At 44.4% G+C, this 57,671-nt stretch carries 39 protein-coding genes and 1 pseudogene (1 of these 40 only partly in view); 21 read left to right on the top strand and 19 right to left on the bottom strand.

Translation table 11 applies throughout. From position 1 onward, the window contains the following. Positions 1 to 94 precede the first annotated feature (94 nt). Positions 95 to 808 (top strand): hypothetical protein, encoded by a 714-nt coding sequence (locus EYS00_RS04905; RefSeq protein ID WP_130635436.1) that lies wholly within the window; start codon positions 95 to 97, stop codon positions 806 to 808. 66 nt (positions 809 to 874) lie between these two features. After that, positions 875 to 1,705: an HAD family hydrolase gene (locus tag EYS00_RS04900; RefSeq protein ID WP_130635435.1), complete on the top strand. Its 831-nt coding sequence runs from the start codon at positions 875 to 877 to the stop codon at positions 1,703 to 1,705. A gap of 7 nt (positions 1,706 to 1,712) precedes the next feature. On the opposite strand, the gene EYS00_RS04895 is transcribed toward EYS00_RS04900, so the two are convergent. The 3 genes from EYS00_RS04895 to EYS00_RS04885 all read right to left on the bottom strand — a co-directional run bounded on the left by EYS00_RS04895 (position 1,713) and on the right by EYS00_RS04885 (position 9,930). Further along, a complete protein-coding gene (locus tag EYS00_RS04895; protein ID WP_165399312.1) occupies positions 1,713 to 2,588 on the bottom strand; it encodes an alpha/beta fold hydrolase in 876 nt (291 codons plus the stop codon). A gap of 23 nt (positions 2,589 to 2,611) precedes the next feature. After that, a complete protein-coding gene (pbpC, locus tag EYS00_RS04890) occupies positions 2,612 to 4,921 on the bottom strand; it encodes a penicillin-binding protein 1C (RefSeq protein WP_242618663.1) in 2,310 nt (769 codons plus the stop codon). An 89-nt stretch (positions 4,922 to 5,010) separates the two neighbouring features. Beyond that, entirely contained in the window at positions 5,011 to 9,930 is a 4,920-nt protein-coding gene (locus EYS00_RS04885; protein ID WP_130635432.1) for an alpha-2-macroglobulin, read from the bottom strand. Positions 9,931 to 10,191: 261 nt separating this feature from the next. On the opposite strand from EYS00_RS04885, the gene EYS00_RS04880 reads away from it, so the two are divergent. The 6 genes from EYS00_RS04880 (at position 10,192) to EYS00_RS04855 (ending at position 18,583) form a co-directional block, all read left to right on the top strand. Further along, entirely contained in the window at positions 10,192 to 11,082 is an 891-nt protein-coding gene (locus EYS00_RS04880; protein WP_130635431.1) for a dienelactone hydrolase family protein, read from the top strand. 345 nt (positions 11,083 to 11,427) lie between these two features. Further along, a complete protein-coding gene (locus EYS00_RS04875; protein WP_130635430.1) occupies positions 11,428 to 12,675 on the top strand; it encodes an efflux RND transporter periplasmic adaptor subunit in 1,248 nt (415 codons plus the stop codon). 39 nt (positions 12,676 to 12,714) lie between these two features. Then, a complete protein-coding gene (locus EYS00_RS04870; RefSeq protein ID WP_130635429.1) occupies positions 12,715 to 13,422 on the top strand; it encodes an ABC transporter ATP-binding protein in 708 nt (235 codons plus the stop codon). After that, positions 13,419 to 15,821, top strand: a complete 2,403-nt coding sequence (locus tag EYS00_RS04865) for an ABC transporter permease (protein WP_130635428.1) — start codon at positions 13,419 to 13,421, stop codon at positions 15,819 to 15,821. The genes EYS00_RS04870 and EYS00_RS04865 overlap by 4 nt, the downstream gene beginning before the upstream one ends. Before the next feature lie 13 nt (positions 15,822 to 15,834). Next, positions 15,835 to 17,265: a sigma-54 dependent transcriptional regulator gene (locus EYS00_RS04860; protein WP_242618650.1), complete on the top strand. Its 1,431-nt coding sequence runs from the start codon at positions 15,835 to 15,837 to the stop codon at positions 17,263 to 17,265. Between the two features lies 1 nt (position 17,266). Next, the gene (locus EYS00_RS04855; RefSeq protein WP_130635427.1) at positions 17,267 to 18,583 is read left to right on the top strand and encodes a PAS domain-containing sensor histidine kinase; all 1,317 of its coding nucleotides are present in this window, start codon (positions 17,267 to 17,269) and stop codon (positions 18,581 to 18,583) included. 190 nt (positions 18,584 to 18,773) lie between these two features. Here the strand turns inward: EYS00_RS04855 and EYS00_RS04850 are convergent, their stop codons facing one another. Next, positions 18,774 to 19,565, bottom strand: a complete 792-nt coding sequence (locus EYS00_RS04850) for a helix-turn-helix domain-containing protein (RefSeq protein ID WP_130635426.1) — start codon at positions 19,563 to 19,565, stop codon at positions 18,774 to 18,776. Positions 19,566 to 19,693: 128 nt separating this feature from the next. Between EYS00_RS04850 and EYS00_RS04845 the strand changes: the two genes are divergently transcribed. Beyond that, positions 19,694 to 20,005, top strand: a complete 312-nt coding sequence (locus EYS00_RS04845; RefSeq protein ID WP_165399310.1) for a DUF2834 domain-containing protein — start codon at positions 19,694 to 19,696, stop codon at positions 20,003 to 20,005. 202 nt (positions 20,006 to 20,207) lie between these two features. Here EYS00_RS04845 and zapE read toward each other — a convergent pair whose 3' ends face one another. Both zapE and EYS00_RS04835 read right to left on the bottom strand, forming a co-directional pair. Then, positions 20,208 to 21,614 carry a cell division protein ZapE gene (gene zapE, locus EYS00_RS04840; RefSeq protein WP_242618649.1) on the bottom strand — a complete coding sequence of 469 codons (1,407 nt, stop codon included), beginning with the start codon at positions 21,612 to 21,614 and terminating at the stop codon, positions 20,208 to 20,210. Positions 21,615 to 21,778: 164 nt separating this feature from the next. Further along, complete coding sequence (locus tag EYS00_RS04835) at positions 21,779 to 22,474, bottom strand: hypothetical protein (RefSeq protein ID WP_130635424.1); 696 nt, start codon at positions 22,472 to 22,474, stop codon at positions 21,779 to 21,781. Between the two features lie 137 nt (positions 22,475 to 22,611). Here EYS00_RS04835 and EYS00_RS04830 point away from each other — a divergent pair, with 137 nt between their 5' ends. Both EYS00_RS04830 and EYS00_RS04825 read left to right on the top strand, forming a co-directional pair. Beyond that, the gene (locus EYS00_RS04830) at positions 22,612 to 23,169 is read left to right on the top strand and encodes a TetR/AcrR family transcriptional regulator (RefSeq protein WP_165399308.1); all 558 of its coding nucleotides are present in this window, start codon (positions 22,612 to 22,614) and stop codon (positions 23,167 to 23,169) included. A 114-nt stretch (positions 23,170 to 23,283) separates the two neighbouring features. Then, positions 23,284 to 23,823: a DUF2780 domain-containing protein gene (locus EYS00_RS04825; RefSeq protein WP_130635422.1), complete on the top strand. Its 540-nt coding sequence runs from the start codon at positions 23,284 to 23,286 to the stop codon at positions 23,821 to 23,823. Positions 23,824 to 23,854: 31 nt separating this feature from the next. Here the strand turns inward: EYS00_RS04825 and EYS00_RS04820 are convergent, their stop codons facing one another. Beyond that, complete coding sequence (locus tag EYS00_RS04820; protein ID WP_207301681.1) at positions 23,855 to 26,584, bottom strand: DUF5060 domain-containing protein; 2,730 nt, start codon at positions 26,582 to 26,584, stop codon at positions 23,855 to 23,857. A 181-nt stretch (positions 26,585 to 26,765) separates the two neighbouring features. Next, positions 26,766 to 27,917 (bottom strand): alanine racemase, encoded by a 1,152-nt coding sequence (locus EYS00_RS04815; protein WP_130635420.1) that lies wholly within the window; start codon positions 27,915 to 27,917, stop codon positions 26,766 to 26,768. Positions 27,918 to 28,134: 217 nt separating this feature from the next. Between EYS00_RS04815 and EYS00_RS04810 the strand changes: the two genes are divergently transcribed. Continuing rightward, positions 28,135 to 29,256: a zinc-binding dehydrogenase gene (locus tag EYS00_RS04810; protein ID WP_130635419.1), complete on the top strand. Its 1,122-nt coding sequence runs from the start codon at positions 28,135 to 28,137 to the stop codon at positions 29,254 to 29,256. A gap of 73 nt (positions 29,257 to 29,329) precedes the next feature. Here EYS00_RS04810 and EYS00_RS04805 read toward each other — a convergent pair whose 3' ends face one another. After that, entirely contained in the window at positions 29,330 to 30,526 is a 1,197-nt protein-coding gene (locus EYS00_RS04805) for an Nramp family divalent metal transporter (RefSeq protein WP_130635418.1), read from the bottom strand. A gap of 112 nt (positions 30,527 to 30,638) precedes the next feature. Here EYS00_RS04805 and EYS00_RS04800 point away from each other — a divergent pair, with 112 nt between their 5' ends. Beyond that, on the top strand, positions 30,639 to 33,032 hold the full coding sequence (locus tag EYS00_RS04800; protein WP_130635417.1) for a TonB-dependent siderophore receptor: 2,394 nt from the start codon (positions 30,639 to 30,641) through the stop codon (positions 33,030 to 33,032). A gap of 102 nt (positions 33,033 to 33,134) precedes the next feature. Then, positions 33,135 to 36,137, top strand: a complete 3,003-nt coding sequence (locus EYS00_RS04795; protein WP_165399307.1) for a DUF3857 domain-containing transglutaminase family protein — start codon at positions 33,135 to 33,137, stop codon at positions 36,135 to 36,137. Between the two features lie 72 nt (positions 36,138 to 36,209). Here EYS00_RS04795 and EYS00_RS04790 read toward each other — a convergent pair whose 3' ends face one another. Continuing rightward, on the bottom strand, positions 36,210 to 37,556 hold the full coding sequence (locus EYS00_RS04790; RefSeq protein WP_130635415.1) for a M24 family metallopeptidase: 1,347 nt from the start codon (positions 37,554 to 37,556) through the stop codon (positions 36,210 to 36,212). A gap of 180 nt (positions 37,557 to 37,736) precedes the next feature. Here EYS00_RS04790 and EYS00_RS04785 point away from each other — a divergent pair, with 180 nt between their 5' ends. Further along, entirely contained in the window at positions 37,737 to 38,474 is a 738-nt protein-coding gene (locus EYS00_RS04785) for a dienelactone hydrolase family protein (protein WP_130635414.1), read from the top strand. 105 nt (positions 38,475 to 38,579) lie between these two features. Beyond that, positions 38,580 to 39,509, top strand: a complete 930-nt coding sequence (locus EYS00_RS04780) for an SRPBCC family protein (RefSeq protein WP_130635413.1) — start codon at positions 38,580 to 38,582, stop codon at positions 39,507 to 39,509. A gap of 47 nt (positions 39,510 to 39,556) precedes the next feature. Here EYS00_RS04780 and EYS00_RS04775 read toward each other — a convergent pair whose 3' ends face one another. The 3 genes from EYS00_RS04775 to EYS00_RS04765 all read right to left on the bottom strand — a co-directional run bounded on the left by EYS00_RS04775 (position 39,557) and on the right by EYS00_RS04765 (position 43,223). Then, the gene (locus EYS00_RS04775; RefSeq protein WP_130635412.1) at positions 39,557 to 40,198 is read right to left on the bottom strand and encodes a peroxiredoxin-like family protein; all 642 of its coding nucleotides are present in this window, start codon (positions 40,196 to 40,198) and stop codon (positions 39,557 to 39,559) included. 144 nt (positions 40,199 to 40,342) lie between these two features. Then, complete coding sequence (locus tag EYS00_RS04770; protein ID WP_130635411.1) at positions 40,343 to 42,409, bottom strand: methyl-accepting chemotaxis protein; 2,067 nt, start codon at positions 42,407 to 42,409, stop codon at positions 40,343 to 40,345. 217 nt (positions 42,410 to 42,626) lie between these two features. Next, a complete protein-coding gene (locus tag EYS00_RS04765) occupies positions 42,627 to 43,223 on the bottom strand; it encodes an FMN-dependent NADH-azoreductase (RefSeq protein WP_130635410.1) in 597 nt (198 codons plus the stop codon). 294 nt (positions 43,224 to 43,517) lie between these two features. On the opposite strand from EYS00_RS04765, the gene EYS00_RS04760 reads away from it, so the two are divergent. Next, positions 43,518 to 44,369 (top strand): pirin family protein, encoded by an 852-nt coding sequence (locus EYS00_RS04760; protein WP_130635409.1) that lies wholly within the window; start codon positions 43,518 to 43,520, stop codon positions 44,367 to 44,369. Between the two features lie 100 nt (positions 44,370 to 44,469). After that, complete coding sequence (locus EYS00_RS04755; protein WP_130635408.1) at positions 44,470 to 45,162, top strand: pirin family protein; 693 nt, start codon at positions 44,470 to 44,472, stop codon at positions 45,160 to 45,162. A 23-nt stretch (positions 45,163 to 45,185) separates the two neighbouring features. Here the strand turns inward: EYS00_RS04755 and EYS00_RS04750 are convergent, their stop codons facing one another. Both EYS00_RS04750 and EYS00_RS04745 read right to left on the bottom strand, forming a co-directional pair. After that, positions 45,186 to 46,076, bottom strand: a complete 891-nt coding sequence (locus EYS00_RS04750; protein ID WP_130635407.1) for a LysR family transcriptional regulator — start codon at positions 46,074 to 46,076, stop codon at positions 45,186 to 45,188. A 103-nt stretch (positions 46,077 to 46,179) separates the two neighbouring features. Further along, positions 46,180 to 48,234 (bottom strand): methyl-accepting chemotaxis protein, encoded by a 2,055-nt coding sequence (locus EYS00_RS04745; protein ID WP_130635406.1) that lies wholly within the window; start codon positions 48,232 to 48,234, stop codon positions 46,180 to 46,182. 250 nt (positions 48,235 to 48,484) lie between these two features. Between EYS00_RS04745 and creB the strand changes: the two genes are divergently transcribed. From creB to creD, 3 genes are all read left to right on the top strand, one after another. Further along, entirely contained in the window at positions 48,485 to 49,147 is a 663-nt protein-coding gene (creB, locus tag EYS00_RS04740) for a two-component system response regulator CreB (protein WP_130635405.1), read from the top strand. 20 nt (positions 49,148 to 49,167) lie between these two features. After that, a complete protein-coding gene (gene creC, locus EYS00_RS04735; RefSeq protein WP_130635404.1) occupies positions 49,168 to 50,586 on the top strand; it encodes a two-component system sensor histidine kinase CreC in 1,419 nt (472 codons plus the stop codon). Positions 50,587 to 50,662: 76 nt separating this feature from the next. Then, entirely contained in the window at positions 50,663 to 52,030 is a 1,368-nt protein-coding gene (gene creD / locus EYS00_RS04730) for a cell envelope integrity protein CreD (protein WP_130635403.1), read from the top strand. Between the two features lie 100 nt (positions 52,031 to 52,130). Here creD and EYS00_RS04725 read toward each other — a convergent pair whose 3' ends face one another. The 4 genes and pseudogenes from EYS00_RS04725 to EYS00_RS04705 all read right to left on the bottom strand — a co-directional run. Further along, positions 52,131 to 52,922 carry an ABC transporter substrate-binding protein gene (locus EYS00_RS04725; protein ID WP_130635402.1) on the bottom strand — a complete coding sequence of 264 codons (792 nt, stop codon included), beginning with the start codon at positions 52,920 to 52,922 and terminating at the stop codon, positions 52,131 to 52,133. Between the two features lie 92 nt (positions 52,923 to 53,014). Beyond that, positions 53,015 to 53,529 (bottom strand): annotated as a pseudogene (locus EYS00_RS21250) (GGDEF domain-containing protein). A 1,079-nt stretch (positions 53,530 to 54,608) separates the two neighbouring features. Further along, positions 54,609 to 56,108 carry a bifunctional UDP-sugar hydrolase/5'-nucleotidase gene (locus EYS00_RS04710; protein WP_130635400.1) on the bottom strand — a complete coding sequence of 500 codons (1,500 nt, stop codon included), beginning with the start codon at positions 56,106 to 56,108 and terminating at the stop codon, positions 54,609 to 54,611. Between the two features lie 152 nt (positions 56,109 to 56,260). Beyond that, positions 56,261 to 57,671, bottom strand: the 3' portion of a protein-coding gene (locus EYS00_RS04705) for a mannitol dehydrogenase family protein (RefSeq protein ID WP_130635399.1). 35 nt of this gene lie beyond the right edge of the window; 1,411 of the gene's 1,446 nt are visible here — the last part of the coding sequence; the start codon falls outside the window, past its right edge; its stop codon occupies positions 56,261 to 56,263.

Raw genomic sequence — 57,671 nt, 5'->3', positions numbered from 1 at the left:
GTGTTTTTATAACAATATGAAAAATATATTAAATTTCAATGGTATGTAACTTGCTGGAGTGTCCGGTTGAAGTAAAAAATAAAAGGATCACCAAGTGAAGTTGTTCAGAATAGTTTTAACATTTTGCCTATCAATTTTTGCCACCACACTCCAAGCCAGTTTAATCAATGCCATTGATGCAGACGGTACATTAGTTTCCAACGTTTTTTCATCATCTTTTTCAAACTTGGTTGAAACAACGGATTCCAGCACCGCTTATCAAACCGGCGGGTTCTCAGGAAGTTATTTGAGAACAGATGCTTCTGGTACAAGTAGTATGACATTTGTATTTCAAAATCTAGCAGCTCACAGTTCAATAAATTTGGGATTTATTATTGCCCGAATAGGATCTGTTGACCCCTCTCGCGACGATGATGTTTTTTCTGTTACGGTAGACGGCGTTGAAGTAATATCCGGTGGCTTGGGTTTTGGTAATGCTAACGGTTTCTCAGAGCCACTTGTTCACGACTACAAAGAATATGGTGTAACTGCGAATTCGAGTATCGTTACGGCTACACAGTCAGCATATGTTAGTAGTACTTGGGGCACTCATATCTATGACTTTAATGACTTAGATGTTTTTTCAGGTATCAGCCATACGAGTGATACGTTAACCGTAACTATCTCTGCGAGCACAAACCAAGGGTACTCTAATGAAGCATACGGGTTTGATAATGTCTCCATTGGTATAAATTACGTCTCTGCTCCTGCAGGATTACTAGTCGCTTTAGTACCCATGCTCATACTTTGTCTACGACGCGGAAAGTAGGTATCCCTATAATCGGATCGTCGATTCGCTTCGTATACTTATTTACACGCACTCAGATGATTAATTATGGACGTTATATTTTTTGATTTAGACGGTACTTTGCTCAATAAAAATTCTGAGCTGTCCACGTACACTATTGATACCTTGCATATGTTGAGGGATAAGAATATTGCCCATACGGTAGCTACAGGCAGAACTATGTTGTCTGCTCAACGGGTACTGGGCAATCACAGTTTTGACTTACCTCATATATACAGTAATGGAGTAACAGTGTGGGACCCGAGAGACAACGGTCTCACGCTGGAAAATCTGCTTAATCAAAATGAAGTTTCCTATATTGTAGATTATGCACAATCCATCGGTATAACGCCCTTTGTGAATACGGTATCTTCTGATAGTGCTAATCATGAACATTTTGTCTATCACAGCCCGCCAAAGCATCAGGCGGAAAAGGACCTTATCAACAAATATTTTGCGAAAAGTGAATTGATTCAGCGGCCTTTGTCATTACTTTCAGAAGATCAAGCCGTAACAAACATCAGTATGATTGGTGACACGCAAACCATTGGTGAGGTCGATGATTATGTCAGCCGTTACGACAGCCTAGTCGCCTATTCGGGGTATGCCATCGAAGGGGATCACTTGAGCTGGATTGATATCCATCATCGATTAGCCAACAAGGGCAGTGCGGTACAAGCACTTAGCGATCAGTTAGGTGGCAGTAACATTATATGCTTTGGCGACAGTTACAACGATGCCAGCATGTTTAAATTAGCCCATGAAAGTTATGCACCACAAAATGCTAAAGAAGAGATTAAGAAATTAGCCAGTTCCGTGATTGGCCACCATCATGAAGATGGCGTTGCTCAGTTTCTGCGTGAACGGTTTAACTTGTAACACACCATTATTGTTTGGTTAGCAATGTGAACAGTGCCTTTGGCGATTCCATATGCAATAAATGCCCGCTGTTTTCCATACATTCAAATTGCAGGTGGCTGTTATTCAGTGTTCTGAGTGTAGCTAGTCCCACGACCGACAGAATGTCGTCTTTTGCGCCCCAGACGGTCAGGGTTTGTACAGGTGTTTGTGCGAGTAGCTCTTCAAGTGGGTAGTCGAATTGAATGTGGCCATCGTTGAATTTGTGCGTGGTGTAGAACAGCTGCTCATGCACTTGGCATTGAGATTTAGCTCTTCTTAGCATGCATGATAACGCAAAACCGGGAATGAACGGCGGCTTCACAAAACACTTGGCGATTAAGGCTTTGAGGTCACTCTTGTTTTTAGGTAACAATAGAGGCGACTCGCCTTTAAGTATGTCCTGAAAAACCTGAGTGTACTCTGTTTTTTCCACCCCTAACGGGTTTATTAGTGTTAACTGAGTAACATTGGCACTGTTTCTACTTGCGAGTAATGCCGCTAAATAGCCTCCATATGAGTTGCCAATCACACGATATTCTGTGAGACCTTTGGCAGAAATAAAGCGTTCTATTCTTTTCACTTGTTCCAATATTGAGAAGCCCGACTCAGGCATGTAGCTGCCTCCAAACCCAGGAATATCAGGCACAATGACCTTGTAGTGCTTCGACAAATATCCACACAGCGGCGCCCAATTGTCCTTGTCTGCACCAAATCCATGTAGCAGAACAACACTCTCACCTTGGCCACCCTCTAAATAGCTTATTGAGCCTTCCTGCACTGAAAGCGTCTTGATAGAAACACGGTTTACCTTCCGTTGTAATTTCAGGTAGGCTTGATAGCACCATTGTTCAATTGCCTGCATTAATACCATTCCTTTCTATCTGTTCACTCTGCCTCGTACATAAAACCTACCGCGGCAATTTGCCCCGTACCATCAATAATATTGACCTGATTTTCGCCACTTTGTGACAATGGAATTTGTATTTTTTGTGTACCCAAGGTTTTACCTTGATATCGCCCATTGAGATACCAGTGGATATCGCCTTCACTACCATTGGCATTTAATGACAGTGATGGAGAAATTGTCGCCAGGGGCGATTTAACAATTAATGCGTCTTCAATAACTCCGGCTATTTGCAGGTGATGCGAGCTGTTAGCCGAGAGACAGTCCTGTGCCAATGGCGGTATACGTTTATATCTTCGTTGAGTCACAGGAAGATAAGGCTCCGCGGTTACCGGCCACACAGCCAAAGTAGTGGTAGCAGTGTTATAGTCGTTTGAAGAAGTACAGTTGGGAAGTACTCGCTTACCCTCTATGTTAGTCATGACAGTAACTTCGTAGCTCGAGGTATTGCTACTATTGGGTTCAATGAGGCTCGCTGGGGCTGTCTCATCAATCAGCCAAGCGTGCATTTTTTTGAGGCAAACATCAGAAGGCTGTATTGCTGTAGCTGTACCCAAAGGCCAGCATATGGATTGCCGTTTTACGTTAGCTGGCTTCTCTGCAATTAACGTTGCATGTTGGGGGAATAAAGGCAGAATTTGCTTTAACAGTGGCACTGCCGTATTACGACCATAGTTGTCTGGCATCGCCGTACCGTCGGGTCGCCCGATCCAAATGCCTATGGTGTATTGTTCGCTGGTGGCGATAGTCCAAGCGTCTCTGAACCCATATGAGGTGCCGGTTTTATAGGCCATCCGCCGCTTGTTGGTGTATGCAATTTGGTCGGTTGCGTTCTCTAACCCTGATTCGTTTAGTGCATTCACCGTTATCCATGATGCTGCATCGGATACTAACCGGCGCGAGATTGCTTCATTGGTGACGCCGCTTCTATATCGCAATGGTTTGGTGAGGCCGTCAGAGCCAAGGGCAGCATAGGCTTTCACCAAGTCTTCCAAGCTAATACCCACGCCACCGAGTATCATTGATAAGTTAGGTTTAGCGCCTTGGGGGAGTTGCAAAGGGATAGCAGCATTTGCCAGCCGTGAGTAAAATAACTGTGGTTCAAGGGCATCAAGCACCTGCACCGCTGGAACGTTCAACGACCGTTGAAGTGCCAGACGAGCAGTGACAAGGCCACTAAAATGACTGGAGAAGTTTTGCGGCCGATAGTCACCAAACGACAACGGCGTATCCAGCAACATAGACTGTTCATGAATAATGCCTTCGTCCAGCGCCATGGCAAATAACAGAGGTTTCAATGTTGAGCCAGGTGAGCGCAGGGCGGTTACCATGTCTACGTGACCGAATCTGTCGTCATCGCCAAAGTTAGCACTACCTAAGTAGGCTTTGACCTCCATGGTATTGTTGTCCACCACCAGTACGGCACCAGAAGTGTGTTCGGGTAGAGTTCGAATATAGTCAGCTACTTTGTTGCTTAATGCCGCTTGCAGCTCCATTTCAATAGTTGATGAAATAACCGACTGCTGGGGATATTGTTGGCGTAGTCGCCGAGACAAGAGTGGCGCGAGTGTCGCTTGCTTGTGATAACGCGCGTATATGGGCTCTTGAATGGCGTTAATAATCTCATCATGTGACCATACTGACTGGGTGAGTAGTCGCTGAAGCACTTTGTTTCGGGCTTGTTTTGCGCGTTCTGGGTAGCGGTCAGGCCGCAAGCGTGAAGGGGCTTGGGGTAGCACGGCTAGTAACGCTGCTTCCGCTTTTGAAAGTTGCTCGGCGGGTTTGTCCAGGTACCGATAGCTCGCCGCTTGTACGCCTTCTAACGTACCTCCAAAGGGAGCGTAGTTTACGTACAGCGTAAGAATATCAGCTTTGTCGTAATGCCACTCCAACTGAAGCGCTCTGAACATTTGATATAGCTTGCCAGAGATCGACTTGTCGTGAGGGTGGAGCAAGCGCGCCACTTGCATGGTAATGGTTGAGCCACCAGAAACAGGCTCGCCTGTTAACAACCACTGCCAACTTGCGCGGATCAACGAAATGGGGTTAATCCCCGGATGTTGATAAAACCACTGGTCTTCATAATGAAGCAATGCGGTGATGTAATCATCAGACACTTGATCGAGTGTTACAGAGTACCGCCACACACCATTGTTGTCGGCAAACATACGCAGCGGTCGGCCTGTTGCATCTGTAACCACTTGGGCAAAGTCTTGAGTATTGTGAGTTTGCTTTAGCGGAAAGCAATAATCAGCGACCACAAAGCACAACAACAGTGCGCAAGGGAGCATGAGGAGCACGCAAAGTCTCCTCAAACCTTTTGCCCGCAGTGTGCTTACTAATACTGTTCCACGAGAACCCATATGCTGTTTACGCGTTGTTATTTGCTAGAGATAACTAGTGGGCCTGAAGACTCACCAATAGCACGGATATAAGGGCGATACATATCCTCAGCCTGTGAAGGTGGCATAACATAACGCCCGGGTGTTACCGCGCGAACCAAGTAAAATAGTGTTGTCATGTCACGTTCTAGTGGTAGTGCTACCACGTATCTGTCGTCGCGATATTCGTCGTACTGGATATCAGTATTTCCCATCCATTGGTCAATGGTATAGCCGTCAACTCGCATATCTGCCATCTTAACCGCAGACTCTAGGTTTTGGTTTTCTAGCTCAAAGCCAGCAGGCAGCATTTCTACAATCATGGCCTCAGGTATCCATCGTTCGGACGTGCTTCTTACATCTAGCTTAACGAGGATTAAATCGCCAGAAGTGACTTCTTGCAGGTTGGCTTTGCCGCCGTGCTCAGTGAAGTAGCTACGATGAATGCGAATACCCTCGCTAACGGGGGCTGGCATTTCTTCGGGATACCCCTGTACCGTAGCATTGATAAACAAGGCTGAGGTATTGTCAGTAGTCACTTCAAGGTTGTCGGGAATATCATTACCAGACAACAGCTTTCTCCATTGTGAATGCGCGGTGTGACTAGTCGTGCTGTTGGCGTTGGCCGAACCTTGGGTAACTTCGATTGACCAAGTCTCACCTGGTTTGGAGGCAAACGCATTCGACAAGGTAAACAAAGCAAAACGTTCCTGAGTTGACAGCCAGCGTCTTGAACGTAGTTCGTCTTGAAGTCTTACTATCAGAGCGCTAGGTAAATCTGCTAGCTTACTTTGTGTTGCTAGGGAAACTGTCATGGCGAGATCTCTGATTTCTGAGCCATAATCACCAGCGTAACCTCGTTCTCGTTCGCCAAAATTCAAGGCTTTGCCCCACCCACTTTTAGCGCGTTGCGTGTCGCCAGCAAGTTCCAGTGCCATAGCTAAATAGGCCAAAGGCAAAGGGCTTTTAGCAGCATTCCATTGTTTGTCGAATAACTGACGAAGATCACTCAATCTGACTTGCTGTTTGGTGGCTAATACATAGGCGGCATAGGCGCGATAAGACAAATGATAATGCTCGGGCCAATCGCTGTATACGCTGCGCTCAGTCCATAGCTGACGGTTGGTGCGAACATAGCGGTTAAGTCTTTCCATAGCATTAACCAAAGTAGACTGATTGACTCGGTAGCCCAAATCATCGGCTCGAAGTAAGAAATCGGTGGCAAATACGGTAAGCCAGTGATTTTCGTTACTTCCGCTGCCCCACAAACCAAAGCTACCATCGCTTCGCTGCATAGAGGTTATGCGAGCGATGGCTGTGTTTACCGCTTCTTGCTTGTTATCGATGATGGCTTGGTTGGCGTCGTCAATGTAAGGTTTGAGGGCGCTAATATCTGAAGTGATGAGCGGCCATGCACGGCTGGTGGTTTGCTCTAAGCAGCCATAGGGGTACTGCAACAAATTACTCAAATGATCAGCGGTATTAATGGGTAAATTCGAAGATACATTAACTAACAAATGCTGTGCACTTGTTGCTAAACCCGCATTAAAATCCACGGGAAGTTCCCATGATGTGTTCTCATCGATAAGCGCATCAAAAGTCCGCCATTGGGCTGCATAAGGTGAGCGCATGCCCAGTGTCCATGAACGGCTTAACGATGCTTGTTCTGGGTTTGACTCAGAAATAACATCGAGTGTTACAGTACCTTGGCCGAAGGGGATGCCGCCAGAAATAGGCAGTTGCACTACCGTTTTCTGTCCTGCCTCTAGAGTAATAGACTGATCTATTTGTTTGCCACCGAGTTGTGGGTCTGCGGTTAACATTACTTTCAGTTCCATGTCTTCTTCGGTCATGTTGCGAAGCTCAACGGTACTGGTGGATTGGTCACCGTAACCTAGAAAACGTGGCATGCTAACGGAAGACACAATAGGAGCGGCGACTTTTACAGCCTCGCTGTGGTGGCCGTAGGCATCGTCGCTAAAGGCGAGTGCTCGTAGTTGAAGTTCGCCGTTGAAATAGGGAACGGGAAGCGTGATTTCTCCTTCGCCATTGTCATTGAGTGATACTTTACCAGAGAATAAACTCACCACTTGCACGTCGCTAACGGACATATCACCGCCACGGGTGAGTTCCGCGTCGCTATCGCCCCCAAAACGCATACGTGCATTGTTCGAACTCAGTTGTTCAATGAGTAGACCCCATGTGTCTCTAATTTCTGTGGTATATCGACGCTTAGCAAAAAACCAGTCGAAGGGTTTGGGGGTAGGCGTGTTGTTGATACTCAACACACCTGTATCTACTGCCGCTAGCGTGATATTCACCTGTTGCTGATCAGCCCCTGTCACTTTAATTTTGGTCACAAGTTCAGTGTCAGGTAGCATTCGCTCCGGAGCGTCTAGCTCAATGGTTAGTCTTCTCGGCTCTCTGTCTAGCGGTAGATGCATGAGGCCGAAAGCACGCTTGGGTAGGTGTTTGGTTTGTATTTCCCCAGCGCGAATAACGTTAGCGGTGGCGTAAATATCGTGACGACGCCATGAAGCCTCAATGGGAATATTGACGGTGGCGGTGTTATTAACCACGTCAGCAGTAGTGTGCCACAACAAACCATCGGCTTCTAAGGTGACTATGGCAGTGCCATCGTAGGGAGCGGATAAAGTTAGCGCGGCATTGTCATTAGCACTATAGGCTGCTTTGTCCCATTCAAGAGTCACCATGTCGGGTCGACCCATTATGCCGTCGGATGAGCGATCCCAACGCCACCCTGCAAAGAAGCGATAGCTCGCTAACAAAGACTGGTCTTTGTCACTGACTTCTATGCGATAGTTACCGTATTCAACGGCAAAATCCAGTAGCAACGGGTTTTCTGCATTGAATGTGACGACCTTGGTAAGTACGGGATGTTCCTCAATATCATCTTGATATGACCAACCATTGTTCCATTGCCAATAACTGTTGTTGTCTTCTCGAATCAGCGTAACTGTCACATTCGATTTTTCTTTGAGGATGTTTTGCCTATCTATATTTATAAACTCAAACGACACGTTAGATTCTGGCGATGCGATATTATCTTCCCACATGGGTTTGATACCGATGAGCTGGGCATCGGGCCAAATAATAAAGTCCCGTGAGCGCGTTACCGGACGGCCGCCGGATTCAAATAAGCTGGTGCGCGCACTGACTCTCAGAGGATATTGGGCTTGTTGCCAAGTATTGGGGACAGCCAGTTGTTGATGACCCTCTTGGTTCAGCGTCATCGGGGGAAGTGAGATATCGTCATTATAATCGGTATAGCCCGCCACGCCGAACACAAAGTCTTTGTACTCAGATGACACCGTTCTGGCTTGGCGAATACTTAAGGCGACTTCTGCACGATTACCAGCGGCTGGTGCGCCGTACAGGTAATCACCTTGAATCGAAAGCGATGGGGTTTCTGACGCTAATACGGCACTATTTTTCGCAGAAAGTGCTAGTTTCATGCGTTCTGGTAAGAAGTCTTCGATATTCAGCGAGTAGCTGAACATATCGCGATTACCCAGTGTAACTTCGTACGACCATTCACCAGTTAAGGTGTTTCTAGGCAGCGAGAAGGTATGAGTATAAAAGCTGTCGGTATCGCCTTGCCAAGCAAAACTTGAATGCACTCTGCCGTCAGGCCTTAAAATACGCACATTGGTGGTTTGTGCTTCAACTTTACGCCCGTCATAGTCTCGTAAAATGCCGTTAATCACGATAGTCTCACCGGGACGATACAGGTCTCGTGGACTGTACAAAAACATCTCTAGCGGTTTGTGGCTTCGACCATTCACATTGAATTCGGTGAGATCCATGGCTGCCGTTCTAAGCTTTAGTAGGCTTAGGTGGTTGCCTTTCTTTGCAATGGCGGCGACCGCATCGCGAGCCCCGCGAGAAAATTCAGCCATACCATTTTCTGAGGAACCTTGCTCGGCAAGTGTATTACCATTGTTATCAATGAGTCGAATATCAACGCCTTCAATAGGCGCAGCGGTATCTACTCCATTAACAAAAGCCAATAAGCCGTTGGCAGTCTTGCGTACCTGCATGCCTATATCACTAATGGTGAACCAGGTGACTTGATAGTCGTATGGGTAGTCGCCAGCTTTCTTCATCACCGCAATGTACACGCCGGGCTTTTGTAGTGGCTCGATATGCTTAATATTGATGAGTGAATCTCGGCGACGGTTATCGGCGCGGTGTAGCGAGTATCTGCCAGAGAATACCAATTCGGAAAAACGACTGATGTTTTGCAGTTCGTAATAGCTGTTCCCAATGTAGCTGTTGAGAAAGGCTTCTAAGTTGCTTTCATCAACGTAATGAAAGTCGATGTCGACCTCACTCACGTTAATGGCTTCAACCGTTAAACCGTCAGAAAGCTGAGGAGAAAGCTGTGCACCGCGACTTTTAAAGCGCACGCTTTGCGTGCTGCTGTCGGTAGTCACCGTGTCTGAGAAATCATTGCCTAACTGACGTCCTGTCACTGCCATTAATCCCTTGGACACCTCCACCGTGTAGCTGGTATCTGCGTCAATAAACGGAAAGTACGCAATGTTAAGTTGGTCACCCAAAATCCAACTACCGCTCACTGGTTGATTATCTTTGTCGTAAAGCTGAATAAATTGATGAAAAGGAGTAGTAGGGTCAATGGGAACAGAAAATGCGATTGCGAGGGCAGGTCCTCTGTCGTAGGTTTGTTCGCTGAAATACATCACAGAAAACGGCGTGTCGGCGTAATCTATCGCGAGCTGGTCTAAGCTCTGAGAATTGCTCGATGGCGAGTGGTAACTTGGCGTTTCTAACAACACTGACGTATCGGTTGGCGATTGTTCGGGAGCAACAGGAGAGCAACCAAAAATCGTGCTAACCAACACCGTCATACAACAAAGCCGCATTAATATATTCACGAGCAAAACTCCTTTTACTGATTGATGTTGAGCACTAACCAAGTGTAGTTGAATGAATTCACAGTCGCTTTTAATTAGTGACCTATAGTTTAGAGCAAAGTTTCAATGGGTTTTAAGTGTTTAAATTTAATCAGGTATTCTAGCTTATTGATGTGTTATTAAACGCAAATGATCCCACCTACTAGCGTACAGTGTAATAGACTAAGTTTTAAGCAAAGTGTCCCTATGCCATTAGTCAAAAATTAAAAAACGGAGAAGCTCATGTGTGATACGTTCACTGAAGATGACAATCAAAAATTTAACCAAGGTGGCGGTACACTCAATCGTCGCGACTTTAGCAAGCTCAGTATCGCTGCTATCGTGTCGCTCTGCTACGGAGGTTTAGCCAATGCCAGTGCCTTATTCGAGGGTAATTTGATTGAGTCAGAGGTTAACGTACCCATGGCTGATGGCATGTCAGACTCCTTTTTTGTAAGACCAGCGGAGGGTGAGCATCCGGGTATTTTGCTTTGGCCTGATATTCGTGGGCTTCGACCTGCGTTTAAAGCAATGGCGACCAGACTCGCTGCTGAGGGTTATGCCGTGCTTGTCGTTAATCCTTTCTATCGCGACGCTAAATCTCCTGTGGTTGCACCAGGTGAGCAGTTCAGTGATCCAGAGGTAAGAGGTAGGCTGATACCTATGGCGAGAAAGCTAACGCACCAAGCGAGTATGTCTGACGCGAGAGACTACATTGATTTTATAGACAAGCAAGACGGCGTTGATACTTCGCGTAAAATCGGTACGGCAGGTTATTGTATGGGCGGCCCATTAATTGTTCGCACCGCAGGCGCTGTACCGGAAAGAGTAGGTGCAGCAGCATCATTTCACGGTGGCGGTATGGTAACCGACAAGGAAGACAGTCCCCACCTTTTGATCCCTACCTCACCTGCACATGTGTTACACGCCATTGCAGAAAATGACGATGAACGTTATCCCACCGTAAAGCACGATTTAACAGCCGCCTATGAAGCTGCTGGTGTACCAGCTGAAATTGAAGTGTACAAAGGCACATTACACGGTTGGTGTCCACCAGATTCGGCGGTGTATAACGAAGAGCAAGCGGAAAAGGCATGGTCTAGAATGCTGGCGCTATTCAAAGGCGCGCTTTAACGGCGTGCGCTTAAGATGTGGCGCTAATTAGCGCAACTAAATACGTGGTGTAAAACATTTGAGAGGGAGCGATGGACTTTTTATTGCACGCCAATACCATCCATGGGGCTCAGCTTCGGCATCTATGCCTCAGATGGCTATAAAAAGCCCATCGCTCCCTCTCTAACTATTTGACCGATATTTCGCTTTTTAGTGGCGTTTCGAAATCGTAAAACGCTGTTGTGTAATCGAAAAAACATCTCAAAAAAACATTTCTGGATCTGTAAAAAGTCATACTTTTCAATGGGTAATGTTTTGGCATGGCGTTTGTTATCTATTCATTAGATACAACGACGAGATGTTGAAATGGATATTAAAATTGAGAAGCGTTCTAACCACAGGTTCAAAAGCTGGCAGTTGATTGTTGGTGTTTCGGCTGTATTGGCGCTCTGTGGTTTTGTCTTCACTCGCGACAACACTGTTCAAGTGTCTTCCTCAGAGATTTGGTTAGGGGAGGTTAAGCAAGGTGAACTACAACAATCAGTAGGTGGTTTTGGTCGCCTTAAATCACAAGATACTCGCCTTTTGACGGCTTATAGTGCAGCAACTGTTGAAGAAATCGTGCTAAAGCCCGGTGCACTGGTAACGCCGGATAGTGTCATAGCGGTGCTGGTTGATCCTGCAATTACCCAATCTGTTAAAGCCGCAGAGCGAGCACTGATACAAGCTCAAAATCAACTGCTTCAACTACAAATTAATCAGCAGCGCGAACTCTTAGAGCAGCAGTCAGCGCTTGAGGTTATGCGCTCAAACCAAGAAAGTGCCGAACTAGAGGTAAGTGCTCAAGAACAACTCGCAGAACAGGGGGTGGTATCTCAACTCGAATTCAAACGCAGTTTGCTGGCGCATAGACAGCTGACTCGACAGCTAGCATTTGAGGTAGAACGTATCGCACAATTGTCAGAGCTGCATGCTGCTAATCTAGTTATTGCTCAATCTTCCATTGATGCACAGCAAGAAGCCCTTGATTTGGTGAAAGAGACCGAGTCACGACTTGTAGTGCGTGCAGGTATTGCCGGTGTTTTGCAGTCCCTATCAATAGAATTAGGCCAAAGTGTGATATCTGGGCAACAACTCGCCTTAGTTGGGAGTATGGATTCCCTCTATGCGATATTGGATATCCCACAATCAAGTATGCAATACGTGGAAGTTGGCCAGCAGGTAGAAATAGACACTCGAAATGGTGCGATGAGTGGCCAAGTGGCTCGGGTAGAACCCTTGATAAACAACGGTACCATTCAAGTTGAAGTTACACTTACCAGTGAACTGACTGACAACGCGCGACCAGAACTCAATATTGCAGGCACTATTTACACACAAACCCTAGAGAATGCGCTCTACATTCAAAAGCCTCTCAATGTAGCCAATAACAGTACCAATAGCCTTTATCGCGTTGATGACGATAGTAATTTAGCCCACGCAACAACACTTAAATTTGGCATTGAAACTAAAGATAGCATTCAGATTGTTTCTGGTGCTTCTGTTTCTCAACGCTTTATTTTGTCGGACATGTCGCAATGGGAAGAACACGACACTATCGCAATCACCCAATAGACAACGCCCTGTCGAACCTATTTTCATTTAGGAATAATTATGAGTAGAAAGAGCAAAGTTAAACTTACCAACATCACTAAAAAATTCGTGACCAATGAAATGGAGACCCGCGCGCTTCAAGGCGTCAATTTGGAAATATTTGATGGTGAGTACGTTTCTATTTCTGGGCCCTCGGGATGTGGAAAATCGACCCTGTTGACGATATTGGGTTTGCTAGACACACCTACGTCGGGTGAGTACATCATAGGTGGGCATGATGTGAGTAATCTTACTGTGAATCAGCGAGCCAGCATACGCAACAAGCATATTGGCTTTGTATTTCAGTCCTTTAATCTTATTGATGAGTTGAGCGTGTACGACAATATTGCACTGCCTTTGCGTTATCGCCAAGACGCGCTTACCAATTCAGAAATTGAGGAACGTGTTAAGAGCAGTCTTGCAAAAGTTGATATGTCTCATCGAACACAACATAAACCCAATCAACTTTCTGGTGGGCAACAGCAGCGTATAGCCATAGCAAGAGCTCTGGTAAACAGCCCCGATGTATTATTGGTAGATGAGCCTACGGGGAACCTCGATTCAAAGAATGGTGACTTGGTAATGAAACTCTTGCAGTCACTCAATGACAACGGTACCACCATTTGTATGGTAACTCATGATCCCAGATATGCTGATATGGCGAGTACGCAGTTACACTTACTTGACGGTGTGATGAATGAGTCGCTTCATATGGAGCTAGCCGTATGATTGCCAGCATTCGCTATTTTACCTATGAACTAAAAAATGCGCTCACCAGTCTACTTAAACTTGGCACCTATAGTTCATTAGTTATTGCCACAATGGGCCTTACGCTGGCGGCGCTAGCCGTGGTGGTGAATATTAACTACTTGGTGCTTTCTAAGCCGTTACCCTATCCAGATGCTGACTCGCTCATCGTCACCGATCAGAGTGAAACTATAGGCGATATGACGCAATACGGTTTTCAAATACTCTCTGCTCAGTTTCATATTTATCAGGACGATAGTTTCATTGACTCCATGGCTTTGATGCAGTCAACTGGCGGGCGCTTGCAAGAGGTTACATCGAGTCCTTATATCGAAGCGTTACAGGTGACCCCCGAGTACTTTGCGCTATTGGGGGTGCCTATGGCATTGGGGCGCAGCTTCAACGATGACGAAGGAGTAAATGACCAAAAGCGAGTGATTGTACTGAGTTACAACACGTGGCAAAACCACTTCTCCGGTGACCTTTCAATACTTGGGCGAGCAATAAGGTACGATAACGAGATATACGAAGTGGTAGGAATCATTGAAGAGGGGTTTGCACCACCCGAAGTTTTTGGCTCATTAGAAATAGGCGGTTGGGTAAGTTTTCATGAGGAAGTCTCTACTACGAGCCATTGGGGCGCTATTACTGGCGGTGTGAATGGTTTGACTCGTCTTAAGTCTGGTGTCACATTGGAGCAAGCGAGTGCGAGCTTAGGTCAGCAAATAAATACCCTATATCAAAGCCAAGGTGCTGCGCCAGACACAGCTATCGGTGGGCGGTTCGTTTCACTAAAAACGAAAATCATTGGCGATAGTGCACAGCTAGCCTATCTACTTCTAGCGGGTGTCATTACCTTGTTACTTATTGCGGTGAGCAATCTTTCCAATTTGTTTTTCTCTCGAGCAGCGCAAAAGCAAAGAACCATGGCGATTCAAGCCGCGTTAGGTGCGCAGTCTCGTCACCTTTTTGTCCATGTGTTCAGTGAGGCTTTGTGGCTGATAGGTGCGTCATGGGCGATAGGCATGATAATCGCTGCCTGGCTTTTAGTATGGCTTCAAAACGACCTTCAATTTACTTTTCCGCGTATGCAAAATTTGTCATTAGATGGATTTACGTTAATTGTTAGTGCGCTAATAAGCATAGCTATTGCCGCTGTTTTGTCGTTTGTCTCCATGCGCAAAATTAACAGTGAAAGCTTAGTCAGAGATTTGCAAGCCAGTGGTAAAGGTACAAGTGCTCAGATTTCAACACGTACGAGAAATTTGTTGATTGCTACGCAAGTTTGTTTTGCTACTGTCCTCTTGCTGGGAGCGTCGGAACTGCTTCATCCGGTTTATAAAAAGCTCACTCAGCCTCTTGGTTTTGACAGTGAAAATCTGCGTTTCATTCGCGTCGATACAGGCGATGTTGAAGAAGGTTTACCAGAGTATTCACTGCAAATGAAAGCTGCATTAATGGCGTTACCTGAAATTGAATCAGCAGCACGTAGTTTTACTACTCCTCTCGTAATGGGATGGGAAAACTATTTATACGACGAGAATAATGAGATGCTAGGTATTGTGAGTGTAGGTATGTTTGATGAGGACATATTCTCAGTACTTGGGCAACAGATAATTGAGGGGAGGAGTTTTACCCCAATTTTGGACGGCGACGCACTGCCCCAAGAGGTAGTGATTAGTCAGTCACTGGCTAGGCGACTGTATGGTGATCAAAGCCCCATCGGTGAAACCTTGCATGCCACGCAAAATGAGCCGTTATCTGTGGTTGGGGTTGTAGAAGATATCTATGTTCCCAGTACCTCAGATGGTTATGCCGAAGAGCGATACTATTTACCGTTTTCGGGTGCTCGAATGGGATTCACGCTTAGAACTAAAGGCACTTTGGACGAAGCAAAACTACTCGCCACGGTTAAAGCAATTCACCCCAACTTTAGTGTGGCGTTTAACGATACCTTTGCCACAGATCTTAGCTTCCGCTTGCGCAATGCTAAGCTCACTGGGGGATTAACGCTTTCACTTGTTGTTCTTGCTTTAGCGCTTGCGGCTGCAGGGATTTACGGCGTATTGAGTTACTCTGTGCAAATGAGACGTTATGAATTGGGAATCAGACTATCATTGGGGGCCCACACCCAAACTGTAATAGCGCTAGTGATGAGACAAAGCTTTACACCCATATTTATTGGGTTAGCCTGTGGCATTGTAGTGGCGCTAATCGGTAATATGCTGGGCGAGTACTTGTGGCAATATCAGGTTCAGGCAGAATGGGGTGCATTCTTACTCGCGTTACCTATTATGATTGCTATTGCGCTGTTGGCTTGTTATTGGCCGATTCGCGCGGCGGTATTGGCGAATCCAATAAAAGCACTGCGCAACGAATAATAATGAAGTTCAAGTGGTCGGTGGCGATGCCGCCGACAGTCGACGAGGTAAACACATACAGATGACGACCCACAACATACTCATTGTTGATGATAAACCTGATGTCAGGTTGAGCTTGAACTTCTTACTGTCTAATCACGGTTATACTGTCGAAGAAGCAAGTTCGTTGCAAGAAGCCCAGCAACGACTCACAGAAACTTCCATCGATTTAATACTCTTAGACATGAACTACCAGCTTGATACCACTTCAGGCGAAGAAGGTTTGGCCTTCATCAAGGCACATAAGCAAGCTGACAAAATAGCCGTTCCCATCATTGCAATGACAGCGTGGTCAACCGTGGATCTTGTGGTGAGGGCGATGCAAGTGGGTGCTGTAAATTTTTTCGCTAAGCCATGGGATAACCAAGGCGTCTTAGCTTTGGTCCGCAAGCAGTTGGCGTTAAGCGCGTTAGTTACACCTAACGTCAAATCTGAAGCTACACCTGAATCTCCCTCAAGTAAATCATCAGAGACTAGCAACACCCTGCAATGGCATGGCGGCGCTATGATTAAGTTGCGCAGTAAAATTGATCGTATTGCGAAAACAAACGCAGCGGTGCTTTTACGAGGAGAGAATGGTACTGGAAAAACCAGTATTGCGGAGTATATCCACAACCAATCAGGCGTTTCTGGTGCCTTTGTGAGCGTCAATGTGGCGGCAATTCCAGAGAGCCTGTTTGAGAGCGAGTTGTTTGGTCATCGAAAGGGCGCATTTACTGACGCTAAAGACGATCGTGTAGGGCGTTTTGAAGCAGCAGATAATGGTACTTTGTTTTTGGATGAAATCGGCTGTTTACCGCTAGCACTTCAAGCAAAACTGTTGCGAGTGTTAGAATCAAACGAGTATGAACGAGTAGGTGACAACACCACAAAGCGGGCAAATTGTCGAATTATCTGTGCATCTAATGCGGACTTTGAAGCACTGATTAGTAATGGTGACTTTAGAAGCGATCTGTATTTTCGAATCAACCCTATTGAACTTACCGTACCATCGCTTAGGGATCGAAGAGACGAAATAGTCCCTCTCGCTGAACACTTCCTTAAGTATCACAGCGAGCAATATGAGGTAGCTTCGCCCACGCTATCGCATACGGCTCGTTCTGCGCTAGTTGAGTATCACTGGCCAGGTAATGTGAGAGAATTGAGTCACTTTATGGCGCGCGGCGTGCTTATGTGTGATGACGCAGAGTTACAACCTTCGGATTTTGCCTTTAAACACGCTGAAGTAAGCAAGAGCAATGAACTACCAATGATCACCCTTGAAGACGCAGAAAAACGTTTACTAATGATGGCGATGCAAAAAACCAATAATAATGTTGAAGATGCCGCACTGCTACTTGGCATAAGTAAAAGTGCGATTTATCGTCGATTAGAAAAATTTAAGCTCAACAAGCAAGGTAATTAGCTTGGGCTTCCTATTTAAAAGAGCGAAGTCATTTGAAGCGCTGTTTTGGCGCTTTGTTGCGTTAACCGTGATTGTGATGGTGTTATTAATAGCTGTCATTTTGATACTCATTGACGCTAAGCCGTTACTAACAATTACAGTGCTTGTCGTTGCCTTCGTTCCATTTGTTATTATTGCATGGAAGGTTTACACGGCGTTGTCTGCGCCGTTAAAAAGCCTAGCTGCATCTCTCGAAGCCATTCGGCACGAAGAATACACCCTACGAACTCAACCCAAATTTTCCGCAGGGGCCATCAAGGCCATGAGCGAAGAAGTTAGCTTGATTGCTGATGACCTAAAAGCGCGAAAAATTAACTACGATCGTCAAGCCGTGTTGGTGTTTAACTTAATTGAACAATTGGCTACTCCCATTGCGGTATTTGATTCAATTGGTTGTTTGCATCATGGGAACGATGCCCTAAGTACCTGGTGCGGGATCCCTTGGCGTCAAGCAAGACAGTGTAAGGCTCAGCAGTTAGGTTTGCGATTCAATACTGGAACACAACTGCCTCCTTGGGAAATAGAAGACAAACATCGCGCCCAACACTGGCAATTGAGATACAGCGCATTTGAATTGTCAGGCGAGAGATATCAACTCGTGGTAATGACCAATGTTGAACAGCTAATTAAATCCACAGAACGGGAAGCATGGCAGAAGATGACGCGCGTACTTAGTCACGAGATTAACAACTCTATGGCGCCCATCAAGTCATTGGCGGAGTCATTGCTGGAGTTACTTGGTACTGAGCAGCAAAACCCGAAAATCTCGAGTGCATTGGAAGTCATCATCAACCGAAGCGGCAGTTTGATGGGATTTGTTGACCGTTATGCCAGTTTGAATCAAGTGTATGAACCCGATATCAAGTCTTTGGATATTGATGTGTTGATAAACAAGGTCGCTGGACTTTTTGAGTGTGATGTACGCTACAAAAAAAGCGGTATTCAAATTCAGTCTGATGAAATCATGTTGGAGCAAGTTTTGATAAACCTATTGAAGAATGCCACAGAAGCGAGTCCCAAGGGAAAGCCGATTGAAATCAGTGTGAAAAAAATCAACATGACGGTGAAGGTTCTAATAAAAGACCAAGGCCCCGGAATTGCAAATATAGATAATTTGTTTGTGCCCTTTTACACCACAAAAGCAAATGGAAAGGGGATTGGGTTATCGTTATGTCGCAACATTCTCGAACAGCTGAACGGAAGGCTAGAGCTCAAGAATAGAGACGATCGAGCTGGCGCAGAAGCTGTTATCAATTTACCTTCACGGATTGATAAGTAGGATTAGTCATTTCCTAATTTGACACTGTAAGAAAAAGAACAGAACCAAATCCGACGGTCTCTTGTGTACGTTTAGCTGCCGATCGGTCTAGAATGGTAATATTAGGGCGTTATTCATTAAAACGGACGTCGATAGCTAGTCATCAGTCTCGACTTTATCTGCGCAATAAGGATTCCTTTTAGTTACTATATCATGCTCTAAAAAATTCACTGGTGGCTTCATCCGCAGGGAAAAAGGTTTCTACTTTTAATTCAGAGGCTGTTACGTCCAAGGCAGTACCGAACGATGAAATCATACTAAACATTTTCAGTTCTACATCACCGAGTTGTAGATTCAAACTCATTACTGGCGCGACTGTCGCAGAAATATCTGCGGCAGTGTAATCTTGCACGTTGGCTAGCTGCTGCACTTCCTCTAAAAGATTGCTCAGAAACGTATTTTGCGGATCATCACTGACTTCACGTTGTAATCGTAATAGCAAGGGGGTGGCGATTTCGGTCCAGTTGGATATGAATGGTCGCAACCCCTTGTCGCTAAATGTTAAGCGATAGATATTGAGTGTACCCTTATCTAACAGACTCGGATCAGGCTCGCCAATAATGCTGATCAACTTATTGCTGGCTTGATTAGCCATGTACAGATTCCATCGTCGGTCGACCACAACGGCAGGAAAGGGCATATGGTGCTTTAGCGTCATATCCAATGCGTTTTGCACGGCGACCATCGTGGCATCATCAAGGGCTCGTTCTTTATAAATAGAACCAAAACCCGCACTTTTAAGCATTTGGTTGCGATCGCGCAAGGGCATCTTTAGCGCTTCAGCTAGATCAATAATGGTATCTTTACCGGGGCGAGAGCGTCCAGACTCCAAGAAACTTAGATGACGCTGAGATATTCCCGCTTCTAATGACAAGTCTAGCTGGGAATACTTACGGACTTTACGCCAGCGTTTTAATGTAGTTGAAAACGGAGAGTCACTCATGAGTTACTTTTACATAATTTCCATCGGTTATTAATTTATCCTAACCACAAATTGTCACAATTACCTAACAGGTAATTGCTGGAATTATCTCCGCTTTTACAATGAGTGCCAACATTGAGGAGAAAACTATGAACTTACGTCTTATTTTACTACTGGGTACATTGGCTCTGTTTGGTGCTTACTCTGTTTGGTTATTGATGGATGTCGGCTACATTGCAATTTGGAAGGCTGGCTTTGCGAATCCATCTAGTTTGCAGATCTTAATGGACCTTGTGATTGCTTGTTTGATCATCTCAAGCTGGATGATTGGCGATGCAAAAGCGCGCGGTGTGTCCGTATGGCCCTGGATTATTGCAGTGCTAACCACGGGCACATTAGCAATCCTAGTTTACTTAGTGGTGCGTGAACTAGCGAAAAAACCAAAGCTACAAACGGTTTAAATACATTGAACAAAGCTCTAGCAGTGCCATAGCTTTGACTCGCTACTAACTTCACAATATCCAAGGTCAGCAAAACGTACTTATTGTTAATGAGTTGCCTCGATTCAAATAAGAATCGAGCGACTGCAAATTGTCTTTTGACGCCAGTCAGCGCAAATTTTGGTTCTTCGAAGAACCTTGAGTTCAATGAGTGAATGCAACGTTACTCATGTCGTCCCCAGTCCTTTCCACCCATTTCTACCAACCGAGACGCGGCTCGTCGAAAGGAAAAGGCGAGATCATTGGCGGACGAAAATTGTGCCAGTGATACGCCAACTCGCCCCGTCGCCGACCACTCATAGTATTTCCCGTCTTTTGTGCGAATCATGGTCGTCGCAAAGGAACTCGAGTTCCCCCCTTTTTCACTGACAATCAATTCTCCATCGCCATCACTACTTTCGACGTGTGCTTCAAAATCAACAAATAGTTCGTCGAGCGGGACCTGTGCCGTCAGCACTAAGCGAGTGCGAGATTCATAACACGCGTCAATGAGGGTCACGAATCGTCGCGCTTCGTTGAGGTGATTGGCGTCCAGTTGAGGGACGCGTTCCAAGATGATGACCGGAAATCGGCAGCAGAGGGAAATATAATCGGCCGCCCCGAGCGGTTGGTAGCACAACTCGGAAAAGTCAAACCAGGCACACCGGTCATTCAATCGTGCGACCTTGACAGTGCGACCAAAGAGGACTGGAATGATCTCGGCCTCAGTCTTGGATGCAGTGCCACCAAATATTTCTTCCAACGTCGCCTTTATGTTGTTATTGGTATTGCCATTTACATCGTTGTTTGACCAAAAATAGGATTGACCATCCGCTCGAGTTTCGCGTCGATAATCCACGTTGGAATTTTCCATGGAAACAATGTCGAACCTGTCTTTTAACATATCGATGAATGGCAAAAAGAGGGATCGATTGATGCCCCCCTCATACAATGCCTCGGGGGGGCGATTCGAGGTAGCCACCACCACGACATTCCAATCCAATAATCGTAAAAAAAGTTGCTTCAAAATCATGGCATCGGCAATGTCTGTCACTTGAAATTCATCGAAACAAAGGAGTTGAGCCTCTTGTGCCAATTGTTGCGCAATGACGGGGATCGCATCATCTCTTGGGTGCTTTTGTTTGTAGACAAAAATTCGATGATGGACTTCTAGCATGAATTCATGAAAGTGGACGCGGCGTTTGTTTACAGGAGTAGTAACCGACGCGTAAAAGAGATCCATTAGAAAGCTCTTACCGACCCCGACGGGGCCATGAATATACATACCTCGTGGTAGTGGGCCCAACGACCACAAATAGAACTTCTTTCGAAAAAAGGAGTGGGCGGATGCCAAGGGGCGCGCCAGTAACAGCGGACTATTGTCTGTAGTACTGCTTTCAGACGGTTTGTCGGTACGCACTGGTACTGGTGGGAGCAAGGTAAGAGACTCGTGCAGGGCATCTAGTTTGGCCGCCAGAGTGACTTGCGCGTCATCTCGTCGCACTTCCTCCGCATCCACCTTACGTTCATAGGCCGCTGTCACTGGGCCTATCTGGAGTGGCTGCCGAGCGACCGGGTGTTGTGCTGCCATATTTTTCATCACCTACTTCATCTGGGACCTGATGAATTTATCAACATGGTGGTTTGATACGCTAGATTTCTGTAAGGGTATCAAATGAATTTGTAATAGAGACTTAAGTTTCTGAGTTTGGCTTGTGCAATCGATAGCCGCCCCTCCCATTAGTGAGTCAATCTCTAGGTCGGTTTATCAGCAACGAGGTCTGGTATGAAAGCGAGTAACCAAGCGATACCTATTTGCCACACACTTACGATGACTAATATCAGAGTCATACCAAATACACTGAGTGACACCCAACCCATCAGCAAACTGATACTTATACCTACACCTGTGATGAAGCTAATTAGCCCGAACTGTCGCATTAGCCCGCTTTTTGTCATCATATCCATTGACCACAAAGCTATTGTGACGCACCAACAATGTACGGCAAAGTTTGCAAAGGCCTGGTTCATTTCAAACTTTAACAGCGATAGTCCTTTATAAACCTCTGCTTCACTCTGATTTGCTTGCATGTAGTTAGCCGCCAATTCCGGGCCAACTATCCCGCTCAGAAGCGCGGCAAGTATCATCAACGCAGTGGCGAGCCAGTAGATTATTGTGCCAAACAGTACAAAGCTGCGATGCATACCTCTTTGCTTGGCATAAAACGTCAAGCAACCGCTAATCAACACGATAAATGCGATTAACGTAGAATGGACAAACTTGTTTACCGAAGCTTCTTCACTGATCTCTTGTATCTGGTGATTGATATCTACCGACGATACGCTGGGGTGAAACCACATCACTAAAATACTGATAATGCTGGTAAGCGCGAGAACCGCACCTACGATTTTAGCGTTTCGACGTTGAACGGGGTTGAGAGGTGATGACATATAATTTCCTTGTTTTCAGATTCATTTACACGCTATCAGGTACCGTCACAGAGTTGCTGGACAATACGTTCAAAGTGTTTATTAATGGACAATAATTAGCGAATGTTCAGTTGTATGAATACATTAAAGAGGTGCCTTTGACTTCAGAAGCTAACATTGACAAGCGCATCCAGAAGACCCTCCTGGCATTACGAGAGTCTTTTTTTGACTTGGTGCTCACCTACAGCTACGACGAAATAAAAGTGTCTCACATCATTGAAAAAGCCAATGTGGGGCGCTCTACGTTTTATCAGCACTACCGAAGTAAAGATGACATATTGGTCGTGAGTATGAGCAAATTGCTGGATGACTTGGCGATGAGTGTTACACCAAAAGACAACTTGACGGTAATTACCGAGTTAATGGACCACTTTTGGGAAAACCGCCAATTTGCGCCAAAAATATTTTCAGGTACTGCTCGACGGGTAGTCGTTCAAGCATTGGCAGAGAGAATTCAGTGCCAGCTGAAGCAACAATTAAAAGCAAGTATGCAACAAACTCCCGTACCGCTGAATATAGCAGCGCATCAAATTGCTGAGGCGCAGTTAGTGCCGTGTATTGATTGGCTACTCGGAAAAGGACGATGCACGACACAGGAAATGGCACAATGCATCGAAGATTCAACTAAGGCGCTGGTTGGCGCTTACATGGGGTAGTTGAAAGCCCTAACTAATATGTTTTTAGCCGCTATGACTTCCATTACTTATCAACGTTAACACGCCGTGCTAGAGTGAAAGAAACGCATTGGTTAAATCACAAGGTAAACAAAGATGAAGATCCGCGCTGCTATTCTACTTACTGTGGGTATATCACTAAGCACTCAAGTTCATGCAGAGGGAATTCTTGATTCTCTTAAAGACTTCTTTGGATTTGGTGATCCTCAAACGGAAATGGTCGAACAGCCAACGGTAGATGGATTGTTGTCGGCATTAACTGACAATTTGAATGTGAGTTCGGAGCAAGCAAAAGGCGGTTTGGCGTCCTTGTTAAACTACGCAAAAAATAATGTGAACCCTGATACTTTCGCCCAGCTAGAGCAGCAAATCCCTGGGGTAAGCTCTGTGATGGGGAACTTACCAGATATCAGCGACATGCAGCAAGAAGGACTGGGTGGCCTACTTGATATGGCAGCCCAATACAGTGAATCACTCCAAGCAGTCAATGACCTGAAAAAACAGTTTGAGGCTATTGGTTTAGAGCCTCAAATGATAGTGAGCTATGTAGAGCAAGCACAGGCTTATCTCGATACTGAAGAGGGTCAGCAAGCCAAACAAGTATTAATGGAGGCGTTTTCATCATTAACGCTGTAAGTTAATCAGGGCTCACTGTGGTGAGCCTTCTTTATTCTGTTCGCCTACTTAGTATCAAAATGCGGTCCGTGCCGTTCTCATTATTGGCAAAACCAATATTGTCTCTTTTTCCGGCAGACACTGTTTGAACACTGCCCGCAACGCTACTTTCACCTTTTAACGGATCAAACCATGAGACGTTATAGTCAGAGTTGACACCGGGAATAGTCACCACACCTGTTCCTCCTTCCGGTAGGTATATCACGTAGAGGCTGTCAGGTTTCGCAAAACAATAGGCATCCTCTCTGTCTATTATTTCAAAGGCGCAGGGTGACATCTGGGAGTAGGGGATAGTGTTGAAAAACTTCAGCGCAATATTCGTTTGGTACCATAATGATTCTCGACTGCGAAAGTCTTCCGTTGAGAGGTCGTTCTGCGGGTAGTGCGCGCCAAAATACCATTCCACACCAGCACCGCCTGCCATCAAGTGTCCCCACAGTACGTGACGACGCAAACTGTCATGCTGACTTGCTGCGTTGTCGGGTTTTGCGCCAGTATGCCACATCCCAATTTCATCCATGGTAATGGCCCATGTATTGCCGTGTTCTTTTGATAACGTTCGCCATTTGAGAGTTTCATCGAATACGTCCCTGCGATGCGCTACTTGAAACGACAAGCCATCTAACCCTTTAATGCCGAGTAACGGTGTTAATATATGATCTTTCTCTTCTGGCATCGCGTGGGTGTGCAAGAAAACAGGGTGTTGATAGGGATCGTTGCTTTGAAAAAAGGCGATCATCTCTTTGCGCTGGTTATCATTTTGCCCCTCTGGGCGCCAGCTGACCGGGCCGTTTTCTTCACCCAGGTTCCAAACTAATGCGGGGTGATGTGCGAATCTTGCAATTAGCTCATTGAGATACAAACTGCGCTGAAAACCAGTATCACCTCCATCCAACATCAGTTCGTTCTCAGTTTCTTGAATGACCATATGAAGCAAAATTCCACGGGCTTGCATGTGCGAGAACAAAACCTCCCATTGTGCCAGTCTGCTCACATCAAACCTGTCTCTTTCTGTGGGGGAGCGATAGGGCCAAACATCGTTACCGTCACCGTCGATATTCATGGTAAGGAAATACGATGAGTTCATTCCTTGGCTTGCCAAATAATTGATTGCACCAATGAGAGCCTTTCCCTTGCCGTTGTTCCATGTAGGGGCTCCTTGATGCCAGTCTACTAGGTGTGGCGCGTACTTATGGATATCGCCCGTGGCTGAGGCTTCGCCATCTCTGTCTTCGGTTTTGAATCGATAGGTGTCATCAAAGTCTACATATGCAAGTAAGTTTTCAGGGCTATTGGTACCGCCTTTCACCCAGTATTTGCCAGATTGAATAAACTGAAAGTAACCATTGTGGGTATGAAGCCAGCCACGGTCACTAGCTCTGAAATCTGGTGCTTGAGCGCTGGAAGAAGTGACAGTAAAACTACCTTCTTGTCGCAGTATGGTTTGGTCGTTAGAGTGGCTAGTTGCGCGAACCGCTATATTCTTGCCAGTGTTGAGCGTTGCAACATAACGCCAATCACCCACTTGATTTGGACTGAACCTAGCACGCCAAACGTTCCCAGCATCTGCTTGGGTATTTGCAGCATCACCGTCAGCAGCATAGAAGCCTCGGATAGAATAAGTGTTATCTGGCCCGATAAAATCAACGGTGAGCTTGTAATCAGTGAAAGGGTTAGTGTCAGCGACTTCTGAAGTATCTGGACCGAGAAAATCCAATTCCAAAGTATGCCAAAGCGCTACCGAGTCTTGCGTTGACGGGGACAATGATTTAACCGGGATGCTATCGAGTTTCAGACGTTCTATGGAGGCAAGCTCTGGTTCACCTCCTCGCATTCCACATCCTGACGCGGTATACAGATAATCATCGATAATCGCGAACCCAGTACCATGTCTTCCTTCAATGAGTGCGGGCAATTGAACCCATTTTTCTGATGAAGGGACGTACATTTCTACTTCATTGTGAGCAGCTTGCTGGTGCTCGCTTTCTCCTCCACCAACAAGGATCCCTTGCGGCAACGCAATCGTCATATTACCTGCTCGTGTGGTGGGAATGCTAAACTGATCTACATCGCTCATCCATTTGCCAGTTGTGTAGTCATATATATCACCTTGCACTAGCGTAGGCCCAAAATCATTGCCGATTTCATGCTCAGTCTGTCTACCCCCAACAACATAGAGTTTGTCGTTGTGAAGGGCAGCACTTAAGTGATCGCGTTTGTGCGGTGCGTCAGCCAGTACATTCCACTCACCAGTAACAGGATCATATTCGTCAAACCAAGATACATACCCATTCATATGTCCGTTAGTAATGCCGCCAACTAGGTATATTTTATCTTGATGATATACCGCTCCAGCACCGCCGCGTCGTCGCTCAATAGGAATAGTATGTGTATATTCAAAGGTGTCTGTTTTCGGGTAATACACCAATACTCGGTCGAGAGGCTTCTCGTAGGGCCACCGCCCAGTCATTGCGCCAACCATGTATATGGCATCATTAACTACAACAGCTTGGAAGTGGTGGATTTCGATAGGTGGTTTGGATTGTGAACGCCATTTGCCAGTGACTGGAGAGTAAACGTCTACAGGGTTTACCCCCCGACCGCCCAACAGATAGAGTTCACCCTCAAAAGCAACCAGTGCCGCCTCGTGACGAGCCGTTGGACTACCTTGTGCAGAAACCGTCTGCCAAGTAGCTTCAGCATGTGTGAGCGTTGTGCTCATAACAGCACAACATAACAACAAAATACGGTAAAATAAGACCACGTTTATCCACCCTTGTTTTGATAGTGATATCACTAAATTCACAAGCAGAATAAACATGGGCGCTTAGCGATGCAATATGCTAATTTTTAAGCCTTTTATGCAATTTTTTCAGCGCCAAAACAGTGCTTTTTTGCAGGTATTACCAGCCCCGAGTTACATGCCATTTTTCTATAACTTTCCCTTCATCAACGAGGTAATAATGGCTGAACTGCGCTGCCGTTGAACAGGCGTGGTTGGGCAAAATTCTGACCATAGAAGCTAAAGAAAATGCATCGTAGTTCATGGGTTGCTTTGCATCTCTATGGCGGATAATCCCGTGCTCTTGGTTGGCGTCGTTGACGATATAGTCAGTAAGTGCTTTACCGGTAATATCGCAAACCAGTCCATAGCCCTGGTCTGTGGGGTGATTAGCTGTACCTCGGTCTCTTGACATGGCCATCCAACCTGCGTCGGTAATGGCCCAGTGCTTTTCTGTTTGATGCCCTATCACACTGGCTAGCACACTGATTGCGACATCTTTAACATCACACACGTTTAAACCCGCCATGACTAAATCAAAAAAGGCATATACGCCTGCGCGAACTTCGGTAATGCCTGTTAAATCATCTATAGCAAAGGCAGTTGGGGTGGAGCCAATGGACAACACTCGGCACTCTAAACCTGCCGCACGCAAGCGTTCGGCAGCCAATAGAGTAAGATCTCGTTCTTGTCTGGCCATGGCAAGTTGTTCTTCATGGGTAAAACAGCTGTATGATTCGCCAGCGTGAGTCATCACTCCACATAACTCTATATTTTGAGATTGATTCACGAGCCCAGCGATATCCAGCAACGCTTGGCTGCTTGGCTCTATACCTGAACGGTGACCGTCGGTATCCAGCTCAATCAATACTTTGAACGTGCAGCTAAATTCGGCGGCTTTCTCGATCACCATGGCTGCCATGGCGGTGTTATCAAATACTATCTTCAAGTCACAGCCTTGCTCTATTAAAGAGGCTGCGGTTGCCAGTTTATTCGGTACTATCCCCACAGCATATAGAATATCTGTGTAACCATGTTTGAAGAAGTGCTGAGCCTCTTGAAGCGTTGATACCGTGATACCCCTCACATTACCGCCGTTTTCAATAAGCTTGGTCACATCAACGGATTTATGAGTTTTGACATGAGGCCTCAGGCTACACCCCAGTTCACCAATGTGTGCTGATAAACGAGCAATATTTCCTTGTAGTTTCGATTTTTCGATAAGGCAGCAAGGAGTCACTAATTGGGCAATAGAGTTTAGGGTGTCAGTCATTTGTAAGTTAAATCCGTTGAGTCAGTTTGTGAGGCAATACCTTTTGGCTTCAAAGATAATAACAAGGATTGAACTAGCAGCCAGTGCTAATGACTTATTCCCCTAAACTATAAACAAAATACACCTGTGTATATTAGAAATATAAATATTGCTGATAGTGGCGCCGTGTTAGCTTACAGCCATACTTAGAGCTCTATCAACATAGCGAAGCATCAATATGAATAAATCTAAACAGCTATTTACGCTTATTACGTCTCAGGGTGAACTAGAGGTATCTCTAAAAGAAGTTGACGTACCACAACCTCAGCCACATGAAGTGATTGTGCGTATGGAAGCGTCACCGATTAATCCGTCAGATATGTGGCCAATGTTCGGTCCTGCCAGTCTAGACAGCGCAAGTTTCGACGAAAGTAAAAAGGCGTTAGTAGCACCCGTTCATAAATCTTTGTTGATGCGTATTAAGTCGCGTTTAGATCAAACCTTGCCAATTGGGAATGAAGGAGCAGGAACGGTAGTGGCGGCGGGAGACAGCCCTGCCGCTCAAGCGCTAATGGGTAAAACTGTGTCTATTCTTACGGGCGCTGCGTACACAGAATACGCTTGCGTTCCAGTACAAGCTTGTTTACCTCACATGGAAGGCACTACTGCGCAGCAGGCGGCGTCTTCTTTTGTCAATCCACTCACGGCCTTAGGTATGGTAGAAACCATGCGCATGGAGGGTCACAAAGCCCTTGTTCACACGGCTGCTGCATCTAACCTTGGGCAAATGCTGAACAAGATTTGTTTGGAACAGGGCGTTGATTTGGTAAATATAGTACGTAGCCAAGCGCAGGTGGATATACTCAAAGCCATTGGCGCTAAGATCGTATTGGATTCTACCAGCGACAACTTCAAAGCGGAGTTGTACCAAGCGATTGACCAAACTGGCGCTACGTTAGCCTTTGACGCTATTGGTGGCGGAGAGCTAGTAAGTGACATACTCACTATGATGGAAGCCTCAGGAAGTAAAGATGCGAAAGGATTCAATACCTATGGTTCAGACACCAATAAGCAAGTGTATATCTATGGTGGTTTAGACTTCTCACCAACCACACTAAATCGCGCTTATGGTATGACTTGGGGGATTGGAGGATGGTTGCTGATGCGCTTCCTTGGTAAATTAGACAAGCAGCGAGTGGGCGAACTCTACCAAAAAGTGGCTACGGAAATTAATACAACCTTTGCGTCGTCTTACACCCAAGAACTGACATTGGAAGAAGCCTTACAGCCTGAAAATGTGGCGTTGTACAACGCTAAGAAGACAGGTGAAAAGTACTTGATTGTGCCAAACAAAGGCTAATCGAGTCATAGACAACAAAACAGAGCAGACGTCTGTGATAGCTGTATGATTATCACAGACGTTGTTTAAGGCGCTAACCAAGCAGTCCTATAAGCTTATAGCCACCCAATCCAATGACGGTGCATACCACTAGACCGCCAGCTAAATTACTCTTCCAAGAATTTTTGAAAGCTCCCACCACTGATGATTTATTCATTACGACCAATAAGCCAATGGCGATAACCGGCAGTAAGAGTGCGTTTGTGGCTTGTGCGAATAAGATAGCCGGTAAAGGTTTGAAACCCAACGCTGCGACAGCTACGCCAATGAATACTATGACTAACCATACCGCTCTAAAGCCGCCACTTTTCATGTCATCACTCAAACCAAGCGCGCCGGTGACTGCAAAAGAGGCCGCCAGTGGTGCGGTAATAGCACTGGTAAGCCCTGCTGCAAATAAACCCAAAGCGAAGAAATATTGCGCGAAGTCCCCAAGCACTGGGCGAAGCTGTTCTCCCATATTACCGGAGTTCATTGATACTGCTTGATTGAAAAACGCCATCATTGCTGTGGCCATTATCACGAGCGTAATTAAGCCGCCAATGCCAATCGCTTTAGCTGATTGCGCACGGCATATTGAGATTGCATTTTGTTTGTCTGAGTTTTGGCTTGATTTCGCCACTAAGCTGGCATGTAAAAATAAATTATAGGGAACGATTGTTGTGCCAATTAGCGCAAGTACTGTTGTTAAGGAGGACGCAGAGAGTGTTGGCGTTGATAACTGAGATAACATAGCACCAAAGTCAGGCTTTGCTACTAGCAACGTAATGACGAAAACGCTGGCCATAGTAAACACAAGTAGTACCAATACCCTTTCGATCAGCTGATAACTCCCTGACCACAGCAGTGCAACGGTAATAACACCAAGTAGGGCGGCCCAACTAGCGACACCTGCATCCAAAAAAGCGTTCAGTCCTATGGCCGCACCTGTTAGGTTACCAGATTCATAAGCGGCGTTGCCTATACCTACAGCACTGACGATTAGCGCGGCAAGTAACCCTTTCAACCAGGGCGTTTCAACCATGTTTTTCATGGCATTTGCCAAGCCTTGTCCACTGGCTATTCCTAAACGAGCGGCCATGTCTTGCAATACAATCGTTGCGAAAATCGAAAATAGTAGCGCCCACGCTAGATGAAAGCCAAAGTTGGCACCAGCAAGACTTGCAGTAGTGACGGTACCCGGGCCAATAAAGGCCGCAGCGATAATATAACCTGACTTATCCTTTGCCATAAAATACTCGTTTTTTGTTTAGCTAAAACGTAGCATTTTTACGACTTTCAACCTAATATTTTTAGATAAATCTTTTTATTTACTGCAAGTTACTTAACATAGAGGCGATGGAATGCGTTTGAGTAGTTCGGGAAGATACAAACTGATTATCCCAATGTTAGTCAGCTTGGTTATGCCTTTTAGAAGTGTCGCGCAATCCACTGAAGAGTTATTTGAGTTGTCGCTTGAAGAGTTGCTCAATGTACGAATTACAACTGGCCAGTTGTTTGATGTTCGCCAACAAGACTCTCCTTCCGCGGTTACCGTTATTCAACAAAATCAGATTGACTTGGCGCCCGTCAAAAACCTCGCTGAATTACTAGAAATGTATGTTCCCGGGTTGATACTGATGACCCATTCTGAGGGGGATAAGCTAGGGTTGAGGGGGAACATCGCTGCCGAAAATTACAAACTACTCATACTCATTAATGGAAAAAATATTACTAATATGGTGTATGAGGGAGTTATTAACGAGATAGATCAATGGGATCTTACCGATATTGAACGAGTAGAAGTAGTAAGAGGTCCTGGGTCCGTGGTCTATGGCACTGGAGCTATTGCAGGTGTTATCAATATCATCCCCAAAAGTGGTGCGACAACTTCCAACGCAAACAGTATCATTGGGCAGTTCAACACCACTTACCACAGTAGAGGCTTTAGTTTACAAAAACAGTTTTCGGGTGAGAAATCCCATGGATATTTTTTTGGCTCATTCAGAAACAGTAACGGATTGCAAAATCCCGATTATTACGTACAGCGTGGTGACATTAACGCATCTAACAATCGCTTCGTTGGCAAAGGAGATGGTTATGAAAACGGGCCTCAGCCATACAAAGCAGATGCTTTTGATCGGCCTCAGGTAAAACTGCATCTTGATTGGCAATACTTGGAGCGCTTTAACCTATTTGCACGCTATACCCAATCTGGTCAGACTCATCATTTTCGGACGCTCAGTCCAGTGGTCGACAATTCCAACAACGTAATTAATACCGTGCCGAATAGACAGGTAAGTCTGCGGAGCTTTATTTTTGCACCGGAATATTTGCATCAATTAACTGAGCGATCCCGATTCAAAGCTGCTTTTACCTATGATACTCAGGAATACTTGCGCTATGAACAAGCAAATATTCAGTGGCCTGCAGACCATCCAAACAATGCGAGAGACTACGCATTTTCACAGAACAGATGGCATGTATCAGGGCTTTATACCTATGAGGCATCAGAGTGGAATGTCACCTCGGGCTACGAGTTTGAGTTTATTGATGTCACCGCACCTTGGGGAGAGAACAAAGAGCATCTATTGATTCGTGAAGGGGTGTACATGATTAATGACTTTAGCACCAGTGTTTACACGCAAGATCTCTCTTTGAGAAATCGACCAAGGCCAGACCGAGTTGTTGAGGTCGGTAGCGGAATAGATTTTTACAAACATTCTCTACTTTTTGAGGGTAATTATAACCTGTCTGAAAAAACGCAGTTGCACTATGGACATCGATTAGACTTCCCTAATCGCTCTAGCACTATGTCATCTATGCGTTTTGCCGTACAAACCAGGCCGAGAGAAGGCCACTCCGTAACACTCACTGCTCAACATGCATTGCGCATGATGCCATTGCGTGCCCAATACTTGAACGACATCGCAGATACGCCAAATGACAAAGAGCACGAAAAGATTGACAGTATTGAGCTTGCATACACGAACAGTATCAGTCGAAATGGCTACATCACGGGTCGAGCATTTTATAATGACATTGATGCAGTAGGTTTTACTGGTGAAGAACTACAATTTTTGGGCAATCTCAAGCTTGTGGGTATTGAGGCCGAATTTTTCTACAAAACGGACAGTGTTGATTTACAGATCAATCATTCTTATCTTTCTCCTAACTCCGTTACTATGAACGATGAGCTCAAAGATGGTACCAACCGAAACAATCTGTCTTATGCAGATTACTTTTACATCACCCGCACAGAGATTCCCATAACTTTAGAGAGTACGGGAAATGGTTTAAATAATTGGTCTGAAAATACCTCAAAGTTTGTGGTCACTAAGACGTTTTTAGATAACTCACTTACCATTCAGCTTAGTGGGCAGATTTTTTGGGACTATAAGGGTTCCTATGACGAAGTACATATGTATCAAAAAGCGTATGATAACTTTGACCAGTCACAGTTAACCTCAGAGCAGCAACTTCAGTTCAATTCTCAACTCAGTATTTTTGAGCGGGAACGCCAGCTCATGGAAGAGAGAGATGCCTACCAAACCCAGTTCACTTTTGGCCTTTCTGTGACATATTCAACACCATTGATGGATAACACCGAGTTTAAATCTAGTTTTTACATTCAAAACTTATTTGACTCTCGTAAACGCTATTTTGTAAATACGGGTTCGAGTAATTTTTATACCAATCGTATGAACTTTATTGAAGAGCCAACGGTGTATGGCGTGAAATTTGAGCTCTCTTTTTAAAGAGTAGGTTAACTTCGATTTACACATACTGACAAACATGCTTAACAGTGTTAGCTTTTGTGTTTCGTTGTACTCTACCTACTAATAAAAAAGGACTTTTGCTTGAATTCCAACCGTCAACGATGTTTCGTTTCGTACTCTATTCTTTTATTGCTCACTCACTTAGTGTTAACAAATCTGGCGTTTGCACAAGGGTATGAAAGTGAGCATTTGCATGTTGAACCAGCTCCTAGTTGGGTAAATATTCTGGATGTTGAGCTAAGGGAAGACATTCCTGAGGGTCAAATAAGAAATGGTGTTTACTACCAACTATTGGATAACCAAATACGTGTAGAGCAAGACGGAACAAGGGCGTCGTACACCCGCTATACCGAAACTGCGGTCAATAAGACTGGGGTGGAAACCAGCTCACAAATTAATATCGACTTCGACCCAGCCTATCAAAAGTTAGTATTAAACCACCTCGCCGTTATTCGACAAGGCGAGGTAATCAATAAAATAGATGAAGCTAGATTATCTATTTTCAATCGTGAAGACGACCTAGACAGTCTCATTTATAACGGTGATTTAACGCTCAATGTATTGCTGGAAGATGTTCAACCCGGCGACACCATTGACTACAGCTATACTCGGTTTGGTGCAAATCCCGTATACAAAGGGTTGTTTTCGTATGCTCAAGGCTTGCGTTGGAATGTACCTCTCTATCGTCAAAATCTTCGAGTACTGTGGGGTAAACCTAGCGCTCTGAATATTGAGACCCGCTATACCGATTTAACCTATGCTGAAAGGGAGTTGAACGGGTTTACTGAGTATCTTTTTTCAATGGAAGACGAGCCACCCCTCGTTGTTTCAAGTGAAACACCAGATTGGTACGACCCTTATGATGCGGCTTACTTTAATGAGACAGCTGACTGGGGTGAAGTCATCGATTGGGCATACCCCATGTACCAGTTTGGCGATACCCATCCAGATATTCGTATGGTTGCTGACCAAATCACAGCATCACATAAAACCACTATTGAACAGATTGTAGCGGCGTTGCAATATGTTCAAGAGCGAGTCCGCTATGTCGGTTTAGAAATGGGGCAGAACTCTCATATGCCCACCTCGCCCCATGAAACCTTGGCGCTAAAGTATGGTGACTGTAAGGACAAAACCGCATTACTTATCGCGCTGCTCGATGCTTTAGGGGTCAATGCGTATCCTGCTCTTGTAGACACTGATTACACCAAAACCTTAATAAATTTACCTGCCGGCGTTGCCATGTTCAATCACGTGATCGTTAAGGTTGAGTTTAACGACAAGGTGTACTGGCTAGACCCAACGTTAAGCGCGCAATTCGGAGAACTAGATGAGCTTTATCAGCCGGATTATGGTTATGGCTTAGTATTAAAAGAGGGCGAAAAAGATCTGACATTCATGGCCGTTAACGGGGAAAACAACGAGGAATCCATTGTTGAGCGTTACACTATTCCTGAGAGCGTCACTGACGCTATTCGGTTTGAAGTAGAGAGTACTTACACAGGTTATGAAGCCATGAGGGTTCTGTGGCGCCTCGAACAGGATGGTCAAAAGAATGTAGAACAGGACTATGTTAGCTTTTATCAGCGTAGATATCCTGGGTTATCCCTCGATGAATCGCTGGTGGTAAACAATAACGCACAGTCAGGTGTTTTGCGGTTGGATGAGGTCTACAGTATCACTGAATTTTGGGAGGAAGATGAGGAAGGGTGGGAAACGGATTTTTATCCCGGTGTGATTCGAAACAGTGTTTATAAACCAGATGATATACATCGCAACGGGCCGTTGGATTTTATTTACCCAAACAATATCAAATATCGCATTGAAGTGACGTTTCAAGAGGATGATTGGGAGTTCTACGATGAGGACTTCTCTCAAAACAATGATTTTTATGCCTTTGATTTTTCGGCAAGGTTCGATGGCAAAGTACTCACACTGCTTTATCAGTTCAACGCAAAAACCGACAATATTCCCGCTGATAAAATCGAGGAGTATTTGTCTGAGCGTGAAGCGTTAATGGACAACACCTACTTCGGTATTATGAAGTATGCTGAACAGACTGAATCTGAGACGGTTACCAACGACGAATTTGTTAATGCTTCTGTCATCGGACTCATCGCCATCTTGTACATTCTAGGGATTACCTATGTCATCATCGAGTGGAGAATGGAATCTGGACAAAGGCCTAGCTTCGAGCAATCGCGTTTTTATCCGATTTCGCCAGTCAAGTTTGTTTTCATGAGCATAGCTACATTAGGGATATTCGAAGCCTACTGGATGTACCGAAACTGGAAAGCGGTTAAGCAACAAACGGGTCAACCAATGATGCCAATTGTTCGCGGAATTTTCTTGGTACTCTGGCTTTATCCTTTCTATAACGCGTTAAAGAAAGAACATGCTGAGCATGGGAATAATCCGTACCTATTTAGTCGTTTCATCGCAGTATTACTGACGGTGGGTTACTTGGGTGTATCTGTATTTCAGTGGGCAGTGGAAAATGAACTATTAATCGTACTTTCAATGTTTGCGTTGGCCTTACTTTTACTCCCTTTCGTTATTGCGGTAAATCAGTTTAACCAAAATGACTGCGACGCGATCGAATACAACTCTAAGTGGCAAACACGTCATGTGTTTAATGGGATCCTTTGGTTCCCATTACTCGGGTTTTTGGCATTGACCTCAACTGCACTCTTCCCCAGTGATGAAGTGATAGATGAGAGTCAACTCATGGCTCATCATCTTAAGTTCTTTTACCGTCAAAAGATTATTCCTGCGAATGAAACTATTCTCTATTTTTACAGCGATGCAATTTGGGACATCAAAGAGGACGGGAACGGCTTTACTGACAATCGCGTGTTCTCTTATTGGAAAGATGAAGACGGCGTTTTTCAATCAGACGTTGCTTTATTTACTGAGGTGTCCGACATCGAAGTAGAGCCTGCAGACAATGAATTTGATAATACTATTGTGACGATAACTCGTGATGACAGTTCTACTTTTATTCTCTTTGTGTCTGCAATCAATGATAAAGATGACATCTTTGTCAGTGAGCTCAAACAACGATGGATGAATAGTAAGGAATAGCGAGTATCGGTCTTACTATCCCAAAAATGCAGTCCGGTCATTGAGTATCAATCACGACCGGACTTTCATATGTTAGTTAATGACGTGCCACTGTGTTTGGCGACCTGCTAAATACCAAACGTTTTTACCGTCAAATACGGCGTCTTGTTCCAGTTTTATTTGGATCCACTGGTTGTCCCATTCGGGCACTTGCGTCGCTATATTCCCTTCAATAGCGTAAACCGTATTTGGATAGAGTTTCCAATCACCTTGTACTGGGGTTGGACCTTGGTTGTCCCACATGCCAATGGTTGGGCCCGAGGCGTGGCCTACGAAACCCAGCGGATGAGTATAGGTGCTGCTGATGATACTTGCGGCTTTACTGTCGGCAATTGTGTTGGCCAGTATTTCATTCCCAGTGCTACCGGTGGTGAAGTTACCTGTGAGTATGTCTTGCCATTGGTTGCCCACACCCAGTGCTTCTTTTAGGCCTTCGGGAACGTCACTTTCGCCTAGGCGTAACACATAAGCCATTTCTTGGGTGTCTGTACACAGATTCAAATAGCAAATACCTACATCGGTATGCAGTATGTCTCCGGGTTCAATTAGCATTCCCGGAGCACCCATAAATACATCTTCTTTGGTCGTCTTATCACCCTGGCGCTGGACATTAACATAGGGTTGAAACCAAGGCCGCACTTGAAGTTCCTCGAACCGCTCTCGAATATACCAAGCAACATCGTCTGTAGTAGTTACACCTGGTGTAATGACTTTATTTGAAAAGGCTTCAGCGATAACACCTCTCGCAATACTGACTACTTGAGGATATACCTGTAGCTCTTTTTCTGTACGGGTTTCCAACCAACGAACCACAAGGTTTTCCGCACTGACCAGTCGCTCTTGGTACTTTGCAGGGAGGTTAGCAACCAGCTGGTTGTATAATCCAACACTTAAACCGTCTGCTAGTGCCCAATCTTTGCTAGTGTTGATGCCAATGCGTTGGGGATCTCGTTCTTCGATGATTTGCGCCAATCGCAGCCACTGCTCAGCTTTTGAACCGCCATCCCATATCGTGGGATAAACATCACCAATCGCATATCGGCTCACGCTAAACCGCTCAACAGTGCCATCTTCTTGTTTACTGAACACCAACATGGTGGTACGTCGTGCCGCAAAGGTGGGTTGGGGTACTAGGGTGAAGAAGAGCCGATCTTCGCCATACTCACGATTAATGACCAACCACATATCAATATCTGCTTCAGCCATCAATGTGGGGAGTAGATTATCTAACCTGTCTACCACCATGTCGTTTAATGGTGTCACTCTGTCTTTGAACGAGAGCACACTGGGCATTTCAGTGACCTGACGCCCTTGAGTAAACTCTTGTGCGTTAAGCATTACAGAAAATATGGCTAGCATTGATGCGAGTATTTTAGACATAGTGGTGGCTGTTGTTGGATATTTGAACTTCAGTATGCCAGTGATTGTGATAAAGATCAGTGTGTTACTTCTATATTTTGTACAAGCCATGAGTTGGTACTACCAGCTAGCGTATTTACAAATGCCCCGCTATACCGTTCAATCTAGCCTATTGAATCCCTTATTTCTTAAAACACGATTATGATCATTTCTAATTTTCAGCACGATATTGAAACGCCTACTGGAACCATGCGCACTTACCGTTATTCGCCGGTTGAGGCAGGTAACTACCCTTGTATCATCTTTTATTCAGAAATCTTTCAACAAACTGCACCTATTGCTCGTACTGCCGCAATTTTAGCTGGGCATGGGTTTCACGTGTTAGTGCCGGAGGTTTTTCATGAGCTAAATCCCATTGGTACTGTGCTGGGCTATGATGATGAAGGTAAGGAAAAGGGTAATAACGATAAATGGACTAAGCCCCTGGAATCTCATGACAGTGATACCGAAGCACTCATTGCATTTGCCCAATCACTAGAGGGGTGCAATGGCAACGTAGGTGTAATGGGAGTTTGTATTGGTGGTCATTTGGCTTACAGAGCGGCACTCAACCCGAAGATTGAAAGTGCATTTTGTTTGTATGCCACCGATATCCACAGTGACACTTTACCTGCGCAACCGGGCAATAACTCTTTTGAGCGAATGAAAGACATTCAAGGTGAAATTCACTTCGTATTTGGTAAACAAGACCCTCATGTACCCGCAGAGGGTCGAATAAAGATTTACAACGCCTGTCAGCAGCACGGCATTAATTTTCAGTGGCAAGAAGTCAATGCACAGCATGCGTTTATGCGTGATGAAGGAGATCGCTTTGACCCAGCATTGGCGATTCAAATGTATGTGCAGTCAGTAGCGCTATTTAACCGAACGCTAGCGTAGGGAACCAGTAAATTAGTTATCTTTGTTCACAAAATAGTCTGGCCTAATTGCGAGTTAGGCGTAGTATAGTTTTTATACTTGGTTTCAGCAGAATTTGGAATTGCCATGAAATTTAATGTCACAAAAAGTATTGTTATCAGCGCGCCATATGAGACGGTTCGACCGTTAATCGAAGATTTTAATCACTGGAATTCTTGGTCACCTTGGGTAGTACTCGAACCAGAGTGTGAGGTGACTGTGGAAGGCGATGTAAATCAACCTGGGCACAGTATGCGTTGGGATGGAGCGCTTATTGGCGCAGGTCAAAATACTATTCGTGAATCGTCACCTGAGCGTATTGACTACAATTTAGAGTTCTTTAAGCCGTGGAAATCAAAAGCGGATGTAAGCTTTTTACTAGAACCCTCGGACGGTCAGACCAAGGTTACGTGGACAATGGATTCCAGTATGCCTTTTTTCCTGTTTTTCATGATTAAATCAATAAAGACCTATGTGGGTATGGATTATGAACGCGGTCTTAAGATGATTAAAGCTATTGCCGAGGAAGGCTCACTAGACTGTGAAACTATAAACAGTGACATTATGGACTACCGAGGTTTCTCATATCGAGGAATTCAGCGTACTGTGGCTATTTCAGATATGCCTGACACCATGTCCAAAGACTTTGAAAAAATTGTCAATGACATTGTCATTCAGGGGAAAAAAGCGGCTGAGCATTGGATATGCGTATACCCCAAGTTTGATTTGAAGAAAGGCGTTGCTACGTATATCGCTGCCGTTTCTGATGAAAATTTAGATGACCTCGAGCTTGATAGTCATTATGTCTCAGGCAGTGTGTCGAATGGTAGAGCGCTAGAAATAAAACACAACGGTAGTTATGAGTTTCTGGGCAATGCTTGGGCGATGGGCATGATGAATATGCAAAACAAGAAGTTAAAGGGGAAAGACTATCCATTTGAGCAGTACTGGAATAGCCCCATGGAAGTCAAACCCAAAGAACTAAAAACCAGCGTGTTCTTTCCGCTTAAAAACTGAGTAGATAAGCCACATGCCATCAGGTATGTGGCTTTTGAATCTCTTCGTTAGTCTTCTTGCTTCAATGCAGTTGCAGCGGCAAGTACCAGTTCAGCTGACGGACGTACTTTGAAATCAGGGTTAACATAGCTGAAAAGTACCTGACCTTCCTCACTTAGCATAAAAATAGCGGGTGCTGGAAGTACTGGGCGACCCTCTGCGTCCATAGAAAGTCCAATACCGTAACCTTTGTATTTTTCAGCCGTGGTATCGTCTACGTAAAACCCGATACCAAACTCGCGAATGGTGTCTAGTGAAGCATCAGATAACAACGTAACCAAAAATTCAGTCTCAAGTTTTTGTTCTTGTAGACGCTCTGGCGTTTCAGGGGATATTGCTAAAATCTGATAGCCAAGGTCTACAAGATCTTTCTCAATATCCTTTAATTGAGCTAGCTGACGATTACAATATGGACACCAGCCGCCGCGATAAAACAATACAATAGTAGGCTTTTGCATGGTCAATGCTTTTAAGCTCACAGGGGTACCATCTGCCATTTGTAACGTGGTTGACGGTGCCATATGACCGTTGAGTAGTGGAGTAACCGCATCTGCTTCCTCTGCAATAACACCACGTTCTAAGGCGATAACACCAGAGGCACCGAACAGACTACTGAGCGCTAATACAGCAATAGCCACATACTTTTTCATTGGATTCTCCCAAGTTTTGATTTTCTTTTACGTCGCGCATAAGCGCTGTGAGGAAACAAAGACCGAGAGAATACGTGTAATCTTTCACAGGCTCATTAAAATTTTTATTAAATGAGCACAGTGAATCGCTAAACAGATGGTTTATTAATCAAACTCGAAAACGCTAATTCTCTCGTGTAGCGTTGCCGTATTCTCTGAAATATTCATTGATGTTGATAGTACGTGGTTGCCTTTTTGAGCAATATCAGTAGCGTTGTCGTTGATAAGTGATATTCGCATGGTGATGTCTTGAGCAACGGTAGATTGCTCTCGCGAAGATACTGCAATTTGGCTATTAATGTCAGAGATCGCATTGAGGCTAGACTTTATTTTACCGAACGATGTTGAGAATGCCTCGACCACAGAGAGGGTGTTTTTGCCTGTTTTCTCTAGTGTTGATACTTTATCCAGCGTTGCTTGTGCGCCGGTAGATAGCGCTTCGATGTTTTGCTGGATCTGTATAGTGGACTGTTGGGTTCGCATTGACAGCTCGCGCACTTCATCCGCGACCACGGCAAAACCTCTGCCATTTTCACCCGCTCTTGCTGCTTCGATGGCGGCATTAAGTGCTAATAAGTTGGTTTGTTCCGCGATGCCTGTGATAATTTTTGTGACTTGCCCAATACTCTCAGATTGCTCGTTAAGTTGAGTGACTAATTGTTGAGTCGATACAAGTTCTTCAGACAAATGCTCCATAGATTCGGTGCATCGAATGACATCTTGTTCACTGATCACTGCCATGGATAGCGCTTGTTCAGCATTTTCCGACGCGACCTGCGTCACGTTAACCACCTCTTCGATAGTTGCTGAAAGCTCTTCTACTGCTACGGATATACTGTGCGTTGCTTCATTTTGCTGCTCAATAGAAGAGAAAGACGTTTCCATCGATGATGCTACGTCTTGCGAGCTCCCTTTTAGGCTAGCAATATTTTCTTTTATCAAACTCAGTGTCGATTCGAATGAATCAATAAGCGTGTTCACTGTGCGACTGAGCTCACCAATTTCGTTGTTTTCTTTGATGTCACTTCTTAGCGTTAAGTTTTTGGTTGTGGATAGTTCGCGAAGCAGCTGTACCAAATATCTTAAAGGTGTAACGATGCTAGAGATAATAATTTTGGAGAATACGAGTATGACTGCAATCATGACAAGTGCAGCACAGACAGTGGTTGTGAGTTCAACGTTTGCACGCTGAAGTTGCTGAGACTTTTCTTCTTGTATGATGCGAAGTATGTCACTCTGTAACTCACCATAACTTTGCACTACGGCATCATGTAAAGCATCCAAGGTTTGTCTATCAACATCAATTTGATTTCCAATTTGATTTGAGGCTTTTTTACGTATTTCTTCAACCAGGGCCAAGTAGCTAGAGAAGTCTTGATTGTCCCCAATTCTTGCATTGTACGCTTTCAATACAGAGGATGAGGCGTAGTTTTTGAAGTCCTCTAAGAATGTAGCCTCCATATTTTTAGCAGAAATAATGGCGGCAAAACGGCTACCACTCACATTGGTTTCTGCGCCTTGAAATACCTGAACAAGTAGGAGCATATTGGTACTCTTAGCGCGCAAAATGCTATAAAACGCGTTGCTCAGCGCTGAGAGTTGCTTGTTTTGTGCGGTACCTATCGTAACGGCAACGGCACTTTGCACTAACTGTGATACCGTGGTTCGCATTTCTCCCAACGGCCAAATTTTCGCACTTCCATCAGCGTTCGGTGCATTTTTCTTACCTTGGTCAACAATATCTCTTCGAATATTTGTTCGATTTAATCGCTCTTGAATTTTCTTGATTGAGGTTTGCAATGTGGGAATGCTGTTAAGGACGCTCTGGTTATCAGTGGCATTAACGTAAGCTTTGTAGGCACGGTAAGAGGTATCTACATTGACTCTCGCCTCCTTAAGTTTTCTACTAACGTCGCCTATGCGAGGGTCATCTTTATCTCTACTGGAGAATTCAACGAAGAAGTTAGAGTACATTAGCTCTTCTTGATACGCGTTTAGTAAAGCAGAAAGTACCTGAAAATATTCAAGTAGTACGTCAACTTGCTGAAGTTGCTGCCGTTGCTTGTTGGCATGATTGACTTTGTCGACAGTAAAGAACGTTAAAGCAGCCAAGGGGATTAATACGAGCAAGAAAACTTTCGATTTGACCGAGAGAGCATTTATTATTTTCATGAACAACTACCTACGTTCAGTTCTGTCTTAACTTATTTTTACCCAAGTTGCCGTGCGTATATATGATTACGTGTAGGCTTTAATGATTAAATATGACATCTTTTGATTAATAATCAACATTTAGTTCACATTTAGTATTAAATTTGACCGGCGACGAACATAAAAAAACCGCACATTTCGAAGAAAATGAGCGGTTTTTTTGATAGTTTCGAAGGAGTTAGGCGTTTACTACTTGCTCTAGTTTAGCTTGAGCTTCAGAAAAGCTCTGTTCGCCGTTTGGCATGTTGAGACCTTCTGCATAGACAAACTGAATGTTTGTTAATCCGATGAATGCGAAAAAGTCTTTCAAAAACTGAGTTTGAGAGTCTTTTTCAGTCCCCTGATACATGCCTCCACGAGTAGCAACAACAATCACACGTTTGTTTTCTAGCAGTCCCAATGGGCCTGTTTCAGTGTATTTAAAAGTAATTCCTGCGCGAGCAATACGATCAGCCCATGCTTTAAACGTGGAGGGAACACCAAAATTGTACATGGGAATAGCAACAATCAAGGTGTCACTGTTTTGTACTTCGTTTATCAGCGTATCTGACACATTGACCAGTTCAACTTGCGCTTGAGATCTGTCCGCTTCTGGTGTCATCCAAGCGCCTATTTCTGCTTGTGATAAATGAGATAGAGGTTCTGCCGCGATATCACGGGTGATAACGTTGGCGTTTTGCAGCGTTGTAAACTGTTCAGCCAGTTGATTTGCCAGAGTATTTGATTTGCTTTGCTCGCCATTTAATGATGATTTGATCAGTAAAATATTGCTCATGTAAGGTTCGCCTTATAGTGCAGTTGGGTTCGGTATCTGTAACTTGATAGTTATTATTGACTGAATGAGTGATAAGCAAAATTTGTAAAATTAAGACACTACGTTCGAAAAAACAGAATGTTTGATAGAGCCAATGAACTCTGCGAAATTGCTAGTTCGTTTATGCCGAATGGTTTGTACTATTTTTACTGATGCAAACTCAGTGCAGCCTGTTGCTATAGTTGACATCGTTTTTTAATCGCAATATTCGCAAGTGACGTAAACACAACATTCATTACAAGTAGGGAGTTGGTTATGGCAAAAACATTGGTAGCCGCAGAGCACGACCTGGGTGGTTTATTCGTAAAACGAGTACTGCCTCATCAAGAAAAGCGCATGGTGGGGCCATTTATTTTCTTTGATCAAATGGGGCCCAGTGACTTCCCAGCAGGAAAGGGCATTAATGTGCGCCCCCATCCTCACATTGGACTATCTACATTAACCTATTTATTCGACGGCTCGATATTACACCGAGATTCTTTGGGCAATCATTTGGAAATCTCTCCGGGTGACGTAAATTGGATGACTGCTGGTAAAGGAATAGTGCATTCGGAGCGAGAATCTTTTGAGGTACGAGCAAACAAACACTCCATCAGCGGCCTGCAGTGCTGGATAGCATTACCTGAGCATATGGCAGAGCTAGAGCCCTCTTTTACCCACGTGAAAAAACAAGATTTGCCTCACTTCATTCACGAAGGTGTGATGATGAGATTGGTTGTAGGTGAAGCTTATGGAATGAGTTCACCGGTAAAAAGCTACTCCCCCATGTTCTATATTGATATTGCTGCGTCAGAAGGGAGTGTTATTGATAAGCCAAATGCCAAGCAAGAGACTGCCGTTTTTGTAGTATCTGGCAAGTTGACCATTGGAGAAAACAGTTATAACCAGGGAGAGTTTGTCTTGCTGGATGAAGATGACAAGCAAATTCAGGTTGAGGAATGTGGACGCTTTGTGATGTTGGGCGGCGATAAGTTTGAAACCGTGCCGTACATGCACTGGAATTTTGTGTCGTTTAGTAAAAGTCGTATTGAACAAGCAAAGGAAGACTGGAAAAACGGTAAATTTCCAACAATCCCTGGTGATGATAAGGAATTTATTCCTCTTTGATTCATTCGATTTAATCGAATCATGTACCCGATTATTGCTAATAAATCTTTATTAACGACTCGAGTAGACTAGCCCTACTAAATCAATTCGAGGATAGATAATGAAATACGTAAGAAAGTCTGACAGCAGAGGTACAGCAAACTTCGGTTGGTTGCAAAGCAAGCATAGTTTTTCATTTGGCAGTTACTACGACCCGAATCATATGGGCGTGTCTGTGCTACGAGTGATCAACGATGATACGGTTAAACCTGGGGCTGGTTTTGATACTCATGGTCACCGAGATATGGAAATTATTTCGTACGTTATCGAAGGTGCGTTGAAGCATAAAGACAGCACGGGAAATAGCTATGAGGTGCCGGCGGGTGAAATTCAGCGAATGAGCGCAGGAAAAGGAGTTATGCACTCCGAGTTCAATGCGTCAAACACTGAGGATGTGAAGTTTTTACAAATTTGGATTCAGCCCAATGTTATGGGTATCGAGCCGGGTTACGAACAAAAAGCGATTGCTCAAGACGGTCAGCTAACACCTTTGGTGACACCTAACGGTGAAGCTGGCTCACTGTCGATGAACCAAAATGCGAGCATGTACCGTTTGGTGCTTGAACCCGGTGAAGGATACGAGTTGTCAACAGGCAATAGAGTAGGCTACTTGCATATCATTAAAGGAGAGTTAGAAGCTCAAGAAGAGTTACTCAGCGCTGGCGATGCTTTTGCGCTAGGCAACAACGAAAAAGTGTCGTTGACAGCAAAAAGCACGATTGAGGCGCTTTGGTTCGATCTACCACCGGTATAGTTGTACTTAGGTACTTAATAAGCTTAGCCGAGCTCGTTTAAGCAAAGATATCTTAGCTCGCCAAGGAAGGCGCGAGCGGCTGGGCCCAAGCTGTCAGCATCGTTAAACAGCAAATGCAGTTTGGCCTTCCTACGAGAATTCATACTCAATTTTATCGCTTGTAGCTTGTTTTCTTGCAGTTGGTTTTCAATCAATGGAACAGGTAGCCAAGCAAAACCAAAGCCATTCACTATCATGTCAACTGAGGTGCGTATATGAGTGACAGTCCATCGTTGCTCAGCGCCAAGCCAACCTGCATCTTTCTTCGCTGATAATGAAGAATCTCGAACCACAATTTGGCGATGGGATTTGAGATCTTCAAATGTTCGTTCTCCCTCAGCTGTATTGAGTGGGTGAGTAGGGCTAGCAACTGCCAGAAAATCAATTTCACAAAGCTCTTCACTAAACAAGCCACTGACAGGATAGGGAGCAATGGCAATATCAACTTCTGAGTTTTTCAGTAATTCAGTCGACCCGCTAAGTACTGATTCCATGAGCTCAATACGAAGCACGGGAAACTCCTTTGACACTGCGTCACACACTTTATATATCAGATGTGGGGGAAATATTTCATCAACCGCTATTCTTAGCTTAGTTTCAATACCCTCGCCAAGGTTTAGACCAATGGCTTCTACTTTTTCTGCCTCTTCAAGTAGATAGTTTGCCCGGCGAAGCATTAACTCTCCGGCTTGAGTGAGTGTGGTTTTACGACCTTCAATGGAGAAGAGTTTTACACCCAGCGCGTGCTCGATTTTGTTAACCGCACTATGAATACTCGACTGGCTTTTATGAACCCCCACAGACGCTTGATTAAAGCCGCCATACTCGACAACCGCTAAAAACATGCGCCACTGCTCAAGGGTGATCTTCAACATAATAGGTTCCAGTGAGAAATACGTATTCTGTTTTAGATACTATTAGCCCTTCTCTTTAACTTCAACGTTCTGTTGAATCGAACGGGAATCGAGCTGCAATAACTTACTCAAATGTAAATTCGTTGATGTATTGATTAAGACGCTGTTCTGTTTCACGCAGTCCCGATGCTGATTCTGACGCCTGATTGGTTTTTCGAGATATGGTTTCTGAGTCGTCTCGAATAGCAATGATACGCTCGTTGATAACGTTGGCTACACTTGTCTGCTCGTCTGAAGCTGTTGCGATTTGAGTGGCCATATTATTGATTTGGTCTAACTCATCACGCAGAACATCGAACGCTTGGTTACCTTTCACCACCATGTCTACCGCGCTGTTTCCCTCAGTTTGCAAGTTGAGCATTTTCTGTGTGGCAGCTTGTGCTCCACTTTGAAGCTTTTCAATTTGTTCGTGAATTTGTGCTGTAGAGGTTTGCGTCCGCCCCGCTAAGTTGCGAACTTCATCGGCAACTACTGCAAAACCTCTGCCCATTTCACCCGCTCTGGCAGCTTCAATCGCGGCATTCAGAGCGAGAAGGTTGGTTTGTTCGGCAATGTCTTGAATAACGTTGAGTACGTTGCCGATATCTTTAGACTGTACTTTTAAATCATTAACAACATCGCTCGTATTGCCAAGTTCCTCTGTGAGCTTAGTCATCATTTGTTTTGATGCTTCTGCGTCTGTCGCACTGTTGATTGAGAGTTCATGGGCATGATTAACCACGGATGAAGTGTTATTGGCCATTTCTGCCACCTGACTAATCGTGGCGCTCATTTGATTAATCGCTACAGAAATACTGTCTGTAGCATCGAGCTGGTTAGCGCTGAGATGGGTGGACTCCTGCATTTTAAGAATGACATCGCTACTAGATGTATCCACATTACGAGCTTCTTGTTTCACCTGTTGCAAGGTGCCTTTGAAGCTATCTAGTAGCTTATTGATTGCCGATCCCAACTCTGATATTTCGTTTCTACCAGTGTCACTGAGCTTTACTGTCATGTCTTTCGTTTTTGCCAAATTTACCAAAGCGGATACCACATTCTTTAGCGGTGCCGTAATACTTTTGCTTACTACATATGCAAAGCAGGCAATAACCACTAAAAGCGTGATTAATAAGACAGTGGTTTGAATAACAAGAAATCTCGCTTCTTCAACCGTGTTATCTCTGGTTTCAATGAGTTCACCGAGTACTTCATTGATTGCTTGTTGGTAAAGATCGAATACCCGTGATGATGTGTCTTCCCAATCTAACGAGGACGATACTGTGAGTGGTTTATTCACCTGTGAATAGATATTACTGCGCGCTTGCAAGCCAATTGTATCAGCCACTTTGTAGTCGCTGTTTTCTATCATTTTGTTAAACGCTGTGCGCGCTCGCGAGCTAGCAAAAGACAAGAAAAGCTCCTGATAACTATGCATTTTAGTCGCGCCAGAGTAAATCTCTCCAAAAATATATACGTCTAGCTGATTATTAATTGCGGTGTAAATCATATTGTTGTGAAACGAAGATTCGGCACTCGCGGCGACTAAGTTGTAGTAGGCATTTGCTTGCTTTCCTAGTGCTTCATGTTGAGTAGCTAATACGGCTATCTCGCTTAAACTCAGCACAAGTTTGCGTATCAGCAGCGTTTGCTCGTACATCGTGTGAATATCTCTGTTGAGCTGATTTTCAGCAGCAGGGACATAGTGTTGCTTGTTGTTGGTTGCTTCTCGTAGATGCTCTGAGTTAGAGAGCAGTTCTTTTACTAGTTCAATATGACTATAAAGGGAAGTAAAACTGCGCAATTGCGCCTGTTTGTCAGCAATGAATTGCTCGTAAATTTTCTGCGATGCTATAGCACGTTCACGAGCACGATTGAGTTTAGACCTGTAGTCTGAGTGTACAGTTTCGCCCGCATCGATATATAAACGGCTATAAAAGCTTTCTTGAAGGCTTGCCGATATGAGTGGATAAGTTACCTCGGCATAGTCGAGGACTAGACTCAGGTTATCGATTTTTTCTTGGCTGCCGAGTGCATGGCTGAGCCTTTCACCTGATAATAAAATGGTTACCAGCAGCGGTATTACTACAAGTACAAACAAGCGGGTTTTGATGTTAACGGCGTTAAACAAGTTCTTCACTACGTACTCCTCAACCACACAGAAGGCTTGAACAACAATATACTGGGTAAGTAAATTATACTTATTGTTAACAATTGTATTGTTTTATGTCAACTTTGTCTTTGGGGAGATTTTTAAGATTTAGCACATAACTTGCTCATAGTTGTAATTTTGTCTGGTGTCGGCTAACGTAAATGCAAGATATTCATAGAATTTTGCTCAACTTGTTAGTTAGTAATTGCTAAGCCATAAACACTAGTTAAACCGACCCATGCAGAATCACATTCTTATTATTGACGATGAAGCTTCTATAGCAGACAACCTAATCTATGCGCTATCGATGGAGGGGTTTACCAGTGATTGGTCGAGCCTTGGTGTTGATGGCATTGAGATGCTGAAGCATTCTCCTAGTAAATACGATTTAGTTATTCTGGATGTGGGACTACCAGATACAAGTGGTTTTGAAGTCTGTAAACAGATTCGAGCCTTCTCTGAAGTGCCCATTATCTTTTTAACAGCCAGAGGCGAGGAAATCGATCGCGTCATAGGCTTGGAGATAGGCGGCGATGACTATGTAGTTAAACCCTTTAGCCCAAGAGAATTAGTGGCAAGGGTTAAATTGCGACTCAGAAAAAATAAGCCACTGGAACCCATTGAAGCTTCAATATTTTCTCTTGATGAGGACAGGCATACGATACATTTTAAGGGTGTTTTATTAACATTAACCACTTATGAGTTTGGTATCCTCGCTCTACTTATTCGACATCAGGAGCGTGTTTTTACCCGAGAGCAATTGATGGAGCGCGTATGGCGGGAACATCAAGACAGTATTGACCGTGTTATCGATACGCATATCAAAACTATTCGTGCCAAGTTGAAGTCGATTGATAAGCAGTCTTCTCCCATAGTTACTCACCGGGGGTCTGGGTTATAGCCTTTCTATGAGAGGTTAGAATGAGCTTAACGCTGCGTATCTTCAGTGCGTACGTGATCATTGTGCTAATTGCTAGCGTGGTGTTTCTCAATAGTTTTATGTCTGAAATAAAACCCGGTATCCGTCAATCTACCGAGCACAGTCTCATCGATACTGCAAATTTGCTGGCGGCATTGGTTGGTCCCGAGTTTTACCAATCTCCTAATGCGCTGCCACACTTCTCGAAGGCCATGAATAAGGTAATCAACCGGCAGTATGGTTATAGAATTTACAACGTACCAATCCAGTCGAGTAATTTACGCATTTATATTACTGACGCAGATGGCATTGTGAGATTTGATACCTCTGGTAAAGATATTGGAAGTGACTATTCGCAGTGGAATGACGTGTACCTGACGCTACGAGGAGAGTACGGAGCTCGCAGTACCAAGTCGGATCCAAACGATGAACTAAGCTCTGTCATGCATGTCGCCGCACCGGTAATGCACGACGGTGAAATTATCGGTTCGCTGACGATAGCCAAACCCAATGTGCTGGTCCAACCCTTCATTGATCGAGCACACCGCAAGATAATTATTCGCGGCGGTTTGGTGGTCTTAGCCTCATTACTCATCGCCTTCACCATCGTTGTTTTGCTGACAAGGTCCGTAAAAAAGTTGGTGACATATGCAGACAACGTTAGCCAAAGTAAGCCTGCCGTTTTACCTAAAGTCTACGAATCTGAACTTTCGAAACTCGCACTCTCTATTGAGAACATGAAGTCTGAGCTAGAGGGCAAAGACTATGTAGAAAACTATGTGCATACGCTTACTCATGAATTGAAGAGTCCTATTGCAGCAATTAAAGGCGCAAGTGAACTGTTAACGGCCCCAATGCCTGCGGAGCAACGTCTAAAGTTTGTGGGCAACATTGAGCAAGAGATCACAAGAATGGATACTATGGTGACTCGCCTACTTCAACTAGTTGCCATAGAAAAACAAGGCGGTATTGTTAAATCTGAAACTGTTTCTGTTCAAAATTTAGTTGATACCGTCATTCAAGGTAAAAAGCATTTGTTGATTGAGCGCGGGTTGAACTTTAACATTGATGTTTGTACAGGTGAGCTTTTGGGAGATCAATTTTTACTCACGCAAGCACTCGATAACTTGATATTGAACGCTATCGCCTTCGCACACGAGGGGAGTGATATTCGAGTTCAATCAAAGGTGAGTAATACTGCGGAAATTCAGGTTACCAACACAGGCGAGCTAATTCCTGAGTACGCACTAGACAGAATATTCGAGCGATTTTACAGCCTACCTCGACCCGATAGTCGCCAAAAAAGTACGGGGTTGGGACTGTGTTTTGTAAAACAAATCGCGGTTCTCCACCAAGGTGAGGTTATCATCGAGAACGTAACTGAGGGGGTGCGCGCCACGTTAAAACTACCTATTTCTTAGAGCACACCAAAACCACATTTTAACCACAAATATGAAGGCTAGTCTTGCGATGACTTAACCAGGCAAGGAGCTTTCAATGCAACAATCAATCACAAACAAGTGTATAGCAGTCGTAGTAATCACAGTCGCGCTAGTGTTAGTTTTAACTGTCATATCAGGAAAGATCTCTGAACGAGAACGCTATTTTGACGAAGCGAAAGATAAGGTGGCGAGTAGCTGGACATCGAGTCAGCAGTTAGCGCCTTTGGTAATTGCGCTTCCCTACAAAGTACCCGTCATTGCAAAGGATGGAGATTTAACGGTTGTTAAGTATGATCATCATGTGAAAATGGTTGCTCCAAGTTTGCTATCTATTGAAAGTGAACTAGCGCACAGTAACAAGGTGATCGGTATCTTCAATGTGCCGATTTATACCAGTGTCATACGGGTCAATGGCACTCTAGAAAGAAATTTTTTTAAAGAACTCTTCGAGCGAATTTCAGCTGATTTGGGAACAGACAATGTGGAATTTTTTGCTCCGTACGCGGTGACGCTTATCTCAGATGTGAGAGGAATTAATCGAATATCTTCACTGCAATGGAATGATACAAGTTTAAATTTTTCTTCTGGAAATCAATCTGTAGCACCAACGGGAGGGATACATGTTCCTCTGCCACAAGATGTATTGAGCCACAATCAAAACCCAATAAATTTTGCTTTTGAAATAGAGCTTCGCGGAATGGAGTCACTAGATATTTTTCCTACTGGGCTACAGACCGAATTGACAACAAAAGCTAATTGGCCGCACCCAAGGTTTGATGGGGGATTTCTTCCAACATCGAGCCAGATTGACAGTGATGGTTATGTGGCGAAGTGGTCCGTTACTTCCTATGCGAGTAATATTGATGACAAGCTGTCGGCTTGTAACGAGAAAGCGTGTAAACAACTGCTTGCTAGTAGTATGGGGGTGAGCCATATCAACCCCGTCGATATTTACACACAAACCGATCGCTCAACAAAGTATGGCATCCTTTTTATTGGGTTGTGCTTTACGATTTTTCTCCTATTTGAGGTACTTGCAAAGCGGGCCATTCACCCTATTCAGTACATTTTAGTGGGACTTGCAAATGCTATTTTCTATCTACTACTTTTATCACTCTCCGAGCACATTTACTTTGCGCTATCTTATGTTATCGGTGCAGTAGGTTGCATTGGCATCATCTATTTTTATATGAAGCCTGTTTTGCAAGAACGTTTCTATTTATGGGGTTTCATGGGACTACTCGTACTACTTTACGCGACCTTGTACTTCATCATTAGTATGGAAGACACTGCATTACTTGCTGGGGCGTCACTGAGCTTTATTGTACTTGCGACGGTAATGGTACTGACGAGACACGTGGACTGGTATGGTTTACTAGCTTCGAATAAGGATTCTGAGTCTAAAGAAGAATATCTATCGTAGAGGCGCAAATCTCATAGGCGGTGTAGCCGAATGGGCTGCACCAGCGCTTATGATTGTCTCAAAAAAAAGAGTAATAAGCTCTATTTGAAGTGTACGGAGATTAGAGATTGTATTTGTTAAGAATTGTTTCTAGTTTTCCTGTGCTTTTAAGGTTACCTAAAACCTGCTGAAGTGTCTCCAAGTTTTCAATCAGTGGTGATTTTTTTGACACGGCTATATAGCCACCTTGATCGATGTGTTGCGTGAAACTAGCACGTTTGATTTCATTCTCAGTATCAAATTCGAAAAGATACTCATTGGCCGCTACAGTAGGCATAAGAAAAACATCCACTCGACCCACGAGTAACATATTGAACAAAGATTGAATGTCTTTGACGTAAATCTTCGTAATAAGCGGATCATTGTCAAAGGCTTTGAAATGTACTGCTCCTCTTTGTACACCAACTTTTAGCGCTCTGAAGTCTGCCAAAGATGATACGTCAAATCTTGCATCGGCTCGCTGATATGCTGATATTTCAAGAATCGATGAAATGAAAGGAGGGTCCAAAAATACGAATTTTTGTTCTCGCGCCGAGGTTTTGGACAAGCCGATTACTATGTCTACATCACCTTGCTCGGCCATTTTTAAACATCTCGCCCATGGGCAAGCTACTGTCTCTAACAAAGTTCCCATCTCAGTAGCCAATGCATCTGCTATATCAACCTCCAGACCAGTGACAACACCTTCGTCATCAATGTGAGAAAACGGTGGAGACGGTTCAACAGCGAGACGAAGACGTTGAATTTCGGCGATGACTGGGTAGCTCGACAAACTGATGGCACAAACTAGGCAAAAAACAGCGGCATGGTAAAAATGGCGCAAACAAATACTCAATACTATTGTGGCGAGCATTAAAACTATTTTAGTTGTTTAGCGGTGTCAATGACCTGAGCGTTATTCGTTTTAGGGTGCATGCAAATAATGGCAACGCATCACAACAGTGGCTAATCATCAATATGCACAGAACGGTTCCTACCCTCAGCTTTGGCCCTATAGAGGGCTTGGTCCGCGCTATCTATTAGACTGTCTAAGCTTTTAAGTTTTTCTCGACTGTATGCGAAAGTGGCAATACCAATACTTATGGTCACGATACCATAAGGAGCGTTATCTTCATGTTCTAACTCAAGTTCTTGAATAGCATTTCTGATTTGTTCTGCTTTGATTTTTGCACCTTTACCGTCAGTGTGGGGCAGTACAAAACGAATTCTTCACCGCCGTATCTCGCGCACAAGTCTGTCTCGCGTTTAACGTTGCTTTGTAAACTCTCTGCGACGCTTATTAGACAATTATCACCTTCTGAATGCCCATAGTAGTCGTTGTATTTTTTGAAAAAGTCGATATCAATCAGCAACAAGCTCATTGGCCAGTTTTGTCTGGAGGCACTGGCGATTTCTGCACGGATTTTTTGATCAAAAGCCCTTCGATTCGGGATACCGGTAAGCGGATCGGTTAACGACATGTTGAGGAGTTCGATTTCTTGCTCTTTCACACGTTTTAAGTAAACAGAGAAGGTATCTGCTAGCTTGGCTATTTCATCACTACCTTGGATATCGATGGGTTCTAAGTCTGAAGATGATGCGTTGTCGACTTGGTTATTGAGTTTGATCAAACGGTAAACAATGCGCCTGTGCAGCACGTATATCATACATAAGGTGAGCACTGCGGTTATGGCTCCGGCAATTAGCGCAATGCGTGTCTGATTTGAAATGCGAGCCTCGGTAGTTTTGGCATCTGACTGAAGTTGTTGATAGGTTGACCGAGCATTTAGGTTGAGATTGTTGGCGACGTCATTGACGAGATTCTTAACAAAATTGCCTCTGCCTATGGTGCGCCCTCTTACCCTTAATGCCTCAATTTTCTGGTTAATGATACCAGTATTGCCAATCAACATGGCATACAAGCTTTGCAATTTCCCCTTCATCTCGGGGTTTATATTCAGGGCGTTTAACTTCTCTAGACTCGCTTGGAGTTGATGCTCGGTATCTCTAAGTTGATGAATTCGATTTTGCTGCTCGATGTGAACCGCTAAAAGCAGTATTTCGGTTACTAGCGTTTTTTCATCTGCAGTGGTCGCAAACGAGTGAAGTTCATTGGCTGCTGAAAAGAAGCTATTAATGTTTTTCTCTAGACTTTCTTCGAGCTTTAATCGTCTATCTACCAGGGATTCCAGTTCCTCTAGCTCTTTTGATAGTACCGTAAGTTGTGTGGATAAGAATCCTGTATTTACTTCTTGATATCGCGCGGTAGTCTTTAGTTTTTTGAATACATCCTCGAGTTTTTTAGTAATTATTCTTCGTGTAGGTTGATTCGTTGCATTTGATAAAGAGACTGTCAAAAATACAAGATGTTCCACTTCTTGACTAACTTGCGCTCCGTTGATGACTGTCGGTACCACATCAACTGTGAGATAACTCAGCGTCGTTTGGATGTCAGAAAGCCTAGACAGACTAAACGTAGTGACAAAAATGAACAGTGCCAAAATTGCGATCTGTAGGTACGTAAAGTAAAGGATAGAGGCGCTTTTATTGACTCTTTCCATTATTGCACCTCCGACGCATTGGTGATGCGCCCCTCTATTTCGCCACTAACACCGTCCTGAATTCTAATTTGTTGTATGACCAAGTCGGATATGAGTACATCAAAATCGGTAATTTCTCTTAACTGAGTGTCTTGAGAGAAACTCAAATAACCGTCCCCACCGCTTGCCAAATAATCAGTAGTCGCCAGGCTGTACATGGCATTTTCGTTCAGCGGTTTTCCGGCAATGCTTACCTGTAATACTCGATTTCCAGCAGGTTTATCTGCAGAAAACTCGACTGTCATTCCAGAAAAGTGAGGAAAACCACCTTTTAAAAACTCTACTTGCGATAAACCGTTCTCCAATCCATCTAAAAGTTGTTTACCCGTGAGGTTAATACTTACCAGAGAAGATCGAAAAGGAAGCTCTGTGGTTATGTCACGGCGAGTAATATTTTGTTGGTTGAGATATGTTGTATTTCCTCGAATACTTCCGCCGTTCAATAACGAAATATCAGTTTGCGCGTAAGTTCTCATACTATCGGTAACAAAGTTAGCAAAAAGATTCTCTTTGCTTCTCACATCGCTTGTGGTGGTAAATACATTGGTCTTCCAAATACCTATCCGTTCGTCGAGTAAGCGATCAAGTCGCATTTGGTAGCTATTTACCTGTAGCTGAACAGCGGGGGCGGCATTCAATGTCTTTAGCGAGTATCTATCTACGTTGTTTAACCTGGTTTCGCGGTTAGTTACTTCGAGTGTAGCCACAAGAATATCGCCGCTCTTATCGAGTAGCAGTGTTTGATCGTTAGTACTTAAAGTTTGATACTTTTCTCTCAGCCTAGTATCGGACATCACTGCTATATCAATAATGTTTGAGTCAATAAGTTCGGGAACAAAGGGAAAGGGGAACGAATAGTGGAGTAAAATAGTATCGGCGCCTTTGGTTCTGAGGTCTTCGGCGACTTGCTCTGATATCTCTCGTGGATTCATTACGGTGATATTATGAAGCAAGTATTCTTCGATTATGCGCTCATTTAATAGCGATATTACACCTAGTTTTACTCCCTGCTTTTCAATAATGACCGATTTGAATAAACCATCAGGGGTATCATCAAAGCGTTTGTCGAGTACATTTGACGCAACAATGGGAAACGCAGCTTCATAAGCGCGAAGTGACAACTCATCTTCAAAGTAACTAAACTCTCGCTTGGTGACACCCATAACATCGGGCTCTAGCGTGTTGAGTATGTCTATGATGTGTGAGCCACGGTCAAACGATGACATGGCACTTGGACCAATTGAACCACCACCGAACACAAAGAATACTGGAGGTTGTTGTTCTCTGTATCTGTCGAGTAAACTTTTTAACTCTGCATATCGGCCTGATTCCGGGTCGGTGATATTGGGCATATCGGCGGCGAGTACTAGCGTTATCTGCTTCGCTTTACTTTCAACGGCGAAACACACCAATGCTATCAGCACTAATGCCATTTTTAACAACCGAGTGTTACTAACCATTTATACCCCAGCGCAAATACTATAAGTCGCGAGATTACTACTGATAGAACATTACTTTAATGTAAGAGTAACTAAGGGTTAAACATCCTTCAACTAATCAAACGTATGAAAATGCGCATATATTGGGATAAATAGCATTACATTCATTATTTTTATTTCTCGGACTTGGCAATCACCTCACTGAGTAACGCCATGGGGCTATCAACGTACTGAAGTCTAGTTAACCAGTGGGTAATTGATTCTACGACTAAAGCGTCTGAAGCGACGGCTTCATCAAATAAGTTAGGTAGGGCGAGTATGGATTCCACCCATAGCTTTACATCGCTGTTGAAGCATAGTGAAAGATCCTCTGCGATGGGGTCTTGTACTTTCATTGGTTCGCCATTTAAACCTTTTCCAGAAGAGAATTGGATCCAATTAGCAATCGCAAAGTACAGACGTTCGGCACACAGCCCATGGTTTAGCTGGTAGGTAAGGGGCTTCATCCAACGCTGCGGAAGTTTCTGCGTACCATCCATCGCTATTTGTTGAGTTTCGTGGACTAAGCGTGTGTTGGAAAATCGATGAAGTAATTGCTCACAGTAATGATAGACGTTGATCTCTGGCGGAATGATTAAACTCGGTAAGAGTTCAGTTAACATGAGTTCATGAAGATACCGTCTGAAAGGTGGGTGTTGCACCGCTGCACTGACTGTATCAAAGCCGCTTAACTTGCCTATGTAGGCAATCGCTGAGTGGCTGCCATTGAGCAATTGTAACTTCATTGACTCGTAGTTGTGTACGCTAGAGACCATGAGCGCACCTACCTTTTCCCACGCCGGTCTACCTTGAACAAACATATCTTCAATAACCCATTGATGGAATGGCTCAGTGACCACAATTGCCTGGTCGTCCACATCAAGTACTTGGCAGAAGGCCTGACGTTTAGTTTCGTCTATGCTGGGCACTATTCGGTCGACCATGCAGCAGGGGAAAGTATACTGGGACTGTATTTGCTCTGCTAAAAGGGGCGAGATTCTCTCTGCAAAAGCCAGAATAAGATTTTGTAGTAGAAGTCCATTCGCTCTTAGATTGTCACAACTCAGTACGGAAAATGCGGGAATACCTTTAGCAATGCGTGATTGCATTGCATACACTAAGAAACCAATCGCGGTCACTGGAGCATCTGGGTGCGCAAGATCGTATTGAATTTCAGGGCTATCAAAGTTCAACTGACCATCAGAAGGCTGATGGCAGTAACCTTTTTCTGTGATAGTCAGGCTGACAATCTTAACCGACGCATCGGCCAGTGCATCGAGCACGTCTTGCGGATTATTTGGCGCTACCAGCACTTGTGTTAATGAAGTAACTAGCTCAGTGGATATGTTTCTCTCATCTTGTTCTACGAGTGTATAAGCACCACCCTGTGGATTGAGCTGCTCTGCAACCTTGCCTGAGCGCAAGCTTACACCGAGGATCCCCCAGTCGCCGTCACTGTGTTTCATCGCCTTGTGCGTATACCATGCTTGATGACCTCTATGGAAAGCACCCACACCCAAGTGAACAATACCGACATTAGGGGCT

The sequence above is a fragment of the Alteromonas sp. KUL49 genome (assembly GCF_006538345.1).
Classification (GTDB): Bacteria; Pseudomonadota; Gammaproteobacteria; order Enterobacterales; family Alteromonadaceae; genus Alteromonas.
Note: the sequence above shows the minus strand (reverse complement) of the source record. Positions and strands in the feature narration are given on the sequence as shown.

What these genes read in the sequence shown, in the direction of transcription:
- EYS00_RS04775 (WP_130635412.1), bottom strand. Translation starts at nt 40,198, where the DNA reads ATGAAAAAGTATGTGGCTATTGCTGTATTAGCGCTCAGTAGTCTGTTC.
- EYS00_RS04875 (WP_130635430.1), top strand. Translation starts at nt 11,428, where the DNA reads ATGGATATTAAAATTGAGAAGCGTTCTAACCACAGGTTCAAAAGCTGG.
- EYS00_RS04810 (WP_130635419.1), top strand. Translation starts at nt 28,135, where the DNA reads ATGAATAAATCTAAACAGCTATTTACGCTTATTACGTCTCAGGGTGAA.
- EYS00_RS04805 (WP_130635418.1), bottom strand. Translation starts at nt 30,526, where the DNA reads ATGGCAAAGGATAAGTCAGGTTATATTATCGCTGCGGCCTTTATTGGC.
- EYS00_RS04765 (WP_130635410.1), bottom strand. Translation starts at nt 43,223, where the DNA reads ATGAGCAATATTTTACTGATCAAATCATCATTAAATGGCGAGCAAAGC.
- zapE (WP_242618649.1), bottom strand. Translation starts at nt 21,614, where the DNA reads ATGGCAGCACAACACCCGGTCGCTCGGCAGCCACTCCAGATAGGCCCA.
- EYS00_RS04835 (WP_130635424.1), bottom strand. Translation starts at nt 22,474, where the DNA reads ATGTCATCACCTCTCAACCCCGTTCAACGTCGAAACGCTAAAATCGTA.
- EYS00_RS04880 (WP_130635431.1), top strand. Translation starts at nt 10,192, where the DNA reads ATGTGTGATACGTTCACTGAAGATGACAATCAAAAATTTAACCAAGGT.
- EYS00_RS04760 (WP_130635409.1), top strand. Translation starts at nt 43,518, where the DNA reads ATGGCAAAAACATTGGTAGCCGCAGAGCACGACCTGGGTGGTTTATTC.
- EYS00_RS04815 (WP_130635420.1), bottom strand. Translation starts at nt 27,917, where the DNA reads ATGACTGACACCCTAAACTCTATTGCCCAATTAGTGACTCCTTGCTGC.
- EYS00_RS04900 (WP_130635435.1), top strand. Translation starts at nt 875, where the DNA reads ATGGACGTTATATTTTTTGATTTAGACGGTACTTTGCTCAATAAAAAT.
- EYS00_RS04845 (WP_165399310.1), top strand. Translation starts at nt 19,694, where the DNA reads ATGAACTTACGTCTTATTTTACTACTGGGTACATTGGCTCTGTTTGGT.
- EYS00_RS04755 (WP_130635408.1), top strand. Translation starts at nt 44,470, where the DNA reads ATGAAATACGTAAGAAAGTCTGACAGCAGAGGTACAGCAAACTTCGGT.
- EYS00_RS04825 (WP_130635422.1), top strand. Translation starts at nt 23,284, where the DNA reads ATGAAGATCCGCGCTGCTATTCTACTTACTGTGGGTATATCACTAAGC.
- pbpC (WP_242618663.1), bottom strand. Translation starts at nt 4,921, where the DNA reads ATGCTCCCTTGCGCACTGTTGTTGTGCTTTGTGGTCGCTGATTATTGC.
- creC (WP_130635404.1), top strand. Translation starts at nt 49,168, where the DNA reads ATGAGCTTAACGCTGCGTATCTTCAGTGCGTACGTGATCATTGTGCTA.
- EYS00_RS04850 (WP_130635426.1), bottom strand. Translation starts at nt 19,565, where the DNA reads ATGAGTGACTCTCCGTTTTCAACTACATTAAAACGCTGGCGTAAAGTC.
- EYS00_RS04865 (WP_130635428.1), top strand. Translation starts at nt 13,419, where the DNA reads ATGATTGCCAGCATTCGCTATTTTACCTATGAACTAAAAAATGCGCTC.
- EYS00_RS04820 (WP_207301681.1), bottom strand. Translation starts at nt 26,584, where the DNA reads ATGAGCACAACGCTCACACATGCTGAAGCTACTTGGCAGACGGTTTCT.
- EYS00_RS04895 (WP_165399312.1), bottom strand. Translation starts at nt 2,588, where the DNA reads ATGCAGGCAATTGAACAATGGTGCTATCAAGCCTACCTGAAATTACAA.
- EYS00_RS04785 (WP_130635414.1), top strand. Translation starts at nt 37,737, where the DNA reads ATGATCATTTCTAATTTTCAGCACGATATTGAAACGCCTACTGGAACC.
- EYS00_RS04800 (WP_130635417.1), top strand. Translation starts at nt 30,639, where the DNA reads ATGCGTTTGAGTAGTTCGGGAAGATACAAACTGATTATCCCAATGTTA.
- EYS00_RS04725 (WP_130635402.1), bottom strand. Translation starts at nt 52,922, where the DNA reads ATGCTCGCCACAATAGTATTGAGTATTTGTTTGCGCCATTTTTACCAT.
- EYS00_RS04710 (WP_130635400.1), bottom strand. Translation starts at nt 56,108, where the DNA reads ATGGTTAGTAACACTCGGTTGTTAAAAATGGCATTAGTGCTGATAGCA.
- EYS00_RS04870 (WP_130635429.1), top strand. Translation starts at nt 12,715, where the DNA reads ATGAGTAGAAAGAGCAAAGTTAAACTTACCAACATCACTAAAAAATTC.
- EYS00_RS04780 (WP_130635413.1), top strand. Translation starts at nt 38,580, where the DNA reads ATGAAATTTAATGTCACAAAAAGTATTGTTATCAGCGCGCCATATGAG.
- EYS00_RS04770 (WP_130635411.1), bottom strand. Translation starts at nt 42,409, where the DNA reads ATGAAAATAATAAATGCTCTCTCGGTCAAATCGAAAGTTTTCTTGCTC.
- EYS00_RS04790 (WP_130635415.1), bottom strand. Translation starts at nt 37,556, where the DNA reads ATGTCTAAAATACTCGCATCAATGCTAGCCATATTTTCTGTAATGCTT.
- creD (WP_130635403.1), top strand. Translation starts at nt 50,663, where the DNA reads ATGCAACAATCAATCACAAACAAGTGTATAGCAGTCGTAGTAATCACA.
- EYS00_RS04750 (WP_130635407.1), bottom strand. Translation starts at nt 46,076, where the DNA reads ATGTTGAAGATCACCCTTGAGCAGTGGCGCATGTTTTTAGCGGTTGTC.
- creB (WP_130635405.1), top strand. Translation starts at nt 48,485, where the DNA reads ATGCAGAATCACATTCTTATTATTGACGATGAAGCTTCTATAGCAGAC.